The organism is Pseudomonas mandelii, assembly GCF_006438925.1.
GTDB classification, from domain to species: domain Bacteria; phylum Pseudomonadota; class Gammaproteobacteria; order Pseudomonadales; family Pseudomonadaceae; genus Aquipseudomonas; species Aquipseudomonas mandelii_C.
This window is the reverse complement of record NZ_RCZA01000014.1, coordinates 57,672-115,342: the sequence shown is the minus strand read 5'-3', so window position 1 is coordinate 115,342 and position 57,671 is coordinate 57,672. Positions and strand designations below refer to the sequence as shown.

General features: G+C 60.3%; 43 protein-coding genes and 1 tRNA gene (2 of these 44 cut by a window edge). 20 read left to right on the top strand and 24 right to left on the bottom strand.

Annotated elements, in window-relative coordinates; all coding sequences use genetic code 11:
* The 4 genes from EAH74_RS28045 to EAH74_RS28030 form a co-directional block, all read left to right on the top strand.
* On the top strand, nt 1-1,286 hold the 3' portion of the coding sequence (locus EAH74_RS28045; protein WP_140682974.1) for a bacteriophage N4 adsorption protein A. The gene continues 1,258 nt to the left of window position 1, outside the view; the window shows 1,286 of its 2,544 coding nt (coding positions 1,259-2,544); its start codon lies beyond the left edge, outside the window; the stop codon is at nt 1,284-1,286.
* 8 nt (nt 1,287-1,294) lie between these two features.
* On the top strand, nt 1,295-1,948 hold the full coding sequence (locus EAH74_RS28040) for an alginate O-acetyltransferase AlgF (protein WP_140682971.1): 654 nt from the start codon (nt 1,295-1,297) through the stop codon (nt 1,946-1,948).
* Complete coding sequence (locus EAH74_RS28035) at nt 1,945-2,934, top strand: alginate O-acetyltransferase AlgX-related protein (protein WP_140682966.1); 990 nt, start codon at nt 1,945-1,947, stop codon at nt 2,932-2,934. The genes EAH74_RS28040 and EAH74_RS28035 overlap by 4 nt, the downstream gene beginning before the upstream one ends.
* 83 nt (nt 2,935-3,017) lie before the next feature.
* Nucleotides 3,018-3,800: a hypothetical protein gene (locus tag EAH74_RS28030; RefSeq protein ID WP_240050580.1), complete on the top strand. Its 783-nt coding sequence runs from the start codon at nt 3,018-3,020 to the stop codon at nt 3,798-3,800.
* 19 nt (nt 3,801-3,819) lie between these two features.
* On the opposite strand, the gene EAH74_RS28025 is transcribed toward EAH74_RS28030, so the two are convergent.
* Entirely contained in the window at nt 3,820-6,429 is a 2,610-nt protein-coding gene (locus EAH74_RS28025; protein ID WP_140682960.1) for a bifunctional diguanylate cyclase/phosphodiesterase, read from the bottom strand.
* Nucleotides 6,430-6,547: 118 nt separating this feature from the next.
* On the opposite strand from EAH74_RS28025, the gene EAH74_RS28020 reads away from it, so the two are divergent.
* Together EAH74_RS28020 and EAH74_RS28015 are read left to right on the top strand one after the other, a co-directional pair.
* Nucleotides 6,548-6,796 carry a hypothetical protein gene (locus EAH74_RS28020; protein ID WP_140682957.1) on the top strand — a complete coding sequence of 83 codons (249 nt, stop codon included), beginning with the start codon at nt 6,548-6,550 and terminating at the stop codon, nt 6,794-6,796.
* 182 nt (nt 6,797-6,978) lie between these two features.
* Nucleotides 6,979-12,594, top strand: a complete 5,616-nt coding sequence (locus EAH74_RS28015; protein WP_140682954.1) for a putative Ig domain-containing protein — start codon at nt 6,979-6,981, stop codon at nt 12,592-12,594.
* Between the two features lie 823 nt (nt 12,595-13,417).
* Here EAH74_RS28015 and EAH74_RS28000 read toward each other — a convergent pair.
* The 5 genes from EAH74_RS28000 to EAH74_RS27980 form a co-directional block, all read right to left on the bottom strand.
* Nucleotides 13,418-14,767, bottom strand: a complete 1,350-nt coding sequence (locus EAH74_RS28000) for a TolC family outer membrane protein (RefSeq protein WP_140682920.1) — start codon at nt 14,765-14,767, stop codon at nt 13,418-13,420.
* A gap of 2 nt (nt 14,768-14,769) precedes the next feature.
* Nucleotides 14,770-16,122 (bottom strand): HlyD family type I secretion periplasmic adaptor subunit, encoded by a 1,353-nt coding sequence (locus tag EAH74_RS27995; RefSeq protein WP_140682917.1) that lies wholly within the window; start codon nt 16,120-16,122, stop codon nt 14,770-14,772.
* Entirely contained in the window at nt 16,115-17,836 is a 1,722-nt protein-coding gene (locus EAH74_RS27990; RefSeq protein WP_140682914.1) for a type I secretion system permease/ATPase, read from the bottom strand. The genes EAH74_RS27995 and EAH74_RS27990 overlap by 8 nt, the downstream gene beginning before the upstream one ends.
* A gap of 346 nt (nt 17,837-18,182) precedes the next feature.
* Entirely contained in the window at nt 18,183-19,418 is a 1,236-nt protein-coding gene (locus EAH74_RS27985) for a saccharopine dehydrogenase family protein (RefSeq protein ID WP_140682911.1), read from the bottom strand.
* 27 nt (nt 19,419-19,445) lie between these two features.
* A complete protein-coding gene (locus EAH74_RS27980) occupies nt 19,446-20,543 on the bottom strand; it encodes a carboxynorspermidine decarboxylase (protein ID WP_140682909.1) in 1,098 nt (365 codons plus the stop codon).
* A 250-nt stretch (nt 20,544-20,793) separates the two neighbouring features.
* Here EAH74_RS27980 and EAH74_RS27975 point away from each other — a divergent pair, with 250 nt between their 5' ends.
* On the top strand, nt 20,794-21,615 hold the full coding sequence (locus tag EAH74_RS27975) for a DeoR/GlpR family DNA-binding transcription regulator (protein ID WP_140682906.1): 822 nt from the start codon (nt 20,794-20,796) through the stop codon (nt 21,613-21,615).
* A gap of 51 nt (nt 21,616-21,666) precedes the next feature.
* Here the strand turns inward: EAH74_RS27975 and otnI are convergent, their stop codons facing one another.
* From otnI to EAH74_RS33135, 6 genes are all read right to left on the bottom strand, one after another.
* The gene (gene otnI, locus EAH74_RS27970; RefSeq protein ID WP_140682903.1) at nt 21,667-22,449 is read right to left on the bottom strand and encodes a 2-oxo-tetronate isomerase; all 783 of its coding nucleotides are present in this window, start codon (nt 22,447-22,449) and stop codon (nt 21,667-21,669) included.
* A 21-nt stretch (nt 22,450-22,470) separates the two neighbouring features.
* Nucleotides 22,471-23,931, bottom strand: coding sequence for an SLC13 family permease (locus EAH74_RS27965; RefSeq protein ID WP_140682900.1), 1,461 nt, complete (start codon nt 23,929-23,931; stop codon nt 22,471-22,473).
* 189 nt (nt 23,932-24,120) lie between these two features.
* On the bottom strand, nt 24,121-24,759 hold the full coding sequence (locus EAH74_RS27960; RefSeq protein ID WP_140682897.1) for an aldolase: 639 nt from the start codon (nt 24,757-24,759) through the stop codon (nt 24,121-24,123).
* Complete coding sequence (otnK, locus tag EAH74_RS27955) at nt 24,756-26,048, bottom strand: 3-oxo-tetronate kinase (RefSeq protein WP_140682893.1); 1,293 nt, start codon at nt 26,046-26,048, stop codon at nt 24,756-24,758. The genes EAH74_RS27960 and otnK overlap by 4 nt, the downstream gene beginning before the upstream one ends.
* Nucleotides 26,049-26,058: 10 nt before the next feature.
* Nucleotides 26,059-26,964 carry an L-threonate dehydrogenase gene (gene ltnD, locus EAH74_RS27950; protein ID WP_140682891.1) on the bottom strand — a complete coding sequence of 302 codons (906 nt, stop codon included), beginning with the start codon at nt 26,962-26,964 and terminating at the stop codon, nt 26,059-26,061.
* Entirely contained in the window at nt 26,957-27,124 is a 168-nt protein-coding gene (locus EAH74_RS33135; RefSeq protein ID WP_170206641.1) for a hypothetical protein, read from the bottom strand. The genes ltnD and EAH74_RS33135 overlap by 8 nt, the downstream gene beginning before the upstream one ends.
* A gap of 471 nt (nt 27,125-27,595) precedes the next feature.
* Between EAH74_RS33135 and EAH74_RS27940 the strand changes: the two genes are divergently transcribed.
* Nucleotides 27,596-28,243: an MliC family protein gene (locus EAH74_RS27940; protein ID WP_140682888.1), complete on the top strand. Its 648-nt coding sequence runs from the start codon at nt 27,596-27,598 to the stop codon at nt 28,241-28,243.
* Nucleotides 28,244-28,480: 237 nt separating this feature from the next.
* Here the strand turns inward: EAH74_RS27940 and EAH74_RS27935 are convergent, their stop codons facing one another.
* The 6 genes from EAH74_RS27935 to EAH74_RS27910 form a co-directional block, all read right to left on the bottom strand.
* The gene (locus EAH74_RS27935; RefSeq protein WP_140682885.1) at nt 28,481-29,665 is read right to left on the bottom strand and encodes a patatin-like phospholipase family protein; all 1,185 of its coding nucleotides are present in this window, start codon (nt 29,663-29,665) and stop codon (nt 28,481-28,483) included.
* Between the two features lie 100 nt (nt 29,666-29,765).
* Nucleotides 29,766-30,230 carry a MaoC family dehydratase gene (locus EAH74_RS27930; RefSeq protein ID WP_140682882.1) on the bottom strand — a complete coding sequence of 155 codons (465 nt, stop codon included), beginning with the start codon at nt 30,228-30,230 and terminating at the stop codon, nt 29,766-29,768.
* 13 nt (nt 30,231-30,243) lie between these two features.
* A complete protein-coding gene (locus EAH74_RS27925) occupies nt 30,244-30,975 on the bottom strand; it encodes a hypothetical protein (protein WP_140682879.1) in 732 nt (243 codons plus the stop codon).
* Nucleotides 30,976-31,041: 66 nt separating this feature from the next.
* Entirely contained in the window at nt 31,042-32,142 is a 1,101-nt protein-coding gene (locus tag EAH74_RS27920) for an AI-2E family transporter (protein WP_140682876.1), read from the bottom strand.
* Nucleotides 32,143-32,220: 78 nt separating this feature from the next.
* The gene (locus EAH74_RS27915; protein WP_008146422.1) at nt 32,221-32,856 is read right to left on the bottom strand and encodes a response regulator transcription factor; all 636 of its coding nucleotides are present in this window, start codon (nt 32,854-32,856) and stop codon (nt 32,221-32,223) included.
* 4 nt (nt 32,857-32,860) lie between these two features.
* Nucleotides 32,861-35,137 (bottom strand): PAS domain-containing sensor histidine kinase, encoded by a 2,277-nt coding sequence (locus tag EAH74_RS27910; RefSeq protein ID WP_140682873.1) that lies wholly within the window; start codon nt 35,135-35,137, stop codon nt 32,861-32,863.
* Nucleotides 35,138-35,367: 230 nt separating this feature from the next.
* On the opposite strand from EAH74_RS27910, the gene EAH74_RS27905 reads away from it, so the two are divergent.
* The 6 genes from EAH74_RS27905 to phaR all read left to right on the top strand — a co-directional run bounded on the left by EAH74_RS27905 (nt 35,368) and on the right by phaR (nt 43,099).
* Nucleotides 35,368-36,990, top strand: a complete 1,623-nt coding sequence (locus tag EAH74_RS27905) for an acyl-CoA synthetase (protein ID WP_123363998.1) — start codon at nt 35,368-35,370, stop codon at nt 36,988-36,990.
* A 124-nt stretch (nt 36,991-37,114) separates the two neighbouring features.
* Nucleotides 37,115-37,441 carry a DUF485 domain-containing protein gene (locus EAH74_RS27900; protein WP_123363997.1) on the top strand — a complete coding sequence of 109 codons (327 nt, stop codon included), beginning with the start codon at nt 37,115-37,117 and terminating at the stop codon, nt 37,439-37,441.
* The gene (locus tag EAH74_RS27895; RefSeq protein WP_140682870.1) at nt 37,441-39,111 is read left to right on the top strand and encodes a cation acetate symporter; all 1,671 of its coding nucleotides are present in this window, start codon (nt 37,441-37,443) and stop codon (nt 39,109-39,111) included. Before EAH74_RS27900 ends, EAH74_RS27895 begins: the two co-directional genes overlap by 1 nt.
* 64 nt (nt 39,112-39,175) lie before the next feature.
* Complete coding sequence (locus EAH74_RS27890) at nt 39,176-40,948, top strand: acyl-CoA dehydrogenase C-terminal domain-containing protein (protein WP_140682867.1); 1,773 nt, start codon at nt 39,176-39,178, stop codon at nt 40,946-40,948.
* Between the two features lie 129 nt (nt 40,949-41,077).
* Nucleotides 41,078-42,346 (top strand): OprD family porin, encoded by a 1,269-nt coding sequence (locus EAH74_RS27885; protein WP_140682864.1) that lies wholly within the window; start codon nt 41,078-41,080, stop codon nt 42,344-42,346.
* A gap of 204 nt (nt 42,347-42,550) precedes the next feature.
* Complete coding sequence (gene phaR, locus EAH74_RS27880) at nt 42,551-43,099, top strand: polyhydroxyalkanoate synthesis repressor PhaR (RefSeq protein ID WP_123363993.1); 549 nt, start codon at nt 42,551-42,553, stop codon at nt 43,097-43,099.
* Between the two features lie 35 nt (nt 43,100-43,134).
* On the opposite strand, the gene phaP is transcribed toward phaR, so the two are convergent.
* Nucleotides 43,135-43,704 (bottom strand): TIGR01841 family phasin, encoded by a 570-nt coding sequence (phaP, locus tag EAH74_RS27875; RefSeq protein ID WP_140682861.1) that lies wholly within the window; start codon nt 43,702-43,704, stop codon nt 43,135-43,137.
* Between the two features lie 255 nt (nt 43,705-43,959).
* On the opposite strand from phaP, the gene EAH74_RS27870 reads away from it, so the two are divergent.
* A complete protein-coding gene (locus EAH74_RS27870) occupies nt 43,960-46,533 on the top strand; it encodes a DUF3141 domain-containing protein (protein ID WP_140682859.1) in 2,574 nt (857 codons plus the stop codon).
* Nucleotides 46,534-46,557: 24 nt separating this feature from the next.
* On the opposite strand, the gene EAH74_RS27865 is transcribed toward EAH74_RS27870, so the two are convergent.
* Nucleotides 46,558-47,595, bottom strand: a complete 1,038-nt coding sequence (locus tag EAH74_RS27865) for an AraC family transcriptional regulator (RefSeq protein ID WP_140682856.1) — start codon at nt 47,593-47,595, stop codon at nt 46,558-46,560.
* Nucleotides 47,596-48,051: 456 nt separating this feature from the next.
* On the opposite strand from EAH74_RS27865, the gene phbB reads away from it, so the two are divergent.
* The 5 genes from phbB to EAH74_RS27840 all read left to right on the top strand — a co-directional run bounded on the left by phbB (nt 48,052) and on the right by EAH74_RS27840 (nt 54,038).
* Nucleotides 48,052-48,798, top strand: a complete 747-nt coding sequence (gene phbB, locus EAH74_RS27860; protein WP_095132795.1) for an acetoacetyl-CoA reductase — start codon at nt 48,052-48,054, stop codon at nt 48,796-48,798.
* Between the two features lie 57 nt (nt 48,799-48,855).
* Nucleotides 48,856-50,034 (top strand): acetyl-CoA C-acetyltransferase, encoded by a 1,179-nt coding sequence (locus EAH74_RS27855; protein WP_140682853.1) that lies wholly within the window; start codon nt 48,856-48,858, stop codon nt 50,032-50,034.
* A 97-nt stretch (nt 50,035-50,131) separates the two neighbouring features.
* Nucleotides 50,132-51,835 (top strand): class I poly(R)-hydroxyalkanoic acid synthase, encoded by a 1,704-nt coding sequence (phaC, locus tag EAH74_RS27850; RefSeq protein ID WP_140682850.1) that lies wholly within the window; start codon nt 50,132-50,134, stop codon nt 51,833-51,835.
* A 145-nt stretch (nt 51,836-51,980) separates the two neighbouring features.
* The gene (locus tag EAH74_RS27845; RefSeq protein ID WP_140682847.1) at nt 51,981-52,634 is read left to right on the top strand and encodes a hydrolase; all 654 of its coding nucleotides are present in this window, start codon (nt 51,981-51,983) and stop codon (nt 52,632-52,634) included.
* A 63-nt stretch (nt 52,635-52,697) separates the two neighbouring features.
* A complete protein-coding gene (locus EAH74_RS27840; protein ID WP_140682844.1) occupies nt 52,698-54,038 on the top strand; it encodes an OprD family porin in 1,341 nt (446 codons plus the stop codon).
* 6 nt (nt 54,039-54,044) lie between these two features.
* Here EAH74_RS27840 and EAH74_RS27835 read toward each other — a convergent pair.
* The 4 genes from EAH74_RS27835 to fdhE all read right to left on the bottom strand — a co-directional run.
* Nucleotides 54,045-54,140 (bottom strand) — tRNA-Sec (locus EAH74_RS27835).
* Between the two features lie 6 nt (nt 54,141-54,146).
* Nucleotides 54,147-56,054, bottom strand: a complete 1,908-nt coding sequence (gene selB, locus EAH74_RS27830) for a selenocysteine-specific translation elongation factor (protein ID WP_140682841.1) — start codon at nt 56,052-56,054, stop codon at nt 54,147-54,149.
* On the bottom strand, nt 56,051-57,475 hold the full coding sequence (selA, locus tag EAH74_RS27825) for an L-seryl-tRNA(Sec) selenium transferase (protein ID WP_140682838.1): 1,425 nt from the start codon (nt 57,473-57,475) through the stop codon (nt 56,051-56,053). The genes selB and selA overlap by 4 nt, the downstream gene beginning before the upstream one ends.
* A 77-nt stretch (nt 57,476-57,552) precedes the next feature.
* On the bottom strand, nt 57,553-57,671 hold the end of the coding sequence (gene fdhE / locus EAH74_RS27820; protein WP_140682835.1) for a formate dehydrogenase accessory protein FdhE. It continues 808 nt past the right edge of the window; only the last 119 of its 927 coding nucleotides appear in the window; the start codon falls outside the window, past its right edge; the stop codon is at nt 57,553-57,555.

Below are 57,671 nucleotides of genomic sequence, written 5' to 3'. Positions count from 1 at the left end.
TGCCCGAAGCTATCGCGGCAGCCAGCGAAGGTCTCAAGCTCACGGGCGATGACGCTCGTCTGCTCGCCCAGCGCGGCAGTCTGCGTCAGCAATCGGGTGACGATGCCGGGGCGCGCAAGGACTTTACCCAGGCACTGGCACTGGCCAGCCTTCCCGCCTACGAAGAAGCCAGTCTGTATGCCGCCATCGGCCAGCGCCGAACCGCGCGCGAACGGTTGCAACAAGCGCGGGACACGGGCGAGCTGGAATCGATGAGCGACCTGCAGATCGCTTATTTGTCGGTCCAGGCCGGCGACGATGACGGTGCCCACACTTCGTTCCGCAAGGCCGATGCCGACACCCGACTCACGCCGACAGCAACGCAGGATGCGGCGTACACCGCCATGCGGGTCAATGACGACGAGCAAGCCGTCACCTACTTCAAACGAGTCATCGACGCAAAAAATGCCGGTGAACTCGACATGTCCCCGCAGCAGCTGTTCGACACCCGTCGCGCGGTGGCCGATGTGTCGCGCACCTGGGGATTGACCAGCACCACCAGTTATCGCGGCAACAGTTCGAGCAGTGGCCTGAGCTCAGCCCCGAGTAGCGGCAGCAACAGCAATGACAGCCTGCAAAACAGCACCGAGCTTTCCTGGCGTCCCTTGGGCTATCGCAACGCACGTTTTGTCGAACTCTACGGACGCATCACCGACACGCTGTGGAGCAAGAACGGCGATTCGGATACCGGTTTCGATGCGCTGCAAGGCGCCGTGGGTGTCCGGATCAAACCCTTCACTTCGCTGAACGTGATGGCCGCCGTCGAGCGTACATTCCCCTTGGGATCGTCTGACGTCGACGGTGACTGGCTGGTGCGTCTGGGCTACGGCTCAAGCATCGGGACCGATCTGCGGGTGGATGCCTCCAGCTGGTGGACCTCGCAGTTGTTCGCTGAAGCCGGTCATTACGTCAACGACTCGCGTGACTACTTCAACAGCGAATGGCAGGTGGGTCGCAGCTACGCCATCGGCGGCGCAGGCTCGCGCTGGGTGAGTTTCCCCCACGTCGTGGCCGCGTTCGACTACGACTCCAAGATGAACAGCAAGACGGACACCGACGGCAGCACGGACTCATCTTCGGGCAAGGCCGGCGGCGTTGGTATCGGTAACAACGTCCGATACTGGTTCCGCGAAGATGCGTACAACGCCCCCCGCTCCTATGTGGACTTTTCTTTGCAGTACCGCGTGAAGGTGCTGGGTGATGACCGCGCTGAAGGCGTGTTCGCTCGCCTGACTTATTCCTATTGAGGACTTGCATGAACGTTCGAATGTGTTTGTGGCTAGGTCTTGGCCTGGTCCCGATGTGGGCACAGGCCGCCCCTGAAATCGCCCAGCTGTATGCGCCAAAACTGCCCGAGGGTTCCGCCTGGGTGCGAGTGGTCAATCCCGGTGATACCGCCATGCAGGTCCACGTGGGCCAAGGCCCGGGTTTTGCCCTTGCCGCACAGACCGCAGTGGCCAGTCCCTTTCAGGTCGTGGACTCGCGACAGCCGTTGCACGTGACCGTCAATGGTCGCGAGATAAAAGGCCTCAGCGCACCAAAAAGTGCGTGGGTCACGCTGATTCTCGACAGCGACCCGGCACGGGCGCCACGCCTGGTCATCGACCCACCGCTGCGCGGTAAAGACCTGCGCGCCGAACTCAATGTCTACAACCTGGCCAACGGTTGCGAAAAGGCCGAGGTCAAACTCGCCAACGGTGCTCCTGTGTTCAACCAGCTGCCGTTCAACGGACAAGCCCAGCGCACGATCAACCCGGTGCAGGCGACGCTGGTTGCCAACTGCAATGAGAACGCGAGCCTGCCGTTGAAGCTGGCGCCCTTCAAAGCCGGGGATCGTTATAGCCTGTTCCTGATCGGCTCCCGCCAGGCTCCACGGCTGATTGGCCTTGTCGATCAGACCGCCCCATGAACCTTCAATCCAGACCCGAACGTTTTATCCGTCGATTGTCGATGCCCGCCCTGATCGCTGGCCTGCTGTCGAGCCTGTCAGGCACCGGTGTTCAAGCGGCCTCGGCGGTGATCACCGGCAACGGTGGCTGGTTATTCCCGGCCTGGGAAAGCCTGAGCAAGGTCGACAACACCGGCACTGCCCGCAGCATTGCACTGGTCAGGGAACTCCAGCAGCAACTTCAGCGCGAACACATTGGGCTGGTTGTGCTGGTGGTGCCGATGAAAGCGCCGTTTTATGCTCAACGCCTACCCGTCGACCAACCCTTAAGCGTGGCCGTGATGCAGCGTCATGACCACCTGCAAAACGACTTGACCCAAGCAGGTCTGACCACACTGAATATCAAGCCGATCCTGCAACGGACCGAGCAAGGCAAACAGATCGCGTTTTACCGCGCCGACTACCACTGGACAGCCTGGAGCGCCGAAAACACCGCGGACGCCACGGCGCAACTGATTACCGAGCGCTATCGCCTGCAAGGTGACCCTGGTGGAGGCGTGGTGCTGGGCCAATGGTTCGACAGACGCGCGTTCGGCGACCTGGCCAGTAATTTTCTGCCAGCGATCAAGCGCAAGGCGATTGGTCGCGACATCTACACCGTTCGCCATCAGGCCGAAAACGAATTGCTGATCGACGATGCGCCGGCACCGGTCCAAGTGATCGGCAACAGCTTTGTCCAGCCTTACCTGGGTTTTACGCAGAAGCTCTCAAATGCCTTGGACCGTCCCGTCGCACTGACCTGGAACCCCGGCGACGTCGGCCCGTGGGCTACGCTGCTGCAATACCTGGAGTCGGCGGATTTTGCCGAACACAAGCCGCAAGTGATCGTCTGGCAATTCAACGAGGGCCAGTTCCACCTTGGACCTGATGCGGCGGCCAACTGGAACGCCAAAGGTGTCACCTCGCTGAGCCAATGGCATCAACGTATCCAAAAGGCACTTCCGTGAATATTTTCGGCTACACCGCCAGTCGCGCGACCGTTGTGGCCCTGTTGTTTGCCGTCACCGTCACCGTCAGCGTAGGCACCAGCATGTTCTACGTGACGAAGACCAAAGCCCTGGCCCCGGGGATTGTCGGCATCGTCTGGCAGCCGGACAACAAGACCGTCGGTATCAGCGGACACTGGGAAAAACTGGGTGCGCGTGAGTTGCTGGTGCAATGGACAGTCGTCGACGATCAGGCCTTCGTTCCCGGTACCGGCCTGCCCGCCGTACCGGTGCTGCCCGATTGGGCGCGCATTGCCAAGGCACCCTGGGCGCAGGACGTGATCCTGGGGCTGGCGGGTTATTTCAGCGAGAACCGCTCACGGGACAACATCGAACAGCTGGCCGCCGTCTCGGAACGGATCGCCAAATTGCCTACGCCGTTACACGTGACCGGCTGGTATTTCCCGGCGGAAGTCGACCCCAGCTGGACCCGTGCCAAAGAACTGCCCGCGCTGCTGGCCAAGCTGCCGCGACCGTTGTGGATCAGCGTTTATGACGGTGCCAATATCGGCCCCGTCGCCACCGCCGAATGGCTCAAACAATGGCTGCCGGATGACATCGGCGTGTTCTTCCAGGACGGTGTCGGCGTGTACGCCCGCACTGCACCGGTCGCGCGAACCTACGCCGACGCCCTGAGCCACCGCCTGGGCAAAGATCGCGTGCGGATCATCGTCGAAGCCTTCCGCCCCAACTTTGGTGGCGGCTTCCGCTCCGCGACCGCAGCCGAGCTCAAACCGCAACTGGCGGCCTATGACGGATATCCGCTCTACCTGTTCGACGGGCCGCACTACGTGACGCCAGCGCTGGTCGATCAACTGGTGCAGTAAAGCGTGTGCAGATGAGGTGTTAACTTTCAGCGCAAGCGCTTTCGGCCAGCGTTCGCAGCCCTGAATGCTTCGCGTGGACGCCAATCAAGTGTCCAATCGCCTGCGCATCCATAGGCCGGCTCAAGAAATACCCTTGAACCTCATCGCACCGGGCATCCTGCAAGGCCTGAAGTTGCTCGATCGTTTCCACCCCCTCCGCCGTGACTGTCAGCGACAGTGCCCTGCCCAGCCCGACGATGGCCTCGATGATCGACTGATCATCACCGCTGGCGGACAGCCCGGAAATAAAGCTGCGATCAATCTTCAACCCGTCGAAAGGAAATGAACGCAGGTAGCTCAATGACGAGTACCCAGTGCCGAAATCGTCCATTGCCAGGCGGACACCCAAGGCTTTCAAGTCGTGCATGATCTGCAGTGCGCCCTTGGCGTCGTCCAGCATGACATTCTCAGTCAGTTCCAATTCCAGCCGGGCCGGATTCAAACCGGTCTGCGCCAACACCGCCTGAACCCTGGACACCAGCTGCCCACGCTGAAACTCTGTCGGCGACAGGTTCACCGAGACAAAGAGCTCTTCGGGCCAGGCAGACGCGGCCCTGCAAGCGGTGTGCAGCACCCAGTTGCTCAGCGGCAGAATCAACCCGGTTTCTTCCGCAATGGGAATGAAAACGTCGGGCGACAATAGCCCTCTCACCGGGTGCTCCCAGCGTACCAGCGCTTCGGCACCGGCCATGACCCTGCCTGCAATCTGATAGCGCGGCTGAAAGTGCAGACGCAACTCATCATGTTTGATCGCGTGACGCAGATCGCTTTCCAACTGACGACGATCGAGGATTCGAGCATTCATGTCGCCCGCGTAAAAACGCCAGGTATTGCGTCCTGCATCCTTGGCTTCATACAGCGCAATGTCGGCATAGCGCAGCAACTCGTCGGCCAGGGTGGCGTCAGCCGGTGCCATGGCAATGCCGATGCTGGCACTGATAAACACCTCATGCTCATCAATCTGGAACGGCTGTTCGATGCAGTCGATCAGGCGCTGGCACAGGTGCTCGACCTCATCCTGAGTAACCATATTCGCCACCACCAGCACAAACTCATCGCCACCGATTCGCGCGACCAGGTCATCTGAGCGCAAGCACTGCCCCAGCCTTTTGGAGACCTCGTTGAGCACCTGATCGCCTGCGGCATGCCCGAGCAAATCATTCACCGGTTTGAAGCGATCCAGGTCGACGCTGAGCATGACCAACGGATCACTCAGGGTCGGCGCAGCCTTGAGTTTGCCATCGAGGAATTCCTGCATACGGGCGCGATTCGCCAGGCCCGTCAGCGCATCGTGTTGCGACAGGTATTCGATCCGTCGGCGGGCCGCCACTTCTTCGGTGATATCGCTGGCCGTGCCGCGATAGCCCAGCCCCTCCATCTCCCGCACGGAAAGACGGAAAATCCTGGCTTGCCCGTCCCCTGACAGATAACTGCATTGCAAGATGGCGTTGGCCCGTCGCGAGTGGTTTTTCAACCACTGGGAAAGTGGGCCCTGATCAGACACCAGCAAGTCATCGATAGGACGACCAAGGCACTCGGCCCTGCGCAGTCCCGTCACGGTTTCGAAACGCTCTGACAGGTAGGTGAAGCGCAACCCGGTATCGATTTCCCAAATCCAGTCGGAGGATGCTTCGGCGACATCACGAAACCGAGCCTCACTGGCCGCCAACGCCGTTCGACTGACCTGCAGGGAGGTGTAACTGGCATCCATCACTTGCGCAGCCGCCGTGGTACGGCGCTGAAAAAGCCAGGTCATTAGACCGATAATCAGCCCCGCTATACCGATCAGCGGCAACACCACGGTCATCAACCGATGCCCCGGTTGCGCCGGTGTCCACTGCAGGGTGCCCGCCGTACCGGTTTCCCCTAGGCGCAAAAATGATGTGCCGAGCGCTGCACTATCACCTGAGGCCACGCGCAATTGAGCAATCCCGAAATCACTGGCCATGGTGCTCAATCGGGCAGCATCGAGCCTGGAGACGAACAACAGTATTGAGGCTGGCCTGTCATCCGTTTCGACCTGGAGGTTGGTGCCAGGCGTCAGGGGCGCGGCAGCGACCAACACCGGGGTGCCGTCAACATCGAGAAACGCCTTGATGGGTGTTTCGCTTTCGACATCAATGCGTGCACGTTCGATGAGCGCGGTGATGGGTTGTTTCAGCCAGTCTTCAGCGGTGACCGATTCCAGCTGCCCATTGATGACCGAGTACACCGTACGATCGGTCGGATCGATCACAAACACGCCCTCAAACCCGAAATCCTTAAACAGCGACGAGCCGGCATTCTGCCGGACAAATGCCCAGTCGATATCCACCTTCCTGTGCAGGTGCTCGTAGGCATCGCCCCAGAATGCGTAGTCCTTGATCGTCAAAAGAACCGACTTCTCCAGGGCCTGCACGGCCTTTTCCGTATAAAAGCGACTGCGGCGCTCGTCGTCCTGGTTTTGCTCGAAGGCGATGTAAACAATCAAGGTGCTGGCCAACAGGAAGATCGACAACAACAGACAAGAGAAAGCCATCAAAGAAATGCGGGTCAGGGAAAGATTGGAGGTTCGCATCTGCGGCAGAGGGTCGAGAGGCTTGTTTTTCATAGGGCTTCCAGGCGGTACAACGGCTACGGGCTAGCACAGGGGACGACGCAGGCTTTAAAACACATGCGTTGAAAATGCTCCCTGAGTCGAGTGATTCCTCGCATTCAGCCCCGGACTGTTGGCAGGATCAGTCAGTAATGTACTTGTTGAACTTATCGGCGCGAATGTCGATGCCTTTACCCGCTATCGCCTTCAACCGCTCAACGGTCGAGTGTTGCGAGACAAGCCAGTTCTGAAGGTTCAGTTCAATTTTTCTTTTTGCGGCAGCTGGGCTTTCGAGCGCGACGCCAGCCTGATGGAAAAAGGCTTCTCGATCTCGACGTCGATAACCGCGGAACCCGTGGGCGCGGGCTTGTTCGCTTACTGAGCGGGCGTCAACAGAACGTTACTGTCTCGAAACACCTCACAACCGCTGATCAGTTAGTGCGGTTTTTTGACACTTCCCCGATATGTGGTCACAACTTTTGCGCTTCGTTGGGCCCTAACACCGTGGCTGTCGATGGAATATTGGCATCTTCCGAGGTTTTAGCCCGATACGGAGATAAGCTCATGATTTTCAATGTTCAAAATTTTGGCGCCAAAGGAGATGGCATCACAGACGACACCGCGGCAATACAAAGTGCGATTGATGCAGCGGCCGCCGCAGGTGGGGGGCAGGTGTATGTGCCGACCGGAACTTACATCGTTTCGGGAGGCGAGGAACCCTCCGACGGTTGCCTGATGCTCAAGAGCAACGTCTCCCTGTACGGCGACGGCATGGGCAAAACCACCGTCAAGGTGGCTGACGGCTCCGACACCAAGATCACGGGTGTCATCCGCTCGGCCTATGGCGAGGAAACCCACGACTTTGGCGTCAGCAACCTCACCATCGACGGCAACCGTGACCACACCACCGGCAAGATCGATGGTTGGTTCAATGGCTTCATTCCCGGCCAGGAAGGCTACGACTCCAACGTCACCCTCGACAGCGTCGAGATCAAGGATTGCTCCGGGTACGGTTTCGACCCCCACGAGCAGACCGTCAACATGGTCATCAAGAACAGCGTGTCCCACGGCAATGGCCTGGACGGCTTCGTTGCTGACTTCCTCAGCGACAGCACCTTCGAAAACAACGTCGCCTACGACAATGACCGCCACGGTTTCAACGTCGTCACCAGTACCCACGACTTCACCCTCACCAACAACGTTGCCTACAACAATGGCGGCAACGGCATCGTGGTGCAGCGCGGCAGCGAGAACATCCCCTCCCCCAGCAACATCACCATCACCGGTGGCGAGGTGTACGGCAACGGCGCCGAAGGGGTGCTGATCAAGCTGTCCAGCGAGGTGACCGTCAGCGACGTCGACATTCACGACAACACCAGCGCCGGGATCCGCATCTACGGCAGCAACCACGTCGAGATCATCGACAACACGCTCAACAACAATTCCCTGGGCAACCCCGTACCGGAAATCATCATCCAGTCCTACGACGACACCCTGGGCGTGTCCGGCAAGTACTTCAACGGCAGCGACAACACGATCCAGGGCAACATCATCAGCGGCAGCAACCTGTCGACCTACGGTGTTGCGGAGCGCAATGAAGACGGCACCGATCGCAACGCCATTATTGGCAACACCATCAGCCACACCAGCAAGGGCGCGACGCTGGTCTATGGCGACGGCAGCTACGCCAGTGCCACGGCGCCGATGACCACCGTGCAAGGTACGGCTGGCAACGACACCCTGCTGGGCAGTGCCGCCAGCGAGATTTTCTACGGCGCAGCCGGCAACGACACCATCAATGGCGGGGCCGGTGGCGACATTCTGGTGGGCGGTGCAGGCACCGACAAACTCACCGGCGGTACCGGTGCCGATACGTTCCGTTTCGTCGCTCAGTCCGACAGTTACCGCAACGCAACCGCAAGCTTCGATGACACCATCACCGACTTCGACGTCACCCAGGACAAGATCGACCTCGCCGGCCTCGGTTTCACGGGCTTGGGCAATGGTCGTGGCGGCACCCTGCAGGTCAGCTACAGCGCCAGCAACGACCGCACCTACATCAAGGACTACGATGCCGACGCCAGCGGCAATCGCTTCGAGTTGATTCTCTCGGGCAACCTCGCCAGCACTCTGACCGCCAGTAACTTCATTTTCAATCGGGTGGTCACCGGTACCAGCGGCAGCGACTCGCTGCTGGGTACCGATTCGGCCGACACCCTGCTCGGCCTCGCGGGTAACGACAGCCTTGGTGGCGGCGCGGGCGACGACAAGCTCGACGGCGGTGCCGGCATGGACACCCTCACCGGTGGTGCCGGAGCGGACACCTTTGTGTTCACCAATCGCATGGACAGCTACCGCAACTACAACACCGGCGGTGCCAACCTTAGCGACGTGATCACCGATTTCGATATCAGCGCCGACAAGATCGACCTCTCGGCCTTAGGTTTCACCGGCTTGGGTGATGGCAAGAACAACACTGTGTCCCTGGTGCTCAACAGTGCCGGCACCAAGACTTACATCAAGTCCCTGGCCGCCGACGCCGATGGCAACCGCTTTGAAGTGACGCTGAACGGCAACTACGTCGACAAGCTGACCAGCGCCAATTTCGTCTTCGCCACTTCGCCAACGGTCAACCATGCACCGGTGGTGGCAACGGCGTTGCTGGATCAAAACGCGACCGAAAACACCCCGTTCAGCTACGTGGTACCGGCCACCAGCTTCACCGATCCGGATAACGACAGCCTCAGCTACATCGCCAAACTGGCGAATGGCAGCGCCCTGCCCAGCTGGCTGACATTCGATGCAGCGACTCGTACGTTCAGCGGCACACCCAGCGATACCGCATCGGGCACCTACTCCATACAGGTCACCGCGGCCGACGGCAGCAACGCCACCGTCAGCGACAGCTTTACCCTCGCCGTGCAGGACGTGCCCGCCTCACCCACTGTGATCAACGGCACGCCGAACAACGACACGCTGACCGGCACCGCTGCCAACGAACAACTCTTCGGTGGCGCCGGTAACGACACGCTGAATGGCGGCGCGGGCAACGACATCCTGGTCGGTGGCGCCGGGGTGGACAAACTCACCGGTGGCGCGGGTGCCGATGTGTTCCGCTACACCTCGACACTCGACAGCTACCGCACCAGTTCCACCAGCGTCAGTGACCAGATCCTCGATTTCGACGTGACCGCCGACAAGATCGATGTCTCGGCGCTCGGCTACACGGCCCTGGGCAATGGCCTGAACGGCACGCTGCAAGTGACCTACAGTGCTTCGAGCAACCGCACCTACCTCAAGGATCTCACCGTCGACGCGAACGGCAACCGCTTCGAATTGTCGATGGCGGGCAACCTGGTGAGCAGCCTGACGGCGAGTCATTTTGTTTTCGCCGGCCAGAACGCACCCAGCAATGTCGCGCCGGTGGTGGCCATTCCCCTCCTCGATCAGAACGCCACCGAAAACACGCCGTTCAATTACACCGTCACCCATGACAGCTTCACCGACGCCGACCAGGATGCCTTGATCTACACAGCGACCCTCGCTGACGGTAGCGCCCTGCCCGCGTGGCTGAGTTTCAACGCCACCAGCCTGACGTTCACCGGTACGCCGATCAGCACGGCGTCGGGCAATTACAACGTACTGGTCAAGGCCACCGATCCTTCAGGAGCGTCGGTCAGTGACAGCTTCGCCCTGGCGGTTGCCGATGCGCCCGCCAATACCATCGCCGGCACCAACAATGCCGAAACCCTGAACGGCACGGCGGGCGCGGACCTAATCCTCGGCCTCGGTGGCAATGACACAATCAAGGCCGGCACCGGCGCGGACATCGTCGACGGCGGCGCCGGACGCGACTCAATGTACGGCGGCGACGGTGCCGACGCCTTCCGCTACACCAACGTACTCGACAGTTACCGCGACTACGACACCGGCGGCATCACGGCCACCGACACGATTTATGATTTCACCGCGGGCGTCGACAAGATCGATGTGTCGGGCCTGGGCTTTGTCGGCCTCGGCGATGGCAGCAATCACACGCTGTACATGACTCTCAACGCGGCCGGTGACAAGACCTACATCAAATCCGCCGACGCGGATGCCGATGGCAATCGTTTTGAAATCGCCCTCAACGGCAACTACCTCAACACCCTGACCGCCAGCGACTTCGTGTTCGGCGAGCGCGCCCAACAGGACATCCTCTACCTGCCCACCCTCGGCCAATCCAATGCGCGCCTATTGCGCATGACGGAGGACGACGATCAGTCCGGCACCTCGATGCTGGTCAAGGATCTGGACCGCTACACCCCCTATGACGTGCGCAGCCAGTTCACCGATGCCGATGGCAATGGCATCGACATCGCGGTGGGGGGCAGCACGGTCAACGGCCTGTCGACCATGGGCGCCGAGGAACTCAAGTTGTGCTGGTGGTTGACCGACACCAACCAACCCGGGCCTGCGCTGTTGCGCGCCGTCGCGTTGCTGGGGGACCAGCTCACCGAACTGCAATCGATCGATAACGTCACCATGGGCATCATTTGGGGGCAGGGCGAGGAAGCCGCCCAGGAGATCGGCCGCGCCACGGACAAAACAGCGGCGGCCGCTGCCTACAAGGACGCGACCCTGAAGGTGTTTGATTACCTGCATGCCCAGTTCGGCAACTTCAGCGTGTACATGATGGAGACCGGTCACTACCAGGAGGATGCGGCGCGAGCCCGGGGTTATTCCGAAGAGAAGATTGCCTCCATCGTCTCGGGCGTAGGCTATGTCCGCGCCGTCCAGGAAGCCATCGCCGCCGAGCGTACCGACGTCAAGCTGGCGGTGGACTACACCGACCTGCCCTTGCGCTACGAAGTCGATCCGCTGGTGTACCCCGACGACGTCTGGCACTTGCACGAGGAATCGGCGGAGATCGTCGGACAGCGCCTGGCCGACTACATCGCCGATGACCTTGGCTTTCAAGGCAACCCCAGCGACAACAACAGCGCGCAGGCGATTTTCGACAACGCTCAAAACCAGGGCGGGGTGATTTCCGGCACCGACCAGGCAGATACCCTGGTGGGCAGCTCGGGCAACGACACACTGGATGGCGACCTGGGCGCCGACTCCATGACCGGTGGCGATGGCAATGACATCTATGTGGTCGATAACGCGTCCGACAGCGTGACGGAAACCAACACTTCACCCTCGCAGATCGATACGGTGCAGGCCTCAGTCAGCTGGACCTTGGGCGCCAATCTCGAGAATCTGGTGCTGACCGGCGTGTCGGACATCGACGGCACCGGTAATGAGTTGCGCAACTTCATCACCGGCAATGCCGCCGCCAACGTGCTCAATGGTGCCGCAGGGGCCGACAGCATGAGTGGTGGCGATGGCAACGACACCTACTATGTCGACAACGCCGATGACACCGTGATCGAGACCAACAGCAATGCGGTGCCTGGAGGGATCGAGAGCGTGCACAGCAGACTGGCGGCCTATACCCTCAGCAACAACGTCGAGCAGCTGTATATCGATAGCACTGGCGCCGCCAATGGCACGGGCAACGCGCTGGACAACACGCTGTTCGCCGGAGCCGGCAACAACGTGCTGGACGGGCGCGATGGCATTGACACGGTGTCCTATGAACGCGCCCTGTCCGGAGTTACCGTAAACCTCTCGACGTCAGCGCAACAAAACACCGTTGGGTCCGGGCTCGACACCTTGAAGTTCTTCGAAAACCTGACGGGAAGCGCCTACGCTGACAGTCTGTCGGGCAACAGCGCCGCGAACGTTCTGAACGGTGGTGCGGGCAACGATACGCTGGTGGGCGGTTCGGGCGATGACCGGCTGATCGGCGGTGCAGGCACCGACAACCTCACCGGTGGCACTGGCGCGGATACCTACGCGTTTGGCGCGCTGTCGGACATGGGCGTCGGGGCTTTGCGCGATGTGATCAGCGGTTTCAAGACCACCGAGGGTGATCATCTGGATCTTACCGGCCTGGACGCCAACCCGCTGACCGCCACCGTTGACGCCTTCACCTTCATCGGCAGCAACGCCTTCGACCCTGCCAACGCCACCGGCCAACTGCGCTTTGCCGATGGCATTCTCTACGGCAGTGTCAACGCCGACGCCACTCCCGAGTTCGAATTCGAACTGGTGGGCGTCAAGGAGCTGCACGCCAGCGACTTTACAGCCTGAATCAAGCTCACATCCTGTGGGAGCGGGCTTGCTCGCGAAGGCGCCGGCACATTCAACATGGAGGCTGACTGAGCCACCGCTATCGCGAGCAAGCTCGCTCCGACAAGGGATTTGCAGTGCCCAAAAAATCGGGGACAGCCACAGATCAAATGTGGGAGCGAGCCTGCTCGCGAAGGCGCCGGCACATTCAACATGGAGGCTGACTGACCCACCGCTATCGCGAGCAGGCTCGCTCCCACAAGGGATTTGCAGTGCCCAAAAAATCGGGGCCAGCCACAGATCAAATGTGGGAGCGGGCTTGCCCGCGAAGGCGCGGCACATTCAACATGGAGGCTGACTGACCCACCGCTATCGCGAGCAGGCTCGCTCCCACAAGGGATTTGCAGTGCCCAAAAAATCGGGGACAGCCACAGATCAAATGTGGGAGCGGGCTTGCTCGCGAAGGCGCCGGCACATTCAACATGGAGGCTGACTGAGCCACCGCTATCGCGAGCAAGCTCGCTCCGACAAGGGATTTGCAGTGCCCAAAAAACCGAGGACAGCCACAGATCAAATGTGGGAGCGAGCCTGCTCGCGAAGGCGCCGGCACATTCAACATGAGGCTGACTGACCCACCGCTATCGCGAGCAGGCTCGCTCCCACAAGGGATTTGCAGTGCCCAAAAAATCGGGGACAGCCACAGATCAAATGTGGGAGCGAGCCTGCTCGCGAAGGCGCCGGCACATTCAACATGGAGGCTGACTGTGCCACCGCTATCGCGAGCAGGCTCGCTCCCACAGGGGATAGGCTGCGATCTTGAGCTTTGGTTAGAACCCAAGGCTTTTCAGAACAGGCTTTGCACCTGCTTCAGGACGCCGCGGTTCATCTGGCCGGTGTGGGTGTGCAGGCTCACATAGCTTTGCAGCATGTCGAGTTTGGTGTTGAGCAGGTCTCGGCGGGCCTGGAACACCCGCTGCTGTGCATCAAGAATATCCACCGTGGAACGCACTCCACCCTGAAAGCCTTTTTCCGTCGAAGTCAGGGCCCGCTGATTGGACTCCACCGCCCGCTGCATCGCCTTGCTCTTGGTGAACCCGGCCACCACGCCCAGATAATCGGCTTCGATGTCCTCGGCCAACTGTTGACGCTGCACATCGTAGTCGGACTGGGCACCGGCCAGTTGCGCTTCGGCCTTCGCCACCGAGGCGCGTACCGCCCCGCCGCGATACAACGGAATATCCAGCTGCACCCCCACGTAATAAGTGTCCTGGCGAGGATCGAGTTCCTGGTACTGGCGGGTTTCCCGGCGGGTTAGCTGGGTGGTCAGCGACAAGGTCGGATAATGCCCGGCGCGCTGACTGTCGGCCTGCGCCTCGGCGACTTTCACCGCGGCCAACCGGGCTGCCAGCTCGGGGCTCGCTTCACGGGCAATCGCCGTCCAGTACGGCAAATCCTGCTCCGGTGGGATCGGGCTACCGGCGGCGAGTTCTTCGCGCATCGGCTGGATGTCATCGATGGGCACGCTGGCGCGACCGGACAATGCCCGCAACGCAGCCACGCGCCGGGCCTGGGCTTCAGCCTGCTGGGCGTCGACGAGATCGAGCCGCGCCTGGGCCTCATCAATATCGGTGATCGCGCCCTGGCCGCCTTGATAAAGTTTTTTGCTCTGCGTCACCAACCCATTGATGGCAGTCTTTTGTTGGGCGATCAACTTGATCTCGTTTTCGGCCCGGGCGACGTCGAAGTAGCCTTTGGCGACCCGGTCGTACAGGGTCTGGCCGGAAACGTCGAATAGTTGGTTACCCAACTGCCCCCGCGCCTTGCCCTCCTGATACGCCGCCCAGCGCCCCTTGTCATAGAGCGGTTGTTGCGCCGCCAGGGTGACGTTGTTCGCCTGGTAATCGTTACTGTTGACGTAGTTGCGGTCGTCGCCGCCATCGGTACGCCCACCGTAACCGTAGCGCGACGTCAGCGATACTTGCGGATAGAGGCCACCACGGCCAATCGCCTCTTCCTGTTTCGAAGCATCAAAGGCATGGGCCGCCGATTGCACGGTCGGGTCATTGACGCGCGAGGCGTCGTACGCAGCGGTCAGGCTCAGGCCTTCTTCGGCAGCCCACACGGGATTGATCGCGGCCCAGCTGGTACACAAACCCAGCAGTAAACCGGAGCGGTAGCGACAACGGTCGATCATGCTCATTCCTCTTTGAAGGCCGCAAGCAAGCGCTCACGCAAAGGTTTCATCAGGTAATTCATCAAGGTGCGTTCCCCCGTCACCACCGTGACATCGGCGAGCATGCCGGGGCGCACCAGCAGGCCGGCAGCCTGCAGCGAGGCGACGGTGTCGGCGGGAATTTCGACCTTGGCGGAAAAGTACGGCTGGTGCGTCTGTTCATTGATCAACTGATCCGCCGAGACCGTAGTCACCGTGCCGGTGACCGTCGGCGTATCTACCCGTTGCAGCGCGGTGAAATGCACATGCACCGGCAGACCTGGGCGCAACTTATTGGCCATCAGCGGCTCGAAACGCGCGGTGATCGCCATCGGCGCATCCAGCGGCACCACCTGCATCAGGGTTTGGCCGGCCTGCGCAACGCCCCCGACCGTATGAAGGCTCACGTCCATGATCTGCCCGGACACCGGCGCACGGATCGCACCGTTGTCGACTTCAAACTGCAAGGCACGAATCTGATCGGCATAACCTGCCGCCTCGGCGGAGACTTCGCTGAGCTGGGTTTCGGCGTCGCGGCGAAATTCCTGCTGCGTCTGCAAGGCCTTGAGTCGGCTTTCGTTGATCGCCTGACGGGTCCTGCCGACATCGCCCACCCCGGAGGCAATCTGCCCGGCCAGTTGGGCTGCGTTGCGCTCGGCCTCGAAGAGTTTATTGCGCGGAACGTAGCCTTCACGGGCCAAATCACGCAGGCCTTCGAGTTCTTGTTGCTGAAAACGCATCTGCGCGTCGTAGTTGCGTTTGACGCCTTGGTAGCCAAGCAACTGCTGCTGCAATGCCGCGGCTTCGTGTTCGATGATCTGCAAGCGGCTGCCCAGTTCTGCGCGGCGAGTTAGAAACAACTGGGTCTGCAAAGCCATGGCGGCCCTGACCCGCGGCTCGTCGGCGCGCTCCAGCAGATCAGCGGGCCATTGAATCTCGGCTGAACCCAGGCGCTCGGCAATCAACCGCGCTTCGACGCTGCGATCGTTGAGCAACTTGCCCAGGGTCACGTCCCGTTGCGACTGCGCCTGCACCGTATTGAGCTGCACCAGCAACTGCCCCTGGGTGACGCGGTCGCCATCGCTGACCAGCAGCTTTTCCACCACCCCACCGACCAACGACTGCACAGCCTTGCGTTCGCCCGCCACCACCACGGTGCCACTGCCCACGACACCCTGGTCGAGCGGCGCCAGGCAGGCCCAGAGCAGGAAGCCGCCCAGCGTCAGGACCAGGAAACCCACACCATAGCGTGCCGCGCCTCCGGCGTCGGTACTGGCGCAGGGCAATGTTGTGGCGCCGCGCACGCTCAGCCTCTGCTCAGGGGTCAGATCATGCATCTTCGCCAGTCTCCTTGACCGCGGCCGGTCTTGGCCCCGGCATCAATGCCTTGAGCACCTGGTCTCGTGAACCGAATGCTTGTTGAGTGCCGTCCTTGAGCACCAGGATGTAATCAACCACGGCCAGCACATTAGGCCGGTGGGTAATCAGCACCACGGTGCTGCCAGCAGCCTTGATCGCACTGATGGCCTGCACCAGCGCCAGCTCTCCGGCTTCATCGAGGTTGGAATTGGGCTCATCGAGCACAATCAGCGACGGACGCCCATACAGTGCGCGAGCCAGGCCGAGGCGTTGCTTTTGTCCACCGGACAAGCCAAGCCCGCCGGGGCCCAGAGGTGTGTCGTAACCCTTGGGGAACCTCAGAATCATCTCGTGAATGCCGGCGTGACGCCCGGCGGCGATGATCTTGTCGGCGTCCTGCTCGCCGAAGCGGGCAATGTTGTCGGCCACACTGCCGTCGAACAGCTCGATGTCCTGGGGCAGGTATCCAAGGTGCGGACCCAGAGCGTCGTGGGACCATTGACTGATCTCGGCGTCGTCCAGGCGCACCGAACCGCCCAACGCCGGCCATACCCCGACCATCGCCCTGGCCAGCGTTGATTTGCCACTGGCGCTGGGGCCGACGACGGCGAGCACATCACCTTTGGCCAGGCTGAAATGGATGCCGCGCAGGATCGGTTGCGAGGCGCCGGGTGGGCCGACATACAACTGCTCCAAACGCACTGCGCCGGTGGGCGGTGGCAAAGGCATGCGCAGGCGCTGGCGCGGATGCTCGGCCAGCAGTTGGCTCAGGCGCTGGTAGCTCTGGCGGCCGGAGTTGAATTGCTTCCACGAGCCAATGGCGATTTCCACGGGCGCCAGGGCACGCCCCAGCAGCAGCGACATCGCAATCATCATGCCTGCCGACAATTGGCCTTCAAGCACCAGCAACGCCCCCAGGCCCAGGGCCAGAGACTGTCCGGAGATGCGCACGAAACGGGTCATCGAAGTGATACGCGCGCCACGGTCGCTGGCATGGGCCTGGGCGGCAATGATGCGTTGCTGCAGCAGGCTCCAACGCTGGCGTAAAGGCCCGAGCATGCCCAGGGCCTGGATGACTTCGGCGTTGTGCAACGTGCTGTTTACATAGATCGACGACTGCACGCCCAGGCGATTGGCTTCGCCCAAGCGCGTGCGAGTCGCCAACTCGCCCCACAGCGCCAGGCCGATCAGTACCAGGGCCAGAACCAGCGTCAGCACGCCGAACCAGGGATGAAAGATGAACGCCACCAGCAGGAAGATTGGCAACCACGGCGCATCGAGCAAGGCGATCAGGCCCTGGCCGGTGATCAACTGCCGCAGCGTCGCCAGATCGGTGAGCACCTGCGCCGGGTTGGCGTTGTGCTCGCGCAGGCTGCGGGCGAAGGCAGCGTCGAAAATCCGCTCGCCCAAGGCATCGTCCAGCCCCGCGCTCATGCGAATCATCACCTCGCCGCGTACCCACTCGATCAGGGCGCTGAACATGAACAGTCCCAGTGCGATCAACGTGAGCATGAACAAGGTGGTTTCGTTGCGGCTGGTGAGGACCCGGTCGTACACCTGCATCATGTAGAGCGACGGCACCAGCACCAGCAGGTTGATCACCCCACTGAACAGCGCCAGCGACCAGAACACCCGGCGATAGCTTAATAAAGCGGCATCAATGTCATGACGCGGATCGAGAAGCAAACCCATAGAGTGTCGCTCGCAAAAGGAAAAGTCGGTTCAAGACGCAATCCATCGCGAACGTTTTGCCCTAAGGCATGGAGAAAACACTAAACGTAGCTGGATGCGCCGCAATCAGAGACGGTCCTTGTCGCTACAGGCGCCAATTACTGACCACGCAACCAGGGGTTAGTGCCGGTTCGACGGGCTGGGGTTCAATGTGGGTGACGGGCGGGGATGTTGGAGGCACAGTTCTTGATCTCGTCCTCAACAAGCCCAACACATTACGCACAAACAAAAACGCCGCTCAAAGAGCGGCGTTTTTGCGTATGGAGCGCGAAACTCGCTCACCTGTATGTTGCGAGCCTCAAGCGTTTCAGCTCCAGGGACGATCTCCATTCTCGTCCTTGATGCGGGTCGGCAGGCCCATCACATCCAGCGCCTTGAGGAATGGCTCAGCCGGAAGCTCCTCGACGTTGGCCATGCGCTGCACGTCCCACTCGCCACGGGCGACCAGCAGGGCTGCGGCCACGGGCGGTACGCCTGCGGTATAGGAAATGCCCTGGCTGTCAGTTTCCGCGTAAGCGTCCTCATGATCGGCCACGTTGTAGATAAACACTTCGCGCGGCTGACCATCCTTGGTGCCCTTGACCAGGTCGCCGATGCAGGTCTTGCCGGTGTAGCCAGGCGCCAGCGAGCTCGGATCAGGGAGCACGGCCTTGACCACTTTCAGCGGCACGACTTCCAGGCCTTCGGCGGTCTTGACCGGTTGCTCGGAGAGCAGGCCGAGGTTCTTGAGTACGGTGAACACATTGATGTAGTGCTCGCCGAAGCTCATCCAGAAACGCACGTTGGGCACGCCGAGGTTCTTCGACAGCGAGTGCACTTCATCGTGGCCGGTCAGGTAAAGGTTCTGCGCGCCTACGACCGGCAGGTCATCGGTGCGTTTGACTTCGAACATGGTGTTGCTGGTCCACTGACTGTTCTGCCAGCTCCACACTTGTCCGGTGAATTCGCGGAAGTTGATTTCCGGGTCGAAATTGGTGGCGAAATACTTGCCATGGGAACCGGCGTTGACGTCGAGAATGTCGATCGAATCAATGCGGTCGAAATACTGTTGTTGCGCCAGCGCTGCATAGGCGTTGACCACACCCGGGTCAAAGCCCACGCCGAGAATGGCGGTAATGTTCTTCTCTTTGCACTCTTCGAGGTGGTTCCACTCGTAGTTGCCATACCAGGGCGGAGTCTCGCAGATTTTGCCCGGTTCTTCGTGAATGGCGGTGTCCAGATAGGCCACGCCGGTATCGATGCAGGCGCGCAGCACCGACATGTTGAGGAAGGCGGAACCGACGTTGATGACGATCTGCGATCCGGTTTCGCGGATCAGCGCCTTGGTCGCTTCGACATCCAGGGCGTTCAGCGAGAAGGCCTGGATATCGGCGGGCACTTTGAGGCTGCCCTTGGCCTTGACGCTGTCGATGATGGCCTGGCACTTGGAGATGTTGCGCGACGCGATAGCAATACGACCGAGTTCATCGTTGTGCTGCGCGCACTTGTGGGCCACCACCTTGGCGACACCTCCTGCACCAATGATAAGCACGTTCTTCTTCAATTTTTCTCTCTCTCCTTCTCTGCCAGCTTACGAAAGGCTGGACATGTAGTCGTTGTAACCAAACTCACGAACCACCTCGACGGTACCGTCGAGTTGTTTCACCACGATGGACGGCATTTTCAGGCCGTTGAACCAGTTCTTCTTGACCATGGTGTAACCCGCTGCGTCGATGAACGACAGCCGATCCCCAATAGCCAGGGGACGATCAAATTGATACTCACCGAAAATGTCTCCGGCCAGGCAGGATTTGCCGCACACCATGTACGTGTGCTCGCCCTCGCTGGGCGCCAGTTTGGCATTCAGGCGATAGATCAGCAGATCGAGCATGTGCGCTTCGATAGAGCTGTCCACGACTGCCAGGTGCTTGCCGTTGTAAAGGGTGTCGAGCACGGTGACTTCCAGCGACGCGCTCTGCGTGATGGCGGCTTCGCCCGGCTCCAGGTAGACCTGCACGCCGTATTTTTGCGAAAAGGTCTTGAGGCGCGCGCAGAACTCGTCCAGCGCGTAGCCTTCACCAGTGAAATGGATACCGCCACCGAGGCTGACCCACTCGACCTTGTGCAGCAAGTCGCCGAAGCGTTCTTCAATGGTGCACAGCATCTGGTCGAACAGGCCGAAATCACCGTTCTCGCAGTTGTTGTGGAACATGAAGCCAGAGATCTGCTCGATGACCTGCTCGATCTTCACCGGGTCCCATTCGCCCAGACGGCTGAACGGCCGCGCGGGGTCGGCCAGCAGGTAATCCGAGCTGCTCACCTGCGGATTGACCCGCAGGCCGCGCACCTTGCCGGCCGAAGCCTCGGTGTAGCGCTGCAACTGACCGATGGAGTTGAAGATGATCTTGTCGCAGTTTTCGAGCATCTCCTCGATCTCGTCATCAGCCCAGGCCACGCTGTAGGCGTGAGTCTCGCCCGCGAACTTCTGTCGACCGAGCTTGAGCTCGTAAAGCGACGACGACGTGGTGCCGTCCATGTATTGCTGCATCAGGTCGAACACCGACCAGGTGGCGAAGCACTTGAGTGCCAGCAGGGCCTTGGCCCCGGACTGTTCGCGCACATAAGCGATCTTCTGCATGTTCGCCAGCAGCTTTTGTTTATCGATGAGGTAGTACGGCGTTTTGATCATTTCGAGGCGCCTCCGGCAAGGCCAGCCAAAAAAGGATGCGCATTGTGCCTTCACTGGCTACATATCGAAAGAGCAGGAAGCCCTCTCCACGCGAAACGCGGGTCAATTTAAGTCCCAGGCACCCAGCAACCCAGAATGACGGTCATTGTCCCCAGGCCGTGTCACTCGCCGCGCTACTGATCCCGCCACAGATTCGCTACTATGTTTGACCGTTAGCTTTACCGCCAGCTTTCCTTAATCTGGAGCCCGAATGCCTAATCAAAAGGACATCGCCGCCGAAAGCGGCGCACCGATGATTCCTGAACAGCGCCGTGAATTGATGCTGCGACAGTTACGCAAGCATCAGGTGCTGAGCGTTCATCAGTTGATGGAAATGTTCGACTGTTCGCACATGACCATACGCCGCGACATCGCGTTGCTGGAGCAGGAAGGTCGAGCTTACTCGGTAACGGGTGGCGTGCGGATCGCCAGCCAGCTCCATAGTGAGCCCAGCCATCAGCTCAAGGCGGTGGTCGAGTTGCCACAGAAGCAGGCCATGGCCAAGCTCGCCGCCCGGCTACTGCATGCCGATATGACGATTTACCTGGATGCGGGAACCAGCACGCTGGAAATCGTCCCCTATATCAAAGCGCTGCCCGGCATGACCGTGGTGACCAATGACTTCGGCGTTGTCCAGGCGCTGATCGAAGCCCCCCATGTCACGGTGATTCATACCGGCGGGCAGCTGGATCACTCCAATCAATCGTGTGTGGGCGGCCTGGCGGTGGCCACCTTGCGCCAGGTCGTCACCGACATCGCGTTCATATCGACCAGCTCATGGGATTTGCGTCGCGGCCTTACCACGCCTTCGGCGCTGAAGGTGGAGGTGAAACAAGCCGCGATGCAATCAGCCTCGCAAGTGGTACTGGTGGCCAGCAGTTCGAAATACGGCACCTTCAGCATGTACAGGATTGCCGGGCTAGAGCAGTTCGACATTATCCTCAGCGACGATGCATTGACCCCGGCCGCGGCCGATGGCATTCGCAAACAGGGAGTCGAACTGTTGCTGCCGTCTGACAATACCCCGGTCTGAAACAACGGGCTCTTGACTCCAGCAGAGCCCGTTGCCCCTTCTCTGTTGCGCTTAGCGCGCCTTCCACTCCCGCAACCACTGCAAGCCGGCAGACGTATTGCCACGCGGCCGATATTCGCAACCTACCCAGCCGTCATAACCCAACTGGTCGATCAACTCGAACAGATAGGGATAGTTGACTTCTCCCAGGTCCGGTTCATGCCGGTCCGGCACGCCAGCGATCTGGATATGGCCGATTCCATCGAAGTCCCGACGCAGTTTGGTGGCCAGGTCGCCTTCAACGATTTGGCAGTGATAACAGTCGAACTGAACCTTCAGGTTACTGGCGCCTACTTCCTTGCAGATGGCGTGGGCCTGGTCCTGCCGGTTGAGGAAAAAGCCCGGCATGTCTCGTGTATTGATCGGTTCCAGCAGCACCGTGATACCGACCTTGGCCGCCTGGGCGGTGGCATAGGCCAGGTTTTCCAGATAAATGGCGTGATGCCGTGCCCGATCACTCTCGGAAGGCAGCAGGCCGGCCATGACATGGATGCGTGAGTTGCCCAGCACGCCGGCGTACTCCAGGGCGCGATCGAAACCGCTACGAAATTCACTCTCCCGGCCCGGCAACGACACCGTGCCCCGCTCGCCCGCCGCCCAGTCACCGGGCGGCGCGTTGAACAGTGCCTGCACCAGGCCGTTGTCGCTCAAGCGTTGCTTGAGTTCTTCAGCGCTGTAGTCGTAGGGGAACAGATACTCCACCGCTTCGAAACCATCGGCGGCCGCGGCGGCGAAGCGATCCAGAAACGCATGTTCCGGGTAGAGCATGCTGAGGTTGGCAGCAAAACGAGGCATGGTAGCTCCTGAGATAAAGAATCAGACAAAGGGCCAGATCAGCAGGGTAATACAGAAACCCAAGGTGCCCAGCAAGGTGGTCAACACCGTCCAGGTGCGCAAGCCGTCGGCCACGTTCAGTCCGGACAACTTGGTGAAGATCCAGTAACCGGCGTCATTGATATGGGACATGGCCAACCCGCCACCGCCCATGGCCAGGCACAGCAGCGCCATGTGATTGGCAGTGAGATCGAGGGTCGCAATCAGCGGGCTGATGATGCCGGCAGTGGTCACCAGCGCCACCGTCGTCGAGCCCTGCACCGCGCGCAACAGCATGGTCAGCAAAAAGCCCAGCGCCAGCACCGGCAGACCGGTAGTGCGCAGCATATCGGAGACGACGGCGCCGATTCCGGTATCCACCAGCACCTTGCCAAACACCCCGCCGGCACCGGCAATCAGGATCACCATGGCCACACCGGGCAAGGCCGAGCCGATCACATCAGACACCTGCGTACGGCTCCAGCCCCGACGCGAACCCAGCAACCAGGCACACAGCAACGTGTCGATCAGCAGCGCCACCAGCGGTGCGCCGAGCACAGTCATGATGCCGCGCAGGGTCGATTCGGCAGGCAGCAACGAGGTGGACAGCGTCCCCAGCAGGATCAGGATGATCGGTAGCGCGATCAGGCTGACGATCATACCGAAACCCGGTGGTGGCGCCGGCGGCAACTTGGACACGATGCTGCTGGTGGACTCTTCCAGACCCATGTGCGACACGGCCACAGCCGCTCGCCCAGCGCTCTTGTCGTTGCCATTGGACCAGGCGGCCAGATCCTCGTTGGTGACATGCGGGCCATACACCTCGGCACGAATATCGTCGGTCATCGGGTACACCCGACGGGTCATGCGCCCGGCCACGCGGTAGCCGACATAGCAAAGGAACGCGGTGATCGGCAGACCGAACATCAGCACGCGGCCCAGGTCCGCGCCCAACTGACTGGCAGCGGCCACTGCGCCCGGGTGTGGCGGCAGGAAGGCGTGTACGGTCAACAAGGCCGCGCACATCGGCAATGCGAAGACCAACAGCGGCTTACGCGCACTGCGCGCAATGCCATAGGCCAGCGGCATCAAGATGATCACGCCGACCTCGAAGAACACCGGTACCCCGACCATGAATCCGGCAATCGTCAGCGCCAGCGGTGTACGCCGATTGCCGAAACGAGTGATCAGAGTCTTGGCCAGCGCCTCGGCGCCACCGGAGAGTTCGATGATTCGCCCGATCATCGCGCCCAGGGCAATGATGATCGCGATATGGCCCAGGGTCTTGCCCATGCCGCCTTCGATGGTCGCCACCAGATCGGCCGGTTTCACCCCGGCCACCAGCGCCACCAGAATACTCACCAGCATCAAGGCCACGAAGGGCTGGAACTTGTACTTGAGCACCAGGAACAACAACAGCGCGATGCCCACCCCTGCGGTAATCATCAGGACTAACGGGCTCATTTCAGAACCCCTCCACGCCGGGTAAACGAAACGGTTCTGCCACTGAATCTGAAAATGCCGCTGTGAAGGTGAGTCATGCTTGGATTTCCTGTTGTTATTGTTTTTTCAGGCAAGCCGGGTCCGTCTAGAGTCGCTACGCGTCTCATGTACAGGGCCTGCTGTATCGATTTGTTGTGTTAAGCCAGCGCTTTACCAGGTCGCGCCGAAGGTCTCTCGCAACTCGTCCAAAGCCGCCTGGTCCAGAGGCTCCGGTTTGGGATGGCTCATCAGCCAGAGCCGCGCAGTTTCCTCAAGCTCCTCCAGGGCGTAACTGGCCCTGGATACCGAACTTTCCCAGACCACCGGGCCAAGCCGTTCGAGCATCACGCCGCGAACACTATTGGCCAGCTGCGCGACTTGCTCGGCAACCTTCGGCGAACCGGGGCGCTGGTAGCCAATCAACGGGATATGCCCGACTTTCATGACCTGATACGGCGTCAGCGGCGGCAGAATGTCGTCTGCCTGCCAGACACCGGCCAGCGTCAACGCCACCAGATGAGTGGAATGGGTATGCACCACGCCGCCGACACTCGGGTTGCGGTCGTAGACCTGGCGGTGCAGCGCCAGGGTCTTGGAAGGCTTGTCACCGGACACCCATTCGCCGGCCAGATTGACCTTGGCGATGGTCGCGGGATCGAGGCGTCCGAGGCAGACATCGGTCGGTGTGATCAACCAGCCGTCGTCCAGGCGCGCGCTGATATTGCCGGCGCTGCCGACGGTGTAACCGCGCTGGTAAAGGCTGCGGCCAACTTCACAGATCTCTTCGCGCAGGGCGTTTTCGTTACTCACTGCACACCTCCGGCGAGTTGGCTCAACGCTTTGCCGAAGAAGTCGCGACCACCGAAGTTGCCCGATTTAAGTGCCAGCGCCAACGGTTCGTCAGTACTGCTGACAGTCGCCGGCACACCCGGATCGATCTGCGCGCCGATCTGCAGCAGCTGTACGCCCAACGCCTGAACCACCGCGCCCGACGTTTCTCCGCCGGCAATCACGAAACGGCGTACGCCACTCTGACGCAGACCTTGGGCAATTTCGCCAAAGGCATTTTCCACCAGGCTTCCAGCCTGCTCGACACCCAGTTGCTGTTGCACCGCCTTGACCTCATCCGGTGAGCTGGTGGCGTAGATCAATACGGTTTGTTCGTTATCACGGGCGAAGGTCAAGGCTTGCGCCACCACCGGTTCACCCGCAGCCAAGGCCAACGGATCAATCCGCAAGGCCGGCCGACCGGCTTCGAGCCAGGCCGCCACTTGTCCATTGGTGGCGATCGAAGCGCTGCCGGCCAACACCACTTCCCCGCCGAACACCGCCGGAAGCTTCGAGGCATCGAGGTCGCGCAGCTTGCCAGCGCGACGGAAATTTTCCGGCAATCCCAGGGCCAGCCCCGAAGCACCCGTCAACAACGGCAGATCGGCACAGGCGGTGCCGAGGGTGTACAGATCGCTGTCCGACAAGGCATCAGCGATGGCCATGCCGACACCTTCAACCCTCAGCTCTGCGATTCGCGCACGCACCGACTCAGCGCCGCGGGCAATGGTGTCGTAGCGCAACAGGCCGACATTCAGACGGGTCTGCGATTGCAACACTCGAACCAGGTTGGCATCGGTCATCGGCGTCAGCGGGTGATGCTGCATGCCCGACTCGCTGAGCAGATGATCCTGCACAAACAAGTGGCCGCGAAAGATCGTCCGGCCATTCTCCGGAAACGCCGGACAGGCCAGGGTGAAGTCGCTACCCAGCGCCGCCAGCAGCGCTTCGCTGACCTGGCCGATATTGCCGGCCGCGGTGGAGTCGAACGTCGAGCAGTATTTGAAGAAGATCTGCTCGCAGCCTTGCTCGCGCAGCCAGGCCAGTGCGGCGAGGGACTGTTCGACCGCGTCGGCGACAGGAATGGTGCGCGACTTCAGGGCAATGACGATCGCATCGGCGTCAAGCCCAGCGGCGACGTCTGCGCTCGGGATTCCGATGCTTTGCACGGTACGCATTCCGCCGCGCACCAGCATATTGGCAAGGTCCGTGGCACCGGTGAAATCGTCGGCGATGCAGCCCAGCAGCGGGCGTGCGGTGGAGGTAGTCATGGGGTGTTCCTCAAACGGACTGGGGCTTGGCAGTCGGCAATTCGATGCCCGGGAAAATCTTGATCACCGCCGAGTCGTCTTCACGACCGAAGCCGGCACTGGACGCCTGCATGAACATCTGGTGAGCGGTGGCCGACAGCGGCAACGGGAATTTGCTGGCCCGGGCGGTATCCAGCACCAGGCCCAGGTCCTTGACGAAAATATCCACCGCGGACAACGGCGTGTAGTCAGCCTTGAGAATGTGCGGTACGCGGTTTTCGAACATCCAGGAGTTACCGGCGCTATGGGTGATCACCTCATAGAGTGCATCGGCATCGACCCCTTCACGCAGGCCCAGCGCCATGGCTTCGGCAGACGCTGCAATATGCACCCCGGCGAGCAGCTGGTTGATGATTTTGACCTTCGACCCCAGGCCATGGACGTCACCCAGGCGATAAACCTTGCCGGCCATGCCCGCCAGGATTGACTCAGCCTTGGTATAGGCATCGCCCGGCCCCGAGGTCATCATGGTCATCTCGCCAGCGGCCGCCTTGGCGGCGCCACCGGAAATCGGTGCATCCAGATAAAGCAGGCCCAACGCGGCCAGGCGCTGGCCCAGATCCACCGCGTAAGTCGGGGCTACGGTGGCGCAGCCGATCACCAGACTGCCCGGCCGCAGTGCGGCCACGGCACCACCCTCACCAAACAGTACGGTTTCGGTCTGCTCGGCGTTGACCACCACGGTCACTATCACGTCGCACTCAGCGGCCATGTGCGACGGCGAAGCGCAAGCCACACCGCCCTCCCCGGCAAACTGTTCAGTCACCGCAGCCCGCACATCACAGGCATGCACATTGAAACCGCTGCGCAACAACGAGCGAGCAATGCCCAGGCCCATCGCGCCCAGACCGACAACACCGACATTCTTGTTATTCATGGGGTACTCCAGAGGAAAGCAGCGACTGCTTGCGCGCCTGCAAGGCGCAGACATTGGCCGCGTTGTAGAGAGGGCTGCGGTAGACAGGATCAGCGCCGAGCGGATAAACCCGCTGAAGGGCACTGTCATTCAGCACATGAGTCGGGATCTCATCGAACATCAAGGCAATCCTGTTTTTGTCTTGTTCTCAGGTTGTCATACCGGCCGAGGAAGATCATCTACCAATGATCAGATTATGTGAAGTATTTTTTATTAATAACATTTTTTAACATGCCCTGCGGATCCTCGGTAATCCCATACGTGATCTGTAGCAGCTGTCGAGCTTGCGAGGCTGCGTCCGGCTGCGCAGCAGTCGTAAACCCTGAGCGCGCGGTTTTCCTGATACACCGCATTGCCTGATTTCACGACTGCTGCGCAGCCGGACGCAGCCTCGCAAGCTCGACAGCTGCTACAGAGCCGGACGCAGGCTTCGACAGCTGCTACAAGGCATGCGTTTCTGCGCCCGGCGGTGTGGCAAGTTTTGAGCACTGACTTACACTGCGATACACCCAATGCGAACGAATCAATGTTCAACAGATCGATAGGTTCCATGGCAATCCGGGGATCACGTAATGATCTGGGTGAAGCCAACATGAAAACGGTCACGACCCTTTTCACCTGTCTGCTCGCTGCCAGCGTTTGCGCGGCGACGAGCACCTGCGCAAATGCTGCGTCGTTCAAGACCAGCTTCGACTGCGCCACGGCAAGGGCATCCGTCGAAAAGCTGATCTGCCGCGATTCGCAACTGGCACAGATGGATATCGAATTGACGCGTCTTTATCGCCTGGCGCTCACCGATGAACGTTCAGTACCGCGGCCAGACAAAATCGTGATCGACCAGCAGTTCTGGATCGACTCCCGTAATCAGTGTGCGTCCACGTCTGAGCCCAAGGCGTGCACGATCCGAAGTTATGCCGAGCGCGCGCACCAGCTACGCCAAGGCTCGGCCATTGTGAGAACCAAGGATCCAGACCGGCTCACCGAAGGCCCATTGGTTTTTCGTTGTACTGGGTTTAACGCACTGATTGCCGCCACCTTCTTTAACACGCAGCCAGGTGTCGTGTACCTGAAATGGGCGAGCACCTCGATCACCCTGAGCCAGGTGCCGAGTGAGTCGGGAACCCAATACACCGGCAAGGATTCCCAGGGAAACTACCGCTTCTGGCAAGACGGCAACGGGGTGATTTTCCAGAAGCCAGGCTCGGGGGCAATGAGTTGTACGGCTGAGCCGGTCAGCTGATTTCTCTGGGGCACGTCCGGAAAATCAAGCGTCGCTATTCCGATATTTCAGCCGCGACACTTCTGTAGCAGCTGCCGAGCTTGCGAGGCTGCGTTCGGCTGCGAAGCAGTCGTAAAATCAGTCATTGCGGTACGTCAGGCATACCGCGTCAGCCGGATTCACGACTGCTACGCAGCCGAACGCAGCCTCGCGGGCTCGGCAGCTGCTACAAAAGTGTCGCGGCTGGCCGGCCCTCTTTCACGTACTCGGCGATTTATGCCACGGATAGCCTTTCGCACTGAGTTCAAAGGCGTAATCGAACAAGCGCTTCATGTACTCGCCATCAAATCTATGATTGCGAGAAATATCAAAGTCGGAGCCGATGTACGCCAGATTGAAGTCCGCGCCATCCTGCTGTGCAATTCGGTAAATTCGATCCAGATCGCTGATCCCCTGAGTCTGGATCAATGCGCTGATGGCGCGACCGCCGATGCTCAAGGTGCGACGCTTGGTTCCGGACCACTGCAGCTCCAGTTTGCCGTTGCGAATGACATAAAAATGCCGTTCATCACGCATACGCGCCCCGGTCACGCGGTTCAGCGCCATCACGGTGCCGGGTGGGTAAAGGAACACCTGAGTCAGGACGCCTCCGTCCACGTGCATTTCCTGAAACTGTTGTCCGTCAACCTCCACGTCGATCATGACGGGTGAGACGGCGCCGGGAATACTCATCGAGGCGATCATGATGTTGCGAAACAGGTCGAGCGCGCCGGATGCCTGGCTGGAGGCAATAGCGCCCATGTTCCAGGTGACCGGGCGTCCTGAATCAAGGTCAGTGGTGCCGATCATCAGAAGACGTCCTTTGGCGTATTCCGACGCGATTGCCGCAAGGACCTCGGTAGTGATGTGCTGTGCAATGAGCCGCGACAGTGGCTTGCTATGCGCCATACCATCGCTGGCAAGACGGGTCAGCATGTTGCGCGGATGGAAAATGTCTTTTGGACCGACTGCATTGCAGATACCCAGAATGACACCGTCGTACTGAGGCCCCAGGTAGGCAAACGGGGCGACCAGGGCGCCAGCGCTAATGCCGGTGACGACTTTGAACACGGGTCGAGTCCCATGCAGGGTCCATCCCGCAATGATGCCCCCCGCGAATGTGCCTGCATCGCCGCCCCCCGAAACGGCCAACATGCTTGCCAGCGGCAGGGTGTCGTTGGGCAGCCCTGCGCTGGTGAGCGCCTCGGCTTCTCGAAGGTTGGCCTGACTCACATCCCGAATGAACGGCGTCAGATCCTGGTCCAGCCAGTAGCGAGCATCTGGAATGCCAGGGATGAGCGCTTTTTCCGTTAACGTTGGCGGCACCGCATCACGGCGTTGCAGGCACGCTTGACGCAACATGTTCAGCGTTGAGGCGCTAGGCCTGAGCAGGAATGTTTTCAAAACGCCTCCTCCGCCCCCTGCAATCGACAAAGAACGCGCTCAATGCAACGGCAAGACGCCTTGCCGATCACGCACGTTCCACACACCCATGACTACTTTCTCAATCAGGCGCCGGTCTTCTGAAGACCAGCAGTTTGCCGGTGGCTCGCTGCACGACCTTATCGTTTTGATTGAGTGTTTCCATGAACAAGGTCACCACGCCCCGCTCCGGCTTGGAGCTGGACGGCTCGATGGCCTGCACGGTGCATTGCAGACGCAACAGATCGTCTGGGTAGGTCGGCGTCGGCCAGCTCAACTCGATGCCCAGGCCTATGATCCCGTCAGCCAATGGCACGCTTTCCACCAACAGCTTCATGGTCAGGGCGGCGGTGTTCCAGCCACTGGCTGCCAGACCACGGAACAGGCTCAGCTCGGCGGCTTCAGGATCGAGGTGAAACGGTTGCGGGTCGAACTCCTGAGCAAAGGCCAGCATCGACGCTCGATGGACACGCAGGCTGTCGCTTTCGAACTGCTGACCCAGGCTCAGGTCATCGAGGTAGAGCTTTTCCCAGGAATGGATGGTCATGATTCAACCCTCTTCAGGCGTAGCTGATGTCGCTGAGGTCGATAGCCACCAGCACGTCATTCCTGTCGGCCCAGCCGTCATCCCCGCGTCGATAGGCACGCCGTTTGCCGGGCATGCGCAGCCCGTCTGCTTCAACGTAGTCATGAACATACTGCGCGGCAGGCAGGCCACTACTCACGTCCACGTTGTAGTCATGTCGACGAAGCAGGAAGCCCTCGCCGAAATAGAAATCCTGCACCGCGCAGTGGGTGGCGATGTTCTCGGGAAAGGTCACCTGCAATCGTCGCCAGCGCTGTGTTCCCTCTTGCCAGGGCTCGGCTTCCTCGGTCAGGACACCCGGCAAGGTGAACAGGAAAGGCATGGTCAGGTAGGACCAGAGCGCGTAACCGTTGAAGTACGCTCGCTGAAGTGGATCCCAAGGGGTTGTTTCCCCGTGACCGCGAAAGGATTCCCGGGGCGCTGATCGCTCGGCAATCACCTTGCCCTCGGTGGTTTCGATGGCGATGCGGTCTGGCGTGTAGGCCGTCCGTTGATCAGGCCCACCGAATGGCATCACCGAAGCGCGCTGTTCATCCAGCCAAACGGTCATCTGCCGGGGTGCGTTGTCCTGCGTCAGCCCTTTCATGCCCCATAGCGAGCCGCCGGTCACGATCGTGGCGCGAACTTTACTGAAGTGGTTCCAGCGTTCCAGACCACCATGGGCGATCAGCACCTGGTCCAGCAGTTGATGATTCTGTGCAGTCATGGCGGCAGCCCTGCTCGTCAGGACGAGTGGCCTGAACACCTTTTATGCTAGCGCAAGCCCGGGCAGTCATAACGTCGGCGAGACGTCCGGTCTGTTCTGCGGCTGATCCTCCACCCATTGCCAGAACAACTGATAGCCGACCGCAAGCACCACCGGGCCGATGAACAGACCGAGGATACCGCTGGTGACCATGCCGCCCAGGGCACCGATCAACACCACCGGCATCGGCACATCGACACCGCGCCCCAGCAGCAAAGGCTTGAGTACGTTATCCACCAGGCCGGCAACGAACACATAGATGGCAAAAACAATGCTCGCCGTACTGGCCCCTTCGGTGGCGAACACATACGCAATCACGGGCACTGTAATCAGCGTCGCCGGTAATTGCATGATGCCGAGCAACAGCACCGCCAAGGCAAGCAGGCCGGCGCCGGGAACGCCCTTGACCACGAAACCGAGGCCGACCAGCAGCATCTGGATGAAGGCGATGCCGACGACCCCCAGCGCCACCGCACGAATCGTAGCGGTACACAGTTCGGCAATTTTCGGTCCTTTGCCCGGACCGCTGATGCGGGACGCGATCTGTATCGCACTGCGCGTGCCGCTCTCGCCATAAGCCATGAAAATGCCGGCGATGATCAACGCAAAGATAAAGGTGAGGAACCCCATGCCGACGCCGGCGAGTTTGCCCAGAAAGCCGATGCTGAATTGCTTGATCTGCGGCAGGTACTTCGCTGTCAACTCGGGAAGATCGGTTGAGGCCTGCAGCCATATAGCAGAGATAGGCTTGCCCACTAAAGGCCAGGCAGCGACTGAATCGACGGGGGGCGGAATATGGAAGTTGCCGTCCTTGACGATGGTCCTGGCCTGATCGATCGAATCGACCAGGGAGGTGCCCAACAGATAGACCGGCACCATGAGAACAACGATGGCGAAAAGCACGATCAGCGTCGCAATGAGCCCTTCTTTGTGGCCCAGCGGCCCCCGGAGCCGCTGTTGCAGCGGGTAAAGGGTGATCGCCATAATCAGCGACCACAGCATGAGGTCGCGGAACGGGCTGAAAATCTCAAAGCAGAACAGCACCAGTACGGCAATCAACCCGGCACGGATCAAAACATCGAGCAGACTGCGTGTGAACGCCTTCTCGGGACTGGATGTGGGCACCATTGCTGCCTCCTTGCAGATCGCTGCAGAGGGATGAGATCGGTTAGCCCAGCATAGACGCTCAATGGAAAACGTGAGCAATCACCGCAGCTTCAGCGGATCAACCAGTTCAGCGGCGATGGCCATGCCCACCAGGTCCGGCAAGGTATTGGCCTGCATGCGTTTCATCACCCGAGAGCGATACAAGTCGACGGTTTTTGCGCTCACGCCCAGTTGTTCAGCGATTTCACGGGTGGTGTAACCCTGGACCAGCGGCAGCAAGACATCGCGCTCCCGTGGGGTCAATGTCAGCAAGCGCGCCTGCAAGGCTTCGTGCCCCTGATTGCCTGAACGGTTTGCCGCGCAGTTACTGAGTGCCTGTTGCACGCTGTCCAGCAGCAGTTGCTCGTTATAGGGCTTCTCGATGAAGTCATGGGCACCCGCCTTGAAGGCGCGGACCACGATCGGCACATCCGCATGCCCGCTGACGAAAATGATCGGCAGGTTCAGTTCACGTGCGCGCATTTCTTCCTGCACGTTCAGACCGCCCATGCCGGGCATGCGAACATCGAGCAGCACGCAGGCATCGAGCGTGGCATCACAAGCATTGAGAAACTCCACGCCACTGGTAAACGGCAAGGCTTTAAGCCCTACCGATTCCAATAACCAGACCGTTGAGTCGAGCATGCCTTGATCGTCGTCGACCACATACACCACGTGCTCCGTCACACCTGCCATTACGTTATTCCTGTTGTTGTTTTGTTGGGCCGGCCAGCGGCAAGCGGCAGCACATGAGCAGCCCGACAGGTTGGCGTCGGGCCTGCAATTCGCCACCGAAACCTTCGATGATGCTGCGGCTCATGGACAAGCCAAGTCCCAGGCCATCGGCCTTGCTGGTATAGAACGGGGTAAATATCTGCTCCAGTTCGGGCTCGCTGACGCCCGGTCCCTGGTCTTGCACACTGATTTCCACGGTTGCACCACCGCCCTGCCCCGCAGCCATCACGATCAGCGAAGGTTGCCCCGGATGTTGTTCGCGGTTGGCGTCGATGGCATTGCGCAACAGATTGAGCAGGACCTGCTCCAGCAGCACCCGGTCGGCATAAATCGGCGGCAGATTATCCGGCAGGCGATCCTCGATTGTCACTTGGCAATTGCTCGCTTCCCAGGCACACAAGCGCACGGCCTCGCGGGCGACGTCGGTGAAATTCAGGGCTTGCATCCGGCGTTGTCCCTTGCGCAGAAACGCGCGCAAACGTCTGATCACTTCTGAAGCATGCGTGGCGTGATGGGTAATGCGCTCCAGCCCTTGCGCCACTCGGGCGGCGGCTTGGGGATTGGAATCCAGCGTCTGTAAATAGCGCTGGCTGGCGTTGGCGTAATTGACCACCGCCGCCAACGGTTGGTTGATTTCGTGTGCGATGCCCGAGGCCAACTCACCCAAGGTGACCAACCGCGCGGTGTGCGCCAGTTCGTCCTGATGGCGACGCTGTTGCACCTCACGCAGTTCACGCTCGGTCATGTCCCGTGCAACCAGGGAGTAATAGCGTTCACCGCCGGCCGAACGGTGCGCCAGCAGCACCAGCGACACCGGCACTGAAGTGCCGCCTCCTGGTGGCTGCAATCGTGCATCGGTGCTCCAGACACCGTCGCGTTCGGCGCTGTTCCAGCCATCACGCTGCAGACGTGCCAGGTCGGCGCTGCCGAACAACGCCGCCAGGGCTGGCATCGGTTGTTGCTCGTCGATCCCGAGGATGCGCCGGGCCGCTGGATTGAGGTAAGTGACTTGCCCCTCGGGGTCGATGAACAACACGGGATCGGTGTTGGCCTCGACGACTTCCGCCAGGCGCCGCTTGTTCTCCTCGGCCTGCACACGGGCGGTAATGTCCCGGGAGACACTGACCACTTCGACCACCGCCCCGGTGTAGGTTTCACGAATCGCCCGGCTGGCGGTTTCAAACCACAGGTAATGCCCGTCGCGATGGCGAATGCGATAGGTCATCGTGTGATAACCGTCCTGCTCCAGGGCATCCCGCGCGCGCTGCACCAGGCTGGCCAGGTCCTGACCATGGAACAAACCCTGGGCCATTTGCCCGCGCAACTCCTCAGGCCAGTAGCCGAGCAATGTCCAGGACGCCGGCGAGGCATCGAGAAAGCGCCCGTCCGGTGTGTGTCGGGAAATCAGGTCGGTGGTGTTCTCGATGATCAGCCGGTACAACCGGCGTGCCGTGGCTGCTTCACGCTCGGCCAGCACTTGCGCCGTGGCATCGCGGCAACGGGCGAGCACGCGGTTGTCCTGGGGATCGGGGATAAACGTCCAGATCAGGATCTGCGCTTCAAACTGGGCTTCGACCCCTTCGATGGCGCGTTGCTGGTCCAGGCAGGCGCGTACCAGCACCCGGTGATTCACCGGCAAAAAGCCCAGCACATCGGTCAGCGGTTTTTCGGCCAGCAATGCCAGCAGCGCCGCGTTGAACTCCAGCGGTCGGCCCTGGGCATCGAGCAACAGACTCGGTTGCGGATCGTGGCCCAACAGCGGCGAGCCGCGCAGCATACCGTTGACGCTGCTCAGCAACGTTGTGAGCAAGTCCTGCACCCAACCCAGCCAATCAAGACTCACGCCCTCGCACACTTCCACCAGCAACAACCCCGGCTGCCCCGGTTGCAAGGCCAGATCAAACACCTGGCCATGGCTGATAGCGGCCCGGCGCAGTCGCCCGGCCAACCAGCAATCGAGTTGACGTACTTGAGCCAGATCCAGCCGACCCGCTTCGACCAGCCGATTAAACAGCAGCTGATCGCTGGCCAGCGAAGGGTCGCCCAGCCCCGGTGGAAAATGCTGGGCAGCGCCCTCGTGGCTGTAAATCCGCGCATTGGCCTGCCAACTCAGATAAACCGCGCGGCGCACCTCGGGGCAATCCTGCAGCGCACGGCACAACGCATCGGCCCGGGCGGCCAGAGACACACCCTCGCGCTGCAGGCGCAACCAGCTGTGCAATCGAACGGGAGTCAGGGTCATCACAGGTCCGCTTCGTTGGGGGAGCCAAGGATATACCGACCTTGGCGGTGTGACTGTATTGATTTAGACCAGTCAGAATCAAATATAGTACATGTCCTATATGACGTAGGTTGTACTTCCATATCGGTAGCTGAATGTTATATAAAGCAGGCCGGACATAAAAGGCGCCCTCAGCGGCTACGCTGCAAGGTCACCTATAGAGCTAACAATCAGCCACCGAGTACCCGTACATGTCGATCTATGAACAAGGGCTAGGCCCTGCGGCTGTCAATCATATTGCCTTGTCTCCGCTCAGCTTCATCGAGCGCACCGCCAGCGTTTATCCAGACTACCCCGCCGTCATCCATGGCTCTATCCGCCGCACCTGGGCGCAGACCTACACCCGCTGCCGCCGTCTGGCTTCGGCGCTGGCCGGTCGCGGCATCGGCAAGAACGACACGGTGGCGGTGATGCTGCCCAACATTCCCGAGATGCTTGAAGTGCACTTCGGCGTGCCGATGATCGGCGCGGTGCTCAACCCGCTCAACGTGCGCCTGGATGCCGAAGCCATTGCCTTCATGCTGCAGCATGGCGAAGCCAAGGTGCTGATTACCGACCGCGAGTTCCATGATGTGATTCACGCGGCGATCGGCATGCTGGATCACCCGCCGCTGGTCATTGACGTCAATGACCCGGAATACGGTGAAGGAAAGGCTGTCAGCGATCTGGACTACGAAGCGTTGTTGGCCGAAGGCGATCCGGCCTTTGCCTGGCAGTGGCCCGATGATGAATGGCAAGCCATCTCGCTGAATTACACCTCAGGTACCACCGGCAACCCTAAAGGCGTGGTTTACCACCATCGCGGTGCGTACCTGAACTCGTTGGGCAACCAGATGACCTGGGCCATGGGCAACCACCCGGTGTACCTCTGGACCCTGCCGATGTTCCATTGCAACGGTTGGTGCTACCCGTGGATCATCACGGCCATGGCCGGTGTGCATGTGTTCCTGCGCCGTGTCGATCCGCAGAAAATCCTCACGCTGATCCGCGAGCATCAGGTCACCCATTTGTGCGCCGCGCCGATCGTGCTCAATGCCTTGGTCAACATGCCGGAATCGGCGAAAGCGGCGATCGATCACCCGGTCAACGCGATGGTCGCCGGTGCCGCGCCACCGGCCAAAGTGATCGGTGCCGTGGAAGAAATGGGCATCAAAGTCACCCACGTGTATGGCCTGACCGAAACCTATGGTCCGGTGACGCTCTGCGCCTGGCATGCCGAATGGGATGAGTTGCCGCTGGACGAGCGGGCGCAAATCAAATCCCGTCAGGGCGTGCGCTACCCGACGCTCGAAGGCGTGATGGTTGGCGATTCGAAGACACTGGAGCCGACCCCGCGAGATGGTCAGACCATCGGTGAGATCTTCATGCGCGGCAACACCGTGATGAAGGGCTACCTGAAGAACCCGACCGCTACGGCTGAAGCGTTCGAAGGCGGCTGGTTCCACACCGGCGACCTGGCGGTGTGTCATCCCAACGGTTATGTCGAGATCAAGGACCGACTCAAGGACATCATCATTTCCGGCGGCGAGAACATTTCCACCATCGAACTGGAAGGTGTGCTCTATCGCCATCCGGGTGTGATGGAAGCGGCCGTCGTCGCCCGTCCCGATGAGAAGTGGGGCGAAACGCCCTGCGCCTTTATCACGTTGAAGGCCGATCACCAGGACGTTCGCGAGGCCGACATCATCAGTTTCTGCCGCGAGCATCTGGCCGGTTTCAAAGTCCCGCGCACTGTGGTTTTCACCCTGCTGCCGAAGACTTCAACCGGCAAGATCCAGAAGTACGTTCTGCGCGACAGGGCTAAAGCGCTCTAACCCGAACCAACGTTGTACCCGTCAAGCGGCAGGTGCCTTTACCTGCCGTTTCGGGCTCGTGCACGCCGGATTCGGCGCTGCCCTGCCCCCACACACTGATAACAAAAACAATGTGGAGCCACCCATGATCGACATCCATTCAACCGATACCCAACGCTGTGAACGCATTCGGTCCAACCCGAAATTCATTCAATTGGTGAGCAGCCGTTCGCGCCTGGCCTGGTCGCTGAGTGCTGCAGTGCTGGGCACTTACTACGCGTTCATGCTGGTGGTGGCGTTTGCCCCACAGTGGTTGCATGCGCCGCTCGCCGAGCATCGGATGTTGACCCTGGGCATGCCGGTTGGCGCGGCGATCATCATTTTTTCCTGGCTACTGACCGGTTGGTACGTCTACAGCGCCAACACCCGCTTCGATGCACTGGGCGCCGCCATTCTCGAGGAGAGCAAGTAATGAACCTGCTCCGTAAACTTCTCCTCGCCGCTGCCGGGCTCTTGCCGGCCTCCGTTGTACTGGCTGCGCCCGCGCTGGGTGTGGTGGAAAAACAGCCGCTCAACCTGCATGCGATCGGCATGTTCTTCGTCTTCGTACTAGGCACGCTGGCCATCACCTGGTGGGCCGCGCGGCAAACCAAATCCACGTCGGACTTCTACACCGCGGGCGGTGGAATCACCGGGTTCCAGAACGGTCTGGCGATTGCCGGCGACTACATGTCCGCCGCCACGCTGCTGGGGCTGTCCAGCCTGGTGTTCGCCAAGGGTTATGACGGCTTCATCTATACCATCGGCTTCTTCGTCGGCTGGCCGATCATCACCTTCCTGATGGCCGAGCGTCTGCGCAACCTGGGACGCTACACCTTTGCCGACATCGTGTCCTATCGACTGGACCAGAACAAAGTGCGGATCTTCGCCGCGTTTGGCTCGTTGACGGTGGTGTGCTGCTACCTGATCGTGCAGATGGTCGGTGCCGGTCAGTTGATCAAATTGCTGTTTGGTCTCGACTACCCGGTTGCGGTAGTAATCGTCGGCGCACTGATGCTGGTTTACGTGATCTTCGGCGGGATGATCGCCACCACCTGGGTGCAGATCATCAAGGCTGTGTTGCTGCTGGCTGGCGGCACGACCCTGGCGTTCATGGCCATGTCGCAGTTCGGCTTCAGCTACGAAACCCTGGCCACCAAAGCCGTCGAAGCCCATGCCAGCGGCTGGAACATCATGGGCCCCGGTTCAATGCTCGCCGACCCGATCAACACTGCTTCAATGTCGCTGGGACTGGTGTTCGGGATTGCCGGTCTGCCGCACATTCTGATGCGCTTCTTCACCGTGCCTAACGCCAAGGAAGCGCGTAAGTCGGTGTTCTACGCCACCGGTTTCATCGGTTTCTTTTTCCTTGTTGTCTGCACCCTGGGCTTTGCCGCGATGGTGATCATCGGCACCGACCCGCAGTACTACGTCAATGGTGAAGTCGGCGGCGCCTTGATTGGCGGCGGCAACATGGTCGCCATGCACCTGGCCAAAGCGGTCGGTGGCAACCTGTTCTTCGGTTTCCTCTCGGCCGTGGCCTTCGCCACCATTCTTGCGGTGGTTTCCGGGCTGGCCCTGGCCGGTGCCTCGGCGATTTCCCATGACCTCTACGCCACGGTGTTCAAGAAAGGCAAAGCCAGCCAGAAACAGGAAATGCGCGTGACCCGCATGGCCACTGTCGGCCTGGGCATCATCGCGATTCTGCTGGGCATTCTGTTCGAGAAGATGAACGTCGCGTTCCTGGTGGGCCTGACCTTCGGCATCGCCGCGTCGACCAACTTCCCGGTGCTGATCATGGCCATGTACTGGAAAGGCCTGACCACCAAAGGCGCGATCATCGGCGGTTTCGCCGGCCTGATCTGTGCGCTGGTGCTGGTGATTCTCTCGCCAGCCGTCTGGGTCACCGTGCTCGGCCATGCTCACGCGATCTTCCCGTACGACCACCCGGCGCTGTTCTCCATGCCGCTGGCGTTCTTCGTGATCGTCGTGGTGTCGAAACTCGACCGTAGCGTGCGGGCCGACAAGGAGCGTGACGCTTACGCCGACCAGTTCGTTCGCGCCCAGACCGGCCTCGGTGCTGCCAGCGCTTCCAGCCATTGATAGAAAGGGCACGGCCTGCTCATGCGGCGCCGTGCCCATCGCACAACCTTTCGAGGTTCACGTTATGCCCGAATTCAACGCCCCGCTGCGCGACATGCGCTTTGTGCTGCATGAAGTGTTCGACGCCCCTGCCCTGTGGGCACGCCTGCCAGCCCTGGCCGACAATGTCGACGCCGCCACCGCCGACGCCATTCTTGAGGAGGCGGCCAAAGTCACCTCGCACCTGATTGCGCCATTGAATCGCAGCGGCGACGAGGAAGGCGCCCAGTGGGTCGATGGCCAGGTCAGCACGCCAATCGGTTTCAAACAGGCTTATGCCACCTACATCGAAGGCGGCTGGGTGGGCCTTTCCGGTAACGCCGATTTCGGCGGCATGGGCATGCCGAAGATGCTCGCCGTGCAGTTCGAAGAAATGCTCTACGGCGCCAACTCCAGCTTCGCGCTGTATTCGGCGTTGAGTTCCGGTGCCTGTCTGGCGCTGGATGCCCACGCCAGCGACACCCTGAAAAACCTCTATCTGCCACCGATGTACGAAGGCCGCTGGGCCGGTTCCATGTGCCTGACCGAAGCCCACGCCGGCACTGATCTGGGGATTATCCGCACCCGCGCCGAACCCCAGGCCGACGGCAGTTTCAGCATCACCGGCAGCAAGATCTTCATCACCGGTGGCGATCAGGACCTGACCGAAAACATTGTCCATCTGGTGCTGGCCAAACTGCCGGACGCACCGGCGGGACCGAAAGGCATCTCACTGTTCGTCGTGCCCAAAGTGCTGGTCAATGCCGACGGTTCCCTCGGCGATGCCAACGCCGTGAGTTGCGGTTCGATCGAACACAAGATGGGCATCAAGGCCTCGGCCACCTGCGTGATGAACTTCGACGGCGCCGGTGGCTGGCTGGTCGGCGAAGCCAACAAAGGTTTGGCGGCGATGTTCACCATGATGAATTACGAACGCCTGTCCATCGGTATTCAGGGCATTGGCTGCGCCGAGGCGTCCTATCAGAGCGCCGTCGCCTATGCACGTGAACGTGCTCAGAGCCGCGCGCCGACCGGTGCTACTGCTCCAGACAAAGTGGCTGACCCGATCATCGTCCACCCCGATGTGCGCCGCATGCTGCTGAGCATGAAAGCCATGACCGAAGGTGGCCGCGCATTTGCCAGTTATGTCGGGCAGCAACTGGACCTGGCGAAGTTTTCCGATGACGCCGAGGAACGCGACAGCGCACAGACGTTGGTCGCGCTGCTGACGCCAGTGGCCAAGGCGTTCTTCACCGACACCGGCCTCGAAAGCTGCATCAACGGCCAGCAAGTGTTCGGCGGCCATGGCTACATCCGTGAATGGGGCCAGGAACAATTGGTCCGTGACGTGCGCATCGCGCAAATCTACGAAGGCACCAACGGCATTCAGGCCCTGGACCTGCTTGGACGTAAAGTGCTCGCCGACAAGGGCTTCGCTCTGCGCCAGTTCACCGGTGAGATCCGTCATTTCGCCCATCAGCCTGACGCGCCCTACTCTGCTCAACTGTTCGATGCCGTGCAGCGTCTGGAGGACTTGAGCGACTGGCTGCAGGACCAGGCCGCGACCAATCGCAACGAAGTCGGCGCCGCTTCGGTGGAGTATTTGCACCTGTTCGGTTACGTCGCCTACGCCTGGCTTTGGGCACGCATGGCACAGGTTGCCAAGCAAAAGCGGCACGAAGACGAAGGGTTTTATGGCGCGAAAATCGCCACCGCCGACTTCTATATCCACCGCCTGCTGCCGCGCATTTTGAGCCTGGAGCAATCCATCCGCGCAGGCAGTGCCTCGTTGTTTGGCCTGAGCGCCGAACAGTTCTAACGATTGAACCGCACGCGGCGCCACGCTCCTATCTTTTTGGCGTCCGCGTTTTTTTATTGATAAGCCCTCGCCCACCTGGCGAGGGCCGCGGGACCTGTCTTTCCATAATAAAAACAAAGGAGCTTCACCATGGACCGCAATACCCGCACCCTCGCTACCCGACTGTTGCTGGCCGGCGGCGTCATCAGCCTCTCGGCCCCCGCCGCTGCGGACTTTGTCAAAGACAGCAAGGCCAGCCTTGAGCTGCGCAACTTCTATTTCAACCGTGACTATCGCCAGGACAACGCCGCCCAATCCAAACAAGAGGAATGGGCCCAGGGTTTCCTGCTGCGCTATGAATCGGGATTCACCGAAGGTTTGATCGGTGTCGGTTTCGATGCCATCGGCCTGGTCGGCGTCAAGCTCGATTCCAGCCCTGATCGCGCAGGCTCCGGCCTGCTCAAACGTCACAGCGACACGAGCAAAGGTGCGCAGGACGAGTACGGTGAACTGGGCCTGACCGCCAAAGTGCGTGCCTCGAAAAGCACACTGAAACTCGGCACACTGCTGCCGAAATTGCCGACGGTACTGGCCAACGATTCACGGCTGTTGCCACAAACCTTCAAGGGCGGTCAGTTGACGTCGCTGGAACTCGAAGGCCTGACGGTGGATGCCGGGCGACTGACGCAGGTCAATCAGCGCGACTCCTCGGATTACGAGGACATGGGCATCACCCGCACTGGCGCCAAGGGCATCACCACACGTCATCTCACTAGCGACAGCTTTGATTTCGCCAGCCTGAACTATAAATGGACCAGTAACCTCGCCACTGGCTACAGCTACGGTCACCTCGACAATTTCTACAGCCAGCACCTGGTCAACCTGACCTACGTGTTGCCGGTGACGACGGGGCAGTCGCTGAAGACGGATCTGCGCTTTGCCCGTTCAACGGATGATGGCGGCAGCAATGTCGATAACAACGCCATTGGCGCGATGTTCACCTATAACCTCGGCGGGCATGCGTTGGGCCTGGGTTATCAAGGCATGAGCGGCGACACGGGCTACGCCTACATCAACGGCACCGATGCCTTCCTGGTGAACTTCGTACAGATCGGCGACTTCGCCAGCAAAGACGAAAAATCCTGGCAGGCTCGCTACGACTACAACTTTGCGGCCATCGGCGTTCCGGGCCTGACCTTCATGACCCGATACCTCACCGGCGACAATATCGATCTGGGCGGTAACCGCCCAGAAGGCAAGGAATGGGAACGTGATACCGACATTGGCTATGTCGTGCAGAGCGGGCCGCTGAAGAATGTCGGGGTGAAATGGCGTAACGCGACGGTTCGCTCGACCAACTTCGGCAGCGACCTGGATGAAAACCGCCTGATCGTCAGCTACACCCTGCCGATCTGGTAAGTCAGTTCTGGTTGCACAAAGGGGGACTCGCTTGACGGCGCAGTCTCCTTTTTGCTGCTGAATTTGTGCTGTGATGGCGGGCCTCTTCGCGAGCAGGCTCGCTCCCACATTTAACCGCATTCTCATGGGAGACTCGGTCAAGTGTGGGAGCGAGCCTGCTCGCGAAGGCGGCCTCAAAAACACCAATGATGATTGTAGGTTAAGATGCCTGCAAACCAGGCCCGCCGCGAGACGCCCCGCATGACTGATACCACCCCCCGCCTGATCAAGAAATACCCCAACCGCCGACTGTATGACACCCATACCAGCAGTCATTTGACGCTGGCGGACATACGCCAGTTGGTGGTCGACAAAATTGCCTTTCAGGTGGTCGATGCCAAGAGCGGCGAGGATCTGACGCGCAGCATCCTGCTGCAAGTGATTCTGGACGCCGAAAGCGGCGGTGAGCCCATCTTCACTACCGAAATGCTGATGGGGATTATCCAGTTCTACGGACCTTATCAGGGCGTACTCGGCAGTTACCTGGACAAGAGCATTCAGACAGTAATCGACGTTCAGTCCCAGACCGGCGCGCAGTCGTCCGAGGCCTGGAGCGACTTCATGCATCAACAGGCCCCGGTGATGCAGGACCTGATGCGCCAGTATGTCGACCAGTCGAAGGCGCTGTACCTGAACACCCAGAACCTGTTTGGCATGTTCGGCGGCAAGCCGGATACCAAAAACGGGCCGAAAAAAAATGGCGATGGGGAATGAACCCATCGCCATTGGTGCCGCTGATCTAATGTGACTTACTTGTTACCGCTGGTAGCCTTGGCGCTTGCTTGCGGCGCAGCTTTTGCGGCTGCGGCAGTGGCTGCTTCGAAATTGCTTTGAGCGGCTTCGGAAGCCTGTTTCACGGCTTTCTGTGCGCTTTCAAATGCTGTACCGACATTTGCCAGACCCGACTTGAACGCTGCCACAACAGGCTCGGAGCCGGCTGGTGCATTCTTGCTGATGGTTTCAACGAACTCTTGCACCTGTTGGGTGCCCGCTTCGACCTGGCTCGAGGTCAATTTGGCGATGTCCGACTGGGTACCGACGATCAGTGCTTGAACCTGACGATTGAATTCGGCCAGACGTTCGGTCTGCGCGCTCGGCTGGGTGAAAGAAGCCTGCAGCTCGGCGAAACCTTGTGGATCACGGACGGCCAGCAGTTTGCGAACACCTTCGAACTGCTCTTCGGAGGTGTCACGCAGGGCCTTAAACTGCAGCTGGCTGAGCTGTTCAACGCTGGCGAAGACTTTGCCGCTGATTTGCTGCAAAAGGTCGAGGTTGGCTTTCTGGGCGGCTTGCAGTTTTTCCGAATTGAAAAAAGACATGCTTGAATCTCCTGGTACTGGAAGGCCCTGATGGACCAGAGGACGCGATAGCGATCCGGCCAGTCATCGCGTTAGCCTTGATATTGCAGTGCACAAAACTATTTGGCAACGTCTATTTTTGTGCGGTGCAAAATAAACTTTGCTAAAGCCCTCCTTGTTAGCTGTAAACTCCTGCTCATCGAATGGCCAGGCTAGCCCTCTTTAACTAAAGGGGTCTGATGGGCCGGTTCCCATGCACAGCGTCAGGAGATCACGATGGGTCAGGAATTAAATATTGCGCTGCAAGATGAAGAGTTCTCCGAACCCGCCGGCTTGTTCGAACACCTGAATCATCTGCAACGCCTCAATACCCGCAACGTCCTCGACGCCATGCAGAAGCGCCAGGCAAAAACCTTCGCGCCTTTAAGCCTTGGGCAACTCCGACAGCCAACGCCTGCTGACTGGCAGGAATACTTCACGGACCTCGGCCAACGCAGCGTGTTGTTCTGGGACACCTTGCGTCAGCGCGGCGACAACACCCTGGCCCACGAACGCGCCGGGTATCCGCTGCTGCTCAAGTTCAATCATGAAACGCTGGTCGCCGGTGAAGACCTGCCCCGCCCGGTCAACTATTCGTTGTTGCAAATCCTCGGCGGCCCCGGTCAACAGATCGACAGCAAAAAACAGCCGGTGATCATCATCGACCCCCGCGGCGGTCACGGCTCGGGCATCGGCGGTTTCAAACAGGATTCGGTCATCGGTGAAAGCCTGAGAGCCGGCCACCCCACCTACTTCATCTCCTTCAGTCATTCGCCCCGCCCTGGGCAAACCCTCGCCGATATCACCGAAGCCCAGGCGCGGTTCATCGAAGTCGTCAGCGCCCGACATCCCGACAGCAGCAAACCCGTGGTCATCGGCAACTGCCAGGCGGGCTGGGCGTTAATGGGCCTCGCGGCCACCCGTCCGGAGCTGCCGGGGCTGATCATCGTCAACGGTGCGCCGTTGTCGTACTGGGCCGGCGTCAATGGTCGCAATCCGATGCGCTACACCGGCGGTTTGCTGGGCGGTGGCTGGATGGCACGCCTGGGAAGCGACCTGGGCAATGACCGTTTCGACGGCACCTGGCTGGTCAGCAATTTCGAAAACCTGGACCCGGCCAACACCTGGTGGGGCAAGTACTACCACTTGTTCAGCGAAGTCGACAGCGAGGCCGCCCGCTTTCTGGATTTCGAACGCTGGTGGGGCAGCCCGACCCTGCTCAATGGCGAAGAGATCGAGATGATTGTCGACGACCTGTTCATCGGCAATCGGCTGTCCGGTGGCCTGGGCCGCAAGAGCAGCGGGCTTGACCTCAAGCTGATCGAAGTGCCGGTGGTGGTGTTCTGTTCGTACGGTGACAACATCACCTCCCCGCAGCAGGCACTGGACTGGATCACCGATGTGTATCCCAGCGATCTCGCGTTGCAAAACGCCGGACGCACCATCGTTTACCTGCGACACGCGAGCATCGGTCACCTGGGCATCTTCGTGTCCGGTGACGTGGCGCGTCGCGAGCACCGTGAGTTGCTCGGTGCGGTCGATGCGATCAATGCGCTGTCAGCCGGGCTGTATGAAATGCTGATCGAAGACCTGCCGGAGCATTCGGCGACGCCGTATGCCGTGCGTTTCGAACGCCGGCGTATCGCCGACATCCATGGCCAGGTGCAGCCGCCCCGCGATGACGATCGCGAATTTGCGCTGGTCCAGCGTGCGTCCGATATCAACAACAGTGTGTACGACGAATTCATACGTCCGTGGTTGCGTCAGCTGATCAACGAACCGAGCGCCGAAATGCTGCGCCGGGCCCACCCTTTCCATCAGCAGCAGGTGGCCTGGAGCAGTTTGAACCCGGCGCTCTGGTGGCTGGCAGGCAGTGCCGCCCAAGTGAACAAGGATCGTCACCCCGCCAGCCAGACCAACCCGTTGCTGGTCTGGCAGGAACTGTTTTCCAACCAGGTGCAGGACACTTTGAACGGCTATCGGGATCTGCGCGATGCGGCTCAGGAAATGTGTTTCTACGGCGTGTATGGCGTACTCAACAGCCTTACCGGCAATGCACCCGGGCGAAATCTGCAGGAACATGCCGAGCAGCACGACAAGGTTTTGATCGAGCGCTTGCAGGATGCCCTGCCCCTTGGCGGCCTGATGGAAGCCTTGATACGGATCCTGTTCCTGTTGGGCCGCGACAGCGACGAGCCGGGCAAGGAAAGCGTCGAAAAATTGATCCTGCAACTGCAAGTGTTGCTTCAGGACTACAGTGCCGAGCCGCTTGATTTGCGCGAAACCCTGCGCCTGCAAAAACTGCTGGTCGCTACCCATCCGCAAGAAAGCCTGCACAGCCTGCCCTTGATGCTTGTCGAGGTCGAAGAACGCCAGCAAGTGTTGGCGGCCGTCGCCAATTTGCTGCCGGAATTGCTGACCAGCGGCGCAGACAACCTCTTCTGGCGTGAGCTGCACACGCTGCTTGACGTGCCGCTGCCAGGTTTCAGCCTGACCCAGCCACCCGGTGAAGCCGATGCCATCGAAGAGAAAGTCCCGGTGGTAGCCCCAGAGCCAATCAAGCAAAAAATCCCGGCGGTAACCCCAGAGCCAATCAAGCAAAAAGCCCCGGTGGTAGCCCCAGAGCCAATCAAACAGCAAGCCCCGGTGGTAGCCCCAGAGCCGATCAAACAGCAAGCCCCAGCAGTAACTCCTGAGCCAATCAAGCAGAAAATACCCGCAGTGACCCCAGACCCCATCGCCAAGGTTGCGAGTCCAGTGCGCAAACCTGCCAAGGGCAAGAAAGGCGTGAAAAAACCTCCGGTGAAATAACGTTAAACGCCGACGAGGACCGCGTCAGACCGACGCGGCCTCCTTGATTTCAAACGATTCATCGGCCCGATACTGGCCGGGCGTCATGCCAAACCAGCGGCTGCAGGCTTTGTTGAAACTGCTGTGATCATGAAAACCAAGGAGATACGCGACATGCTTCATGTTGAAGTGAGAATGGCGCAGGTAGAAATCGGCCAATTGCCGGCGCACCGCGTTCTGCACGTCCTTGAATTGCGTCCCTTCCTTTTCCAGCGCGCGTTGCAGCGTCCGCTTGCTGATGTTCAATGCTGCCGCGATCGACTCCATGTCGCACTGTCCATGGTCCTGACTCAAACGCTCGGTAATCAGCGCGCGAATTCTGCTGACGATGCAAAAACCAAACAGCAGGTCCAGTTGAGCCTCCGCAAAACTGTCATGCAGCACGGCCAACGCTTCATTGGCCATGCTCAACGGACGCATCAGTTCCTGACCGTCAAACAAAATGCTGTCGTAAGGCGCGTCGAAATGCAGGTCGCAGCCAAACAGCCGACGATGCTCGGAGGTGTCTTCAGGTTCGGGATAGGTGAATCCCACGCTCAAGGGTTGCGGTGCGTTGCCGCCCGCCAGCTTGCGGCAGAAACCCAGCAATGAAGCCAGCGCTGCATCGGTGTATTGGCGAGGTTTGACCGAGCCTTTTTGTTGATGATCGAAGCCGGAAAGTCGGTAATTCTGCTGTTCCGATGTAAAGAAAAGGCTGAATCCGGTGCCAATCAACGGACTGAAACGGACCAGTCGTTCAAGGGCTTTTTTCAGATTCAGGCTGGACATCATGGTGTAGCCGACGATCTGAAAGCTGCCAGGGTGGAAACTTCCATAGGCCCTCAAGCCAATGTCCAGATCCCCCGAGGCCTGAGCGGCCAGATCCCATAGTCGATAGATAGCCCTTCGCTCGCAAAACGCTCCTGGTTTGTTCGCGAGTTTCATGTCTAGTTCAGCCTCCTGGCACAGACTGGCAACATCCAGTCCTTGAGCCAAGAGCGTATTTACCAGCACGCTGGCATAGCCTGAACTCATTCTATACATGGCGTCCTCAATGACCTGTGGAGCCGAACATCCTGTCCGGAGCCATGACTGATCTGCGATAAATCAAAATTCTAACGGGTTGTTTCGTTGCCAATATTGATCCCAGTATAGGTAATCCTCACTTTTAGCCACTATTTCAGGCCAGTCGTCGCCTCGCCGCTCACCTGTAGCAGCTGCCGAGCCCGCGAGGCTGCGTCCGAGGACGGAGTCCTCGCAATCCTGCATACGCGGTTTGGCTGAAAGACCACGGTGTCCGGTTTTACGACTGCTTCGCAGCCGAACGCAGCCTCGGCAGCTGCTACAAGAACGCGTCGAGGCGACGACAGAAAGTTCAGTTTCATTTCAGGCATGGCACCGTTGGACACCAGACCGTCACCTCTCAACACTTCCGCACACCCCGTCAATGCCGAACAATCCCCCATCTTGCAACGCAAAATACAAAAAGGAAGAAAGCATATGAAGTCGCTTGGTCGTATTGCGTTGGTCACGGGTGGTATGGGTGGGATTGGCACTGCGATAAGCCAACGCCTGTACAAGGAAGGATTCAAGGTCATCGTGGGCTGCAGCTCAGATTCCGCCCGCAAGAAAGAATGGATGGCGAGCCAACTGGAGGCGGGTTATCAATTCGAATGCATCTACGGCGACATCACCGATTGGGAATCAACGCGCAAAGCGTTCGAGATGGCACGTGAGCAATTCGGCCCGATCGATGTATTGGTCAACAACGCCGGGATCACGCGTGATGCGTCCTTTCGCAAACTGACGCCCGAAGACTGGAACGCGGTCATCGGCACCAACCTGAGCGGTCTGTTCAACACCACTAAACAGGTGATTGAAGGGATGTTGGCCAAGGGTTGGGGACGGGTCATCAACATCTCCTCGATCAACGGTCAGCGCGGCCAGTTCGGCCAGACCAACTACAGCGCGGCCAAAGCCGGCATCCATGGTTTCACCATGGCACTGGCCCGGGAAGTGTCCGGCAAGGGCGTGACCGTCAACACCGTGTCCCCAGGCTACATCCAGACCAGCATGACCGCGGCCATCCGCCCGGACATTCTCGACACCATGATCGCGGCCACACCGGTCGGGCGTCTCGGCCAACCTGAAGAAATCGCCTCCATCGTGGCCTGGCTGGCGTCCGATGAATCGGCCTATAGCACCGGGGCCGACTTCTCGGTCAACGGCGGCATGAACATGCAGTAGACCTGTCAGGGCATGGATGCCCTGCTTTCGCTCGACAAAATTTTAATGAGGTCACGCATGAACGAAGTCGTAATCGTTGCCGCTACTCGTACCGCCATTGGCAGTTTTCAAGGTGCCTTGTCCGCGATTCCAGCCACCGAGCTGGGCGCCGCAGTCATTCGCCGTTTGCTGGAAGAGACCGGTCTGGACGGCTCGCAGATCGATGAAGTGATCCTCGGCCAGGTACTCACCGCGGGCTCGGGGCAAAACCCGGCACGCCAGACGGCGATCAAGGCCGGTCTGCCCCATACCACCCCTGCCCTGACCCTGAACAAGGTCTGCGGCTCGGGCCTCAAGGCTGTCCAGCTGGCGGTCCAGGCCATCCGTTGCGGCGACGCCGAACTCATCATTGCCGGCGGCCAGGAAAACATGAGCCTGGCGCCGTATGTTCTACCCAAGACCCGCACCGGTTTGCGTCTGGGTCATGCGCAACTGCAAGACAGCGTGATTCAGGACGGTTTGTGGGACGCCTTCAACGACTACCACATGGGCATCACCGCAGAGAACCTGGCGCAGAAGTACGAACTGAGTCGCGAAGACCAGGACGCTTTCGCCGCGGCCTCGCAACAGAAAGCCGCTGCTGCCATCGAAGCGGGCTACTTCAAGCGTGAAATCACCCCGATCCTGATCCCTCAGCGCAAGGGTGAGCCGCTGGTCTTCGACACTGATGAACAGCCGCGTCCAGACAGCACACTGCAGGCGCTGGGCAACCTCAAACCCGCGTTCCAGAAAAACGGCAGCGTGACCGCCGGTAACTCGTCGACCCTCAACGACGGCGCCGCCGTACTGTTGCTGGCCAGCGCCGCCAAGGCCCAGGCCCTCGGCTTGCCGGTTCTGGCACGCATCAAGGCTTACGCCAGTGCTGGCGTGGACCCGTCGATCATGGGCATCGGCCCGGTGCCAGCCACCCGTTTGGCATTGACCAAAGCCGGCTGGAGCCTGGACGACCTCGACCTGATCGAAGCCAATGAAGCGTTCGCCGCGCAATCACTGGCCGTCGGCAAGGAACTGGGTTGGGACACCAGCAAAGTCAACGTTAACGGCGGCGCGATTGCACTCGGTCATCCGATCGGTGCATCGGGCGCGCGGATTCTGGTGTCGCTGTTGCACGAGCTGATTCGTCGCGACGGCAAAAAAGGCCTGGCCACGTTGTGCATCGGTGGCGGCCAGGGTGTCGCCCTGGTCATCGAGCGCTAGAAACACAGGAGTGTTTGCTTAAGTTGCTGACGCGGCGCCGAAGTCCGGCGCCGCGGTTTTTTTTCTGCCCGGTTTACTGATGTGGGCGAGGAGTTCCATGGACAATAACGCGCATACCTTCAACACCTTCTGGTCAGGCCAGGTTCCGTTCATTGCCTCCTTTGCAGTGCAACAACTACGTATGTGGGTCAGTAGCAATCCGTGGTTTACCGGCCAGGAATACAACGAGTGGTTTGACCTGCCGCGCGGCACCCTGGACAGCCTTCAATCGGACTACCAACAGCAATGGGGCGAACTCGGCCAGCAACTGCTGACCGGTCAGCCATTCAGCTTCGACGATCGACGTTTTGCCAGCGGCAACTGGAGCCAGCCCCTGTTCGGCTCCCTCGCCGCCTTTTATCTGCTCAACGCAGGGTTTCTGCTGAAGCTGCTGGACAAGTTGGCGATCCCGGACAAAAAACCGCGCCAGCGCCTGCTCTATCTGGTGGAACAAGCCATCGCCGCTGGCGCGCCCAGCAACTTTCTGGCGAGTAATCCCGATGCACTGCAACGTGTCGTCGATACCCAGGGAAGCAGCCTCCTCACCGGCCTGTTGCACCTGGCCAGCGACCTGCAAGAAGGCAAGATGCGTCAGTGCGACGCCGGTGCCTTCAAAGTCGGTGTCGACCTCGCCAACACCCCCGGCGAAGTGGTGTTCGAGAACGAACTCTTCCAGCTGATTCAGTATTACCCGCAAAGCGAAACCCAGTACCGGCGCCCGGTGTTTGTCGTGCCGCCGTCCATCAACAAGTACTACATTCTCGACCTGCGCCCGGACAACTCGATGGTTGCCCATCTGTTGAAACAAGGGCACCCGGTGTTTCTGATGTCGTGGCGCAACTTCGACCAGGAACACGCCGGCACCACCTGGGATGACCTGATCGAAACCGGCATCATCAAAGGCCTGCAAGTGACCCGCGAGATCAGCGGCGAACAGCGGCCCAATTGCGTCGGCTTCTGCATCGGCGGCACCTTGTTGAGTTCGGCGCTGGCCGTCCTCGCGGCGCGCGGCGACCGCGAGATTGGCAGCGTGAGCCTGTTGACCACCTTCCTCGACTACCTCGATACCGGCCCCATCGACATCTTCGTCGACGAACAATTGGTGGCCTACCGCGAGCGCACCATCGGCGGCCTGGATGGCCCCGTCGGCCTGTTCAAGGGCGAGGACATGGGCAATACCTTCTCGCTGCTGCGCCCCAACGATTTGTGGTGGAACTACAACGTCGACAAATACCTCAAGGGCCAGAAACCGATCCCCCTTGACCTGCTGTTCTGGAACAACGACAGCACCAACCTCCCGGGCCCGATGTACTGCTGGTATTTGCGCCACACCTATCTGCAGAACGACCTGAAATCCGGTGAGCTGGACTGTTGCGGGGTCAAGCTGGACCTGCGCGCCATCGATGCTCCGGCGTACATCCTCGCCACCCATGACGATCACATCGTGCCGTGGAGAAGCGCTTACGCCAGCACCGAGTTGCTCTCCGGGACCAAGCGTTTTGTCTTGGGCGCTTCGGGGCATATCGCCGGGGTGATCAACCCGCCGGCCAAGGAAAAACGCCACTACTGGACCAACAACCGGGTCACCAAGAACCCGGAAACCTGGTTCAAGAACGCCCAGCAACATTCCGGTAGCTGGTGGAATGACTGGTTCGTCTGGCTGGCTGAACAGTCCGGCGAACGCCAGCCCTCGGTGCTGCATACCGGTAACGCGCAATATCCGGCCATTGAGTCGGCGCCTGGTCGTTATGTGATGCAGTGACAAACAGCCCCGCGCCTTTACCGACAGCGCGCGGGGCCGCCCTTCAGGGTCCTCGTAAAAAAACCAAAACACAGCACATCGGCTCAATATCCCCGCCTGAATCTACGCAACCATGGCCTCCTCACTCACCCGTAAGGACATCACCATGGCCCTCGCAAAAGCTGTTCCCGGCAAAACCCTGCTGACCCCGTCCGACCACACCCTGATCATGATCGATCACCAGTCGCAGATGTCCTTTGCGACCAAGTCAATTGACGCCGTCACCCTGCGCAACAACGCTGCACTTGTGGCCAAGGCCGCGCGGGGCTTCAAGGTTTCGACCATCCTGACTACCGTCGCCGAGAAGAGCTTTTCCGGGCCGATCTTCGACGAAATCAAGTCAGTGTTCCCGGAACACAACGTCATCGACCGTACCAGCATGAACACCTGGGAAGACGAGCGCATTGCCGTCGAAGTCAACGCGTTCGGCAAACAGAAAATCGTCCTCGCCGGTCTGTGGACCTCTGTGTGCATCGTGGGTCCGGCACTGTCGGCCATCGACCAGGGTTTCGAAGTTTACGTGATTGCCGATGCCTGCGGCGACGTCACCACCGAAGCCCATGAAATGGCGATGCAGCGCATGATCCAGCTCGGTGCCCGCCCCATGACATCCCTGCAATACCTGCTTGAACTGCAGCGTGACTGGGCTCGCAGCGAGACTTACGAAGAAACCGTGAAAACCTCGATTGCCAATGGCGGTGCCTACGGTCTGGGCCTGATCTATGCCAAGACCATGTTCGGTGCCTCGGAAGGCCATTAAGCGCCGTCTAAAAACAAGCGACTTCAGACATTCTGGAGTCGCTGTCCACGTGATGAATAAGCCATGAAGCTTTGCGCGCAAGACCTGAAACTCGCGCTGCCGTTCTGGGTGTCAGTGCTGTTCGCGGGCTCGGCCGGGGCAGCTCTGGCTGACGAATCGACGCAACCCCCCCAGGGCTTTCTGGACGGTGCATCGTTGTCGGTGCTCAGTCGAAATTTCTACCTCAACAGTGACTATCGGTCACCCTCGCCTGCGGGAAAAAACTATAAACAGGAGTGGGCTCAAGGCTTTATCGGTGCTTTTGAATCCGGATTCACACCCGGTACATTTGGATTTGGCCTGGATGCCCATGGGTTTCTGGGGCTCAAGCTCGATGGCGGCAAGGGCCATTCCGGGACAGGACTGCTACCCGTGGATGCTGATGGCCGCAGTGAAGACAACTACTCCAGCGGCGGCGCGGCGTTGAAAATCAAGGCCTCCCGAACCACAGTGGCCTTCGGTGAAATGATGGTGGAAACCCCGGTGTTCGACACCGCAGACAAACGCCTGCAACCGGAGTACGCCACAGGTTTTTTGCTCAACAGCCGTGAAATCGACGGTATGAATCTGGTGGCCGGTCACTTCACCGCGTTCAAGAACCAGGACAGTTCTTCGAGCAAGGACGACTTTTACGGCTACGGCGCCAACACCGAGGCGGGTGGTATCTCGTTTCTCGGCGCTGACCTGTTCACCCAGAGTCCCGTCGGCGGAGCGCTCTACGCTTCCGAGCTGACCGACACCTGGCATCAGTACTACGGCAACCTGCACCTGAAACAATCCGGCATGTTCCTCGATGCCAATGTCTATCACACGCAGGACACCGGCCAGGCGTTGGCCGGCGCCATCGACAACACGGCATTCAGCCTGTCGGGCAAATACACTCACGACGCCCACGCGTTTACGCTGGCTTATCAAAAAATCAATGGCGACACGCCCTTCGATTTCGTCGGTGGCGACTCCATCTACCTCGCCAACTCGATCAAGTACGCGGACTTCAACGGCGCCCATGAACGTTCCTGGCAAGCACGCTATGACCTTGACCTTGGCCCCTACGGGATTCCCGGGCTGAACTTCATGACCCGTTATGTGAAAGGCAGCCAGATCGACGGCACCCATGCGCCCAAGGGTGGAGCCTACAACCCGTTCGACGAGACGCTCGGTGAGTACGTCCCTCAACAAGGGGACGGCGGACGGCATTGGGAGCGGGACATAGACCTGCGCTACATCGTGCAATCGGGATCGGCGAAGGGCTTGTCCCTGCAACTGTCCCATGTGTCGCATCGCGCCAACAGCGCACAGGCCGGCGATGATATCGACAGGATCTACGTCGTTATCCAGTACCCGTTGACCTTCGGGCACTTTTGACAAAAATGGCGGAAGGCAGCCGGAGTCGAACCTGCCCGGGAACGGATGCCGTCCCCAACCGGGTTTGAAGCCCGGCCGCGCCACCGGGCGCGATTGCCTTCCTTGAAATCAGTGATCGGTGCGTTGGGCCAAGGCATTGTCGAGGCGGATATGGCGCTTGTCGCCAAACCGTCGCGTCAGGCCGATCCGGTCGAAGTATTCGAGAATCTGGATGCTGCGCTTGCGCCCCAGGCCCACTGCATCACGAAACGCCGTGACCTGAATCACCGGGTTTTGCGCGGCCAGTTGCACAAGCATAGCCGCCAATCGGCGGATCATCGTGTCGGTGTAGAACAGGTCACGGACGACTTGATGCACCAGTCCCAACCTCGCCATTTTGCACAGCAGCAAGCGCACGGCCGCCTCGTCATGGCCCAGGTCGCGCACCCACGGCGGATCAAAACCAGCCTGTTCGAACAACGGTTGCAAGTGTTGCCACAGGGCTTCGTCGTCTTCGCTCAAACGCACTTGATGATCGGGCAAATGCAACCATGGCCCGCTGGCGGCAATGGCACCGCTGGCGAGTAATTCGTCGAGCAGACTGATGAACGTCGCACGATCCAGCGCGGTGCCGGTGAACCGCCGCAGGCGATCCCGGTCCGGGCCCATTTGATCCGGTTCCAGCTGGTGAAAATGTGCGAGGTGTTCCAGCAACGGTACTTTCAGTGCTTCCCAGCGGGCGGCACTGAACAGCAACGGGCCTTGGCGGGTGTCGATCAGGCGCACGTCCTCAGGCAAAACCCACGTGTTGCGGGGGCGATTGAACTGACGTTCCAGACGCTGTGGGTCGAGCCCGGTGTCGCTGTTGGCCAATAATGCCGGCAGGCTGTCTTCCAACTGATTGCCTGTGGCGAGGGCGTGGAGCTGCGCCAGTCGCTCGGGGCTTCGGCGTTGTCGGGTCGGAGCAAACGGGTCGAGCACCCGCGCGCCCCCGAGGGTGCGTTGGGCGCTCTGATCACGCAGGATCATCGGATCGCCCTTAACGGCCTGCACAGGCGCATTCAACAGCAGTTGCGCGAACATCCGTTCACCCGGCGCCAGGCTGGAGCCTTCCAGCAATGCCACCCGCCCGGTCACGTCTTGAGTCCCCACGTGAACGTGCACGGGTTGAAAGTGCTCGAAGGCTTTGGCTTCGCTGGCTAACAATTGCAGGTCGACATCCACTCGCTGGGTCGGCGCGTACAGCCACTCGGCCAGCAACCAGTGGCCGCGATGAATCTGCTCCAGGGCCAAGCGTTCGGCACTCAGGTTCAATGCGACTCGCTGTCCGGCCATTGCAATCTCGGCAGCCTGATTCTGCGCATGCAGGCCGCGCACGCGCACGAGTTTGCCCTGCGGGCCGAGTGCCAGCGTATCGCCCACCGCCACCAGGCCGGACAACGCAGTGCCAGTCACCACAATGCCGACGCCGGCCACGCTGAAGGCACGATCAATCGCCAGGCGGAAACCGCCGGTGGTGTTGCGTTGAAGGACTTCACGTTGCGCCGTAAGCAAGGCTTGTCGCAGCGTCTCAACGCCCTCCCCGGTCACACTCGACAGCGCAATCTGCGGCGCGGTTGCATAAGGCCCCGGGGCCAGCAATGTCTGGATCTGTTCGCGAACGACTTGCACTCTGGACGGTTCGACGCGGTCGCATTTGGTGATCGCCACCAGCGCCCGAGGGATGCCCAGCAGTTCAACGATGGCCAGGTGTTCGCGGGTCTGGGGCATGACGCCATCGTCGGCCGCGACCACCAGCAACACCAGATCAATGCCCTGAGCGCCCGCCAGCATGTTGTGGGTGAAGCGCTCATGACCGGGCACGTCGATAAAACCGGTCAGGGCCGCTTGCGGTTCCAGCGCCGCGTAAAGGTAGCCGAGGTCGATGGTCATGCCGCGTTCACGTTCTTCCCGGCGACGGTCGCCGGCCTGGCCGGTCAGTGCCTGGAGCAAGGAAGTCTTGCCGTGGTCGATGTGCCCTGCGGTGCCGACGATCACTCTACGGCTCCTGCAATTTGATCGAGTTGAGCCAGCCACGCCGGCTCATCGTCCAGTTGCCGCAGATCCAGCCACAGCGCATCGTCATCAATGCGCCCGAGCACCGGAATCGGCAATGCACGCAGGGCCGCTTCCAGATCGTGCAGCTGCCGTCCGCGAAGACGTTTGGACGCGTGCGGTCGCAGGCACAAAGCCGCACTCGGCAAGCGCGCCACCGGTTGGCTGCCGCTGCCAATCATGCCCAGCGCCGGTACTGCGCTGACGCTCCAGCCATCGCCCAGGACTTTGGCCAGCGAGGGTTGCAGGCGCTCAGCCTGGGCGAGGATATCCGCCTGGGGTCGGGTCAGCAGGCGCAAACTCGGCAGCCGCTCGGCCAGTCGATCAGGATCGCGGTACAGACCCAACACCGCTTCGAGGGCGGCCAGGGTCAGTTTGTCGACCCGCAAGGCGCGTTTGAGTGGATTCTTCTTGATCTTCTCGATCAGGTCTTTGCGGCCGACAATCAACCCGGCCTGGGGGCCACCCAGTAGTTTGTCGCCACTGAAGGTGACGATGTCCGCGCCATCGCTCAGCGCCTGGCGCACCGTCGGTTCGGCGGGCAAGCCCCAGCGCGTAAGATCCAGCAGGCTGCCGCTGCCGAGGTCTTCAAGCAATGGCAAACCGTGTTTATGTGCAAGTTGCGCCAACTCGGCGGTCGGCACCCGAGCGGTGAAGCCTTCGATGTTGTAGTTGCTCGCATGGACGCGCATCACCAAGCCGCTACGGGGGCCGATGGCCGCCTCGTAATCGCGGGCATGGGTGCGATTGGTGGTGCCGACTTCGTGGAGCCTGACCCCGGCTCTGGCCATGATGTCGGGAATGCGGAAGGCGCCGCCAATCTCGATCAATTCGCCCCGGGAAATGATGCCTTCCTTGCGCGCGCCCAGGCTGTTGAGCGTCAGCAACACCGCAGCGGCGTTGTTGTTGACCACCGTCACCGCCTCGGCGCCGGTCAGCTCGCGGATCAGGCCTTCGATCAGGTCATCACGGTCGCCGCGCTTGCCGCTGTGCAGGTCGAATTCCAGATTCAGCGGATAACGGGCCGCCCTCTGCACTGCGTCGATGGCTTCCTCCGGCAACAACGCTCGCCCCAGATTGGTGTGCAGCACCGTGCCAGTGAGATTGAACACACGGCGCACGTTGCTGCGATGCTGAGTGGCCAAGCGTTCACCCGCCCTGCCCGCTAACGCTTCAGGCGCGATTTCAATGGCGTCGAGTTGCCCTGAAAGCACCTGTTCACGCAAGTCATCGAGCAATTGGCGCAGATTGGCCAACAATGCGTCACGCCCATAACGCTCGGCCAGTGGTTGGCAGGCGGGATGGCGCAACAGACTGTCGATGGAAGGCAGCCGCAGCGCCTGGCTGGCGGGTCTGTTGGACATCAGGCGCTCCTGAATACGAATGACCGTAGCGCCTGAGTGTAGCCGCTGAGTTTAAAGGAAGAGCTCAAAGGGGGAGCTCAGTCACCTCCCGGTGCCAGCAACAGATTAGGCGCCGGACGCTGGTAGCCTTCCTGCTCCAGACGCATGTCCAGCAGCAGGCTGGTCAGGTCCGTCGAGAGCGCTTCGGCCTCGGCGT

What these genes read in the sequence shown, in the direction of transcription:
- EAH74_RS28040 (WP_140682971.1), top strand. Translation starts at nt 1,295, where the DNA reads ATGAACGTTCGAATGTGTTTGTGGCTAGGTCTTGGCCTGGTCCCGATG.
- EAH74_RS27975 (WP_140682906.1), top strand. Translation starts at nt 20,794, where the DNA reads ATGCCTAATCAAAAGGACATCGCCGCCGAAAGCGGCGCACCGATGATT.
- EAH74_RS27885 (WP_140682864.1), top strand. Translation starts at nt 41,078, where the DNA reads ATGGACCGCAATACCCGCACCCTCGCTACCCGACTGTTGCTGGCCGGC.
- EAH74_RS27840 (WP_140682844.1), top strand. Translation starts at nt 52,698, where the DNA reads ATGAAGCTTTGCGCGCAAGACCTGAAACTCGCGCTGCCGTTCTGGGTG.
- EAH74_RS27890 (WP_140682867.1), top strand. Translation starts at nt 39,176, where the DNA reads ATGCCCGAATTCAACGCCCCGCTGCGCGACATGCGCTTTGTGCTGCAT.
- EAH74_RS27845 (WP_140682847.1), top strand. Translation starts at nt 51,981, where the DNA reads ATGGCCCTCGCAAAAGCTGTTCCCGGCAAAACCCTGCTGACCCCGTCC.
- EAH74_RS27855 (WP_140682853.1), top strand. Translation starts at nt 48,856, where the DNA reads ATGAACGAAGTCGTAATCGTTGCCGCTACTCGTACCGCCATTGGCAGT.
- EAH74_RS27895 (WP_140682870.1), top strand. Translation starts at nt 37,441, where the DNA reads ATGAACCTGCTCCGTAAACTTCTCCTCGCCGCTGCCGGGCTCTTGCCG.
- EAH74_RS27965 (WP_140682900.1), bottom strand. Translation starts at nt 23,931, where the DNA reads ATGAGCCCGTTAGTCCTGATGATTACCGCAGGGGTGGGCATCGCGCTG.
- EAH74_RS27990 (WP_140682914.1), bottom strand. Translation starts at nt 17,836, where the DNA reads ATGGGTTTGCTTCTCGATCCGCGTCATGACATTGATGCCGCTTTATTA.
- EAH74_RS28035 (WP_140682966.1), top strand. Translation starts at nt 1,945, where the DNA reads ATGAACCTTCAATCCAGACCCGAACGTTTTATCCGTCGATTGTCGATG.
- phbB (WP_095132795.1), top strand. Translation starts at nt 48,052, where the DNA reads ATGAAGTCGCTTGGTCGTATTGCGTTGGTCACGGGTGGTATGGGTGGG.
- EAH74_RS28015 (WP_140682954.1), top strand. Translation starts at nt 6,979, where the DNA reads ATGATTTTCAATGTTCAAAATTTTGGCGCCAAAGGAGATGGCATCACA.
- EAH74_RS27980 (WP_140682909.1), bottom strand. Translation starts at nt 20,543, where the DNA reads ATGATCAAAACGCCGTACTACCTCATCGATAAACAAAAGCTGCTGGCG.
- EAH74_RS27925 (WP_140682879.1), bottom strand. Translation starts at nt 30,975, where the DNA reads ATGACTGCACAGAATCATCAACTGCTGGACCAGGTGCTGATCGCCCAT.
- phaP (WP_140682861.1), bottom strand. Translation starts at nt 43,704, where the DNA reads ATGTCTTTTTTCAATTCGGAAAAACTGCAAGCCGCCCAGAAAGCCAAC.
- otnI (WP_140682903.1), bottom strand. Translation starts at nt 22,449, where the DNA reads ATGCCTCGTTTTGCTGCCAACCTCAGCATGCTCTACCCGGAACATGCG.
- EAH74_RS27920 (WP_140682876.1), bottom strand. Translation starts at nt 32,142, where the DNA reads ATGGTGCCCACATCCAGTCCCGAGAAGGCGTTCACACGCAGTCTGCTC.
- phaR (WP_123363993.1), top strand. Translation starts at nt 42,551, where the DNA reads ATGCCTGCAAACCAGGCCCGCCGCGAGACGCCCCGCATGACTGATACC.
- ltnD (WP_140682891.1), bottom strand. Translation starts at nt 26,964, where the DNA reads ATGAATAACAAGAATGTCGGTGTTGTCGGTCTGGGCGCGATGGGCCTG.
- EAH74_RS27930 (WP_140682882.1), bottom strand. Translation starts at nt 30,230, where the DNA reads ATGACCATCCATTCCTGGGAAAAGCTCTACCTCGATGACCTGAGCCTG.
- EAH74_RS27870 (WP_140682859.1), top strand. Translation starts at nt 43,960, where the DNA reads ATGGGTCAGGAATTAAATATTGCGCTGCAAGATGAAGAGTTCTCCGAA.
- EAH74_RS28000 (WP_140682920.1), bottom strand. Translation starts at nt 14,767, where the DNA reads ATGATCGACCGTTGTCGCTACCGCTCCGGTTTACTGCTGGGTTTGTGT.
- EAH74_RS27865 (WP_140682856.1), bottom strand. Translation starts at nt 47,595, where the DNA reads ATGTATAGAATGAGTTCAGGCTATGCCAGCGTGCTGGTAAATACGCTC.
- EAH74_RS27905 (WP_123363998.1), top strand. Translation starts at nt 35,368, where the DNA reads ATGTCGATCTATGAACAAGGGCTAGGCCCTGCGGCTGTCAATCATATT.
- EAH74_RS28025 (WP_140682960.1), bottom strand. Translation starts at nt 6,429, where the DNA reads ATGAAAAACAAGCCTCTCGACCCTCTGCCGCAGATGCGAACCTCCAAT.
- EAH74_RS27915 (WP_008146422.1), bottom strand. Translation starts at nt 32,856, where the DNA reads ATGGCAGGTGTGACGGAGCACGTGGTGTATGTGGTCGACGACGATCAA.
- EAH74_RS33135 (WP_170206641.1), bottom strand. Translation starts at nt 27,124, where the DNA reads ATGTTCGATGAGATCCCGACTCATGTGCTGAATGACAGTGCCCTTCAG.
- EAH74_RS27995 (WP_140682917.1), bottom strand. Translation starts at nt 16,122, where the DNA reads ATGCATGATCTGACCCCTGAGCAGAGGCTGAGCGTGCGCGGCGCCACA.
- EAH74_RS28030 (WP_240050580.1), top strand. Translation starts at nt 3,018, where the DNA reads ATGTTCTACGTGACGAAGACCAAAGCCCTGGCCCCGGGGATTGTCGGC.
- EAH74_RS27940 (WP_140682888.1), top strand. Translation starts at nt 27,596, where the DNA reads ATGAAAACGGTCACGACCCTTTTCACCTGTCTGCTCGCTGCCAGCGTT.
- phaC (WP_140682850.1), top strand. Translation starts at nt 50,132, where the DNA reads ATGGACAATAACGCGCATACCTTCAACACCTTCTGGTCAGGCCAGGTT.
- EAH74_RS27900 (WP_123363997.1), top strand. Translation starts at nt 37,115, where the DNA reads ATGATCGACATCCATTCAACCGATACCCAACGCTGTGAACGCATTCGG.
- otnK (WP_140682893.1), bottom strand. Translation starts at nt 26,048, where the DNA reads ATGACTACCTCCACCGCACGCCCGCTGCTGGGCTGCATCGCCGACGAT.
- selA (WP_140682838.1), bottom strand. Translation starts at nt 57,475, where the DNA reads ATGTCCAACAGACCCGCCAGCCAGGCGCTGCGGCTGCCTTCCATCGAC.
- EAH74_RS27910 (WP_140682873.1), bottom strand. Translation starts at nt 35,137, where the DNA reads ATGACCCTGACTCCCGTTCGATTGCACAGCTGGTTGCGCCTGCAGCGC.